This is a genomic window from Pseudomonas sp. QTF5 (genome assembly GCF_000512695.2).
GTDB lineage: Bacteria > Pseudomonadota > Gammaproteobacteria > Pseudomonadales > Pseudomonadaceae > Aquipseudomonas.
The window spans coordinates 1-57,671 of record NZ_AZRW02000040.1; the positions used below are offsets into that span (position 1 = coordinate 1).

Annotated in this window: 43 protein-coding genes and 1 riboswitch (1 of these 44 running past the window's edge); of the genes, 12 read left to right on the forward strand and 31 right to left on the reverse strand. The window is 60.0% G+C overall.

All coding sequences use genetic code 11. The features are described 5' to 3' along the window. Positions 1–135: 135 nt before the first annotated feature. A complete protein-coding gene (gene serB / locus IC37_RS23705) occupies positions 136–1,350 on the reverse strand; it encodes a phosphoserine phosphatase SerB (RefSeq protein WP_030130475.1) in 1,215 nt (404 codons plus the stop codon). Positions 1,351–1,484: 134 nt separating this feature from the next. Between serB and IC37_RS23710 the strand changes: the two genes are divergently transcribed. Beyond that, positions 1,485–3,029 (forward strand): AhpA/YtjB family protein, encoded by a 1,545-nt coding sequence (locus IC37_RS23710; protein ID WP_030130474.1) that lies wholly within the window; start codon positions 1,485–1,487, stop codon positions 3,027–3,029. 253 nt (positions 3,030–3,282) lie between these two features. Here the strand turns inward: IC37_RS23710 and IC37_RS23715 are convergent, their stop codons facing one another. The 9 genes from IC37_RS23715 to IC37_RS23765 all read right to left on the reverse strand — a co-directional run bounded on the left by IC37_RS23715 (position 3,283) and on the right by IC37_RS23765 (position 12,747). After that, positions 3,283–3,996 (reverse strand): membrane integrity-associated transporter subunit PqiC, encoded by a 714-nt coding sequence (locus IC37_RS23715; RefSeq protein ID WP_030130473.1) that lies wholly within the window; start codon positions 3,994–3,996, stop codon positions 3,283–3,285. Between the two features lie 176 nt (positions 3,997–4,172). Further along, positions 4,173–6,440, reverse strand: a complete 2,268-nt coding sequence (gene parC, locus IC37_RS23720; protein WP_030130472.1) for a DNA topoisomerase IV subunit A — start codon at positions 6,438–6,440, stop codon at positions 4,173–4,175. Between the two features lie 10 nt (positions 6,441–6,450). After that, a complete protein-coding gene (locus IC37_RS23725) occupies positions 6,451–6,972 on the reverse strand; it encodes a TIGR02281 family clan AA aspartic protease (RefSeq protein WP_030130471.1) in 522 nt (173 codons plus the stop codon). After that, the gene (locus IC37_RS23730) at positions 6,969–7,958 is read right to left on the reverse strand and encodes an esterase-like activity of phytase family protein (RefSeq protein WP_030130470.1); all 990 of its coding nucleotides are present in this window, start codon (positions 7,956–7,958) and stop codon (positions 6,969–6,971) included. Before IC37_RS23730 ends, IC37_RS23725 begins: the two co-directional genes overlap by 4 nt. Beyond that, on the reverse strand, positions 7,958–9,862 hold the full coding sequence (gene parE, locus IC37_RS23735; RefSeq protein WP_007902595.1) for a DNA topoisomerase IV subunit B: 1,905 nt from the start codon (positions 9,860–9,862) through the stop codon (positions 7,958–7,960). Before parE ends, IC37_RS23730 begins: the two co-directional genes overlap by 1 nt. 52 nt (positions 9,863–9,914) lie before the next feature. Beyond that, entirely contained in the window at positions 9,915–10,523 is a 609-nt protein-coding gene (locus IC37_RS23740; RefSeq protein ID WP_030130469.1) for a YqiA/YcfP family alpha/beta fold hydrolase, read from the reverse strand. Positions 10,524–10,772: 249 nt separating this feature from the next. After that, positions 10,773–11,588 carry a 3',5'-cyclic-AMP phosphodiesterase gene (gene cpdA, locus IC37_RS23750; RefSeq protein WP_030130468.1) on the reverse strand — a complete coding sequence of 272 codons (816 nt, stop codon included), beginning with the start codon at positions 11,586–11,588 and terminating at the stop codon, positions 10,773–10,775. Positions 11,589–11,686: 98 nt separating this feature from the next. Continuing rightward, the gene (locus tag IC37_RS23760) at positions 11,687–12,139 is read right to left on the reverse strand and encodes a DUF1249 domain-containing protein (protein WP_008004854.1); all 453 of its coding nucleotides are present in this window, start codon (positions 12,137–12,139) and stop codon (positions 11,687–11,689) included. Beyond that, on the reverse strand, positions 12,130–12,747 hold the full coding sequence (locus IC37_RS23765) for an NUDIX domain-containing protein (RefSeq protein WP_030130467.1): 618 nt from the start codon (positions 12,745–12,747) through the stop codon (positions 12,130–12,132). The genes IC37_RS23760 and IC37_RS23765 overlap by 10 nt, the downstream gene beginning before the upstream one ends. 241 nt (positions 12,748–12,988) lie before the next feature. On the opposite strand from IC37_RS23765, the gene IC37_RS23770 reads away from it, so the two are divergent. Further along, on the forward strand, positions 12,989–13,735 hold the full coding sequence (locus tag IC37_RS23770; RefSeq protein WP_030130466.1) for an RsiV family protein: 747 nt from the start codon (positions 12,989–12,991) through the stop codon (positions 13,733–13,735). Here the strand turns inward: IC37_RS23770 and cytX are convergent. After that, on the reverse strand, positions 13,704–14,996 hold the full coding sequence (gene cytX / locus IC37_RS23775; RefSeq protein WP_030130465.1) for a putative hydroxymethylpyrimidine transporter CytX: 1,293 nt from the start codon (positions 14,994–14,996) through the stop codon (positions 13,704–13,706). The two genes, IC37_RS23770 and cytX, sit on opposite strands and share 32 nt — an antisense overlap. A gap of 188 nt (positions 14,997–15,184) precedes the next feature. Continuing rightward, complete coding sequence (thiC, locus tag IC37_RS23780; protein ID WP_030130464.1) at positions 15,185–17,074, reverse strand: phosphomethylpyrimidine synthase ThiC; 1,890 nt, start codon at positions 17,072–17,074, stop codon at positions 15,185–15,187. A gap of 164 nt (positions 17,075–17,238) precedes the next feature. Then, positions 17,239–17,344: riboswitch (TPP riboswitch) on the reverse strand. 192 nt (positions 17,345–17,536) lie between these two features. On the opposite strand from thiC, the gene IC37_RS23785 reads away from it, so the two are divergent. Beyond that, positions 17,537–18,976 carry a TolC family outer membrane protein gene (locus IC37_RS23785; protein WP_030130463.1) on the forward strand — a complete coding sequence of 480 codons (1,440 nt, stop codon included), beginning with the start codon at positions 17,537–17,539 and terminating at the stop codon, positions 18,974–18,976. Positions 18,977–19,155: 179 nt separating this feature from the next. Here the strand turns inward: IC37_RS23785 and waaA are convergent, their stop codons facing one another. Next, complete coding sequence (waaA, locus tag IC37_RS23790) at positions 19,156–20,436, reverse strand: lipid IV(A) 3-deoxy-D-manno-octulosonic acid transferase (protein ID WP_030130462.1); 1,281 nt, start codon at positions 20,434–20,436, stop codon at positions 19,156–19,158. A gap of 22 nt (positions 20,437–20,458) precedes the next feature. Beyond that, positions 20,459–21,349 (reverse strand): LysR family transcriptional regulator, encoded by an 891-nt coding sequence (locus IC37_RS23795; protein ID WP_030130461.1) that lies wholly within the window; start codon positions 21,347–21,349, stop codon positions 20,459–20,461. A 103-nt stretch (positions 21,350–21,452) separates the two neighbouring features. Between IC37_RS23795 and IC37_RS23800 the strand changes: the two genes are divergently transcribed. The 4 genes from IC37_RS23800 (at position 21,453) to IC37_RS23815 (ending at position 24,967) form a co-directional block, all read left to right on the forward strand. Beyond that, on the forward strand, positions 21,453–21,785 hold the full coding sequence (locus tag IC37_RS23800) for a multidrug efflux SMR transporter (protein WP_008004867.1): 333 nt from the start codon (positions 21,453–21,455) through the stop codon (positions 21,783–21,785). A gap of 199 nt (positions 21,786–21,984) precedes the next feature. Next, the gene (locus IC37_RS23805; RefSeq protein ID WP_030130460.1) at positions 21,985–23,160 is read left to right on the forward strand and encodes an FAD-binding oxidoreductase; all 1,176 of its coding nucleotides are present in this window, start codon (positions 21,985–21,987) and stop codon (positions 23,158–23,160) included. Further along, entirely contained in the window at positions 23,157–23,969 is an 813-nt protein-coding gene (locus tag IC37_RS23810; RefSeq protein ID WP_030130459.1) for an aldo/keto reductase, read from the forward strand. Before IC37_RS23805 ends, IC37_RS23810 begins: the two co-directional genes overlap by 4 nt. Positions 23,970–24,001: 32 nt before the next feature. Next, a complete protein-coding gene (locus IC37_RS23815) occupies positions 24,002–24,967 on the forward strand; it encodes a hypothetical protein (RefSeq protein ID WP_030130458.1) in 966 nt (321 codons plus the stop codon). A 153-nt stretch (positions 24,968–25,120) separates the two neighbouring features. On the opposite strand, the gene hldE is transcribed toward IC37_RS23815, so the two are convergent. The 6 genes from hldE to IC37_RS23845 form a co-directional block, all read right to left on the reverse strand. Continuing rightward, on the reverse strand, positions 25,121–26,542 hold the full coding sequence (gene hldE / locus IC37_RS23820) for a bifunctional D-glycero-beta-D-manno-heptose-7-phosphate kinase/D-glycero-beta-D-manno-heptose 1-phosphate adenylyltransferase HldE (protein ID WP_030130457.1): 1,422 nt from the start codon (positions 26,540–26,542) through the stop codon (positions 25,121–25,123). 76 nt (positions 26,543–26,618) lie between these two features. Beyond that, on the reverse strand, positions 26,619–28,040 hold the full coding sequence (locus IC37_RS23825; RefSeq protein WP_030130456.1) for a PIG-L deacetylase family protein: 1,422 nt from the start codon (positions 28,038–28,040) through the stop codon (positions 26,619–26,621). 16 nt (positions 28,041–28,056) lie between these two features. Next, positions 28,057–28,953, reverse strand: coding sequence for a GNAT family N-acetyltransferase (locus IC37_RS23830; RefSeq protein WP_030130455.1), 897 nt, complete (start codon positions 28,951–28,953; stop codon positions 28,057–28,059). After that, the gene (msbA, locus tag IC37_RS23835; protein WP_030130454.1) at positions 28,953–30,743 is read right to left on the reverse strand and encodes a lipid A export permease/ATP-binding protein MsbA; all 1,791 of its coding nucleotides are present in this window, start codon (positions 30,741–30,743) and stop codon (positions 28,953–28,955) included. Before msbA ends, IC37_RS23830 begins: the two co-directional genes overlap by 1 nt. 97 nt (positions 30,744–30,840) lie before the next feature. Further along, positions 30,841–32,052 (reverse strand): O-antigen ligase, encoded by a 1,212-nt coding sequence (locus IC37_RS23840; RefSeq protein ID WP_051414831.1) that lies wholly within the window; start codon positions 32,050–32,052, stop codon positions 30,841–30,843. 5 nt (positions 32,053–32,057) lie between these two features. Next, the gene (locus IC37_RS23845) at positions 32,058–33,170 is read right to left on the reverse strand and encodes a capsular biosynthesis protein (protein WP_030130452.1); all 1,113 of its coding nucleotides are present in this window, start codon (positions 33,168–33,170) and stop codon (positions 32,058–32,060) included. A gap of 281 nt (positions 33,171–33,451) precedes the next feature. Between IC37_RS23845 and IC37_RS23850 the strand changes: the two genes are divergently transcribed. Next, a complete protein-coding gene (locus IC37_RS23850; RefSeq protein WP_030130451.1) occupies positions 33,452–34,084 on the forward strand; it encodes a toluene tolerance protein in 633 nt (210 codons plus the stop codon). A gap of 26 nt (positions 34,085–34,110) precedes the next feature. On the opposite strand, the gene IC37_RS23855 is transcribed toward IC37_RS23850, so the two are convergent. From IC37_RS23855 to glnE, 11 genes are all read right to left on the reverse strand, one after another. Next, a complete protein-coding gene (locus IC37_RS23855; protein WP_051414830.1) occupies positions 34,111–35,397 on the reverse strand; it encodes a capsule biosynthesis protein in 1,287 nt (428 codons plus the stop codon). Next, positions 35,394–36,305 carry a glycosyltransferase family 2 protein gene (locus IC37_RS23860; RefSeq protein ID WP_030130476.1) on the reverse strand — a complete coding sequence of 304 codons (912 nt, stop codon included), beginning with the start codon at positions 36,303–36,305 and terminating at the stop codon, positions 35,394–35,396. Before IC37_RS23860 ends, IC37_RS23855 begins: the two co-directional genes overlap by 4 nt. After that, positions 36,292–38,046, reverse strand: coding sequence for a carbamoyltransferase (locus IC37_RS23865; protein WP_030130449.1), 1,755 nt, complete (start codon positions 38,044–38,046; stop codon positions 36,292–36,294). Before IC37_RS23865 ends, IC37_RS23860 begins: the two co-directional genes overlap by 14 nt. 268 nt (positions 38,047–38,314) lie before the next feature. After that, on the reverse strand, positions 38,315–39,766 hold the full coding sequence (locus tag IC37_RS23870; RefSeq protein WP_030130448.1) for a lipopolysaccharide kinase InaA family protein: 1,452 nt from the start codon (positions 39,764–39,766) through the stop codon (positions 38,315–38,317). Then, on the reverse strand, positions 39,766–40,518 hold the full coding sequence (locus tag IC37_RS23875) for a lipopolysaccharide kinase InaA family protein (RefSeq protein WP_030130447.1): 753 nt from the start codon (positions 40,516–40,518) through the stop codon (positions 39,766–39,768). The genes IC37_RS23870 and IC37_RS23875 overlap by 1 nt, the downstream gene beginning before the upstream one ends. Next, complete coding sequence (locus IC37_RS23880) at positions 40,515–41,249, reverse strand: lipopolysaccharide kinase InaA family protein (RefSeq protein ID WP_030130446.1); 735 nt, start codon at positions 41,247–41,249, stop codon at positions 40,515–40,517. The genes IC37_RS23875 and IC37_RS23880 overlap by 4 nt, the downstream gene beginning before the upstream one ends. Then, entirely contained in the window at positions 41,249–42,055 is an 807-nt protein-coding gene (rfaP, locus tag IC37_RS23885; protein ID WP_030130445.1) for a lipopolysaccharide core heptose(I) kinase RfaP, read from the reverse strand. The genes IC37_RS23880 and rfaP overlap by 1 nt, the downstream gene beginning before the upstream one ends. Beyond that, entirely contained in the window at positions 42,055–43,176 is a 1,122-nt protein-coding gene (locus tag IC37_RS23890) for a glycosyltransferase family 4 protein (protein WP_030130444.1), read from the reverse strand. The genes rfaP and IC37_RS23890 overlap by 1 nt, the downstream gene beginning before the upstream one ends. After that, positions 43,176–44,237: a lipopolysaccharide heptosyltransferase I gene (gene waaC / locus IC37_RS23895; RefSeq protein WP_030130443.1), complete on the reverse strand. Its 1,062-nt coding sequence runs from the start codon at positions 44,235–44,237 to the stop codon at positions 43,176–43,178. The genes IC37_RS23890 and waaC overlap by 1 nt, the downstream gene beginning before the upstream one ends. 1 nt (position 44,238) lies before the next feature. After that, on the reverse strand, positions 44,239–45,273 hold the full coding sequence (gene waaF, locus IC37_RS23900) for a lipopolysaccharide heptosyltransferase II (protein WP_030130442.1): 1,035 nt from the start codon (positions 45,271–45,273) through the stop codon (positions 44,239–44,241). A gap of 284 nt (positions 45,274–45,557) precedes the next feature. Next, positions 45,558–48,497 carry a bifunctional [glutamate--ammonia ligase]-adenylyl-L-tyrosine phosphorylase/[glutamate--ammonia-ligase] adenylyltransferase gene (gene glnE / locus IC37_RS23905; RefSeq protein WP_030130441.1) on the reverse strand — a complete coding sequence of 980 codons (2,940 nt, stop codon included), beginning with the start codon at positions 48,495–48,497 and terminating at the stop codon, positions 45,558–45,560. 383 nt (positions 48,498–48,880) lie between these two features. On the opposite strand from glnE, the gene aceE reads away from it, so the two are divergent. From aceE to IC37_RS23925, 4 genes are all read left to right on the forward strand, one after another. Next, on the forward strand, positions 48,881–51,526 hold the full coding sequence (aceE, locus tag IC37_RS23910; RefSeq protein ID WP_030130440.1) for a pyruvate dehydrogenase (acetyl-transferring), homodimeric type: 2,646 nt from the start codon (positions 48,881–48,883) through the stop codon (positions 51,524–51,526). 11 nt (positions 51,527–51,537) lie between these two features. Further along, on the forward strand, positions 51,538–53,517 hold the full coding sequence (gene aceF, locus IC37_RS23915) for a dihydrolipoyllysine-residue acetyltransferase (protein WP_095920385.1): 1,980 nt from the start codon (positions 51,538–51,540) through the stop codon (positions 53,515–53,517). A 285-nt stretch (positions 53,518–53,802) separates the two neighbouring features. Beyond that, positions 53,803–55,197 (forward strand): alkaline phosphatase D family protein, encoded by a 1,395-nt coding sequence (locus IC37_RS23920; RefSeq protein ID WP_030130439.1) that lies wholly within the window; start codon positions 53,803–53,805, stop codon positions 55,195–55,197. A gap of 237 nt (positions 55,198–55,434) precedes the next feature. After that, on the forward strand, positions 55,435–57,671 hold the 5' portion of the coding sequence (locus IC37_RS23925; RefSeq protein WP_030130438.1) for a bifunctional diguanylate cyclase/phosphodiesterase. 457 nt of this gene lie beyond the right edge of the window; only the first 2,237 of its 2,694 coding nucleotides appear in the window; it begins with the start codon at positions 55,435–55,437; the stop codon falls past the right edge of the window.

A 57,671-nucleotide genomic window follows, 5' to 3' on the forward strand; every position in this document is an offset into this window, starting at 1 on the left:
GCCCCCTGCGAAAGCTTAGTGGGCGATCGCAGGGGGCGGCGGGGGTAGCCATTTCATTATTGGATCTATGTCGATCACACGATCAATGTGGGAGCGGGCTTGCTCGCGAAGAGGCCCGCCCAGACAACCTGAAACTCAGAGCTGCCCGTCGCGATCCCGGAAGCCCAGCAGATACAGCACGCCATCCAGCCCAAGGGTGGAAATCGCCTGCTTCGCCGATTGCTTGACCAGCGGCTTGGCGCGGAATGCCACGCCCAACCCGGCAATCGCCAACATTGGCAGGTCGTTGGCACCGTCACCGACGGCAATCGTCTGCTCCAGACGCAAACCTTCCTTATGCGCCAGCTCACGCAGCAGATCCGCCTTGCGTTGCGCATCGACAATCGGCTCGACCGCCACACCAGTCACCTTGCCATCGACCACTTCCAGTTCGTTGGCAAATACATAGTCGATGCCCAGCTTGGCCTGCAGTTGCTTGGCGAAGTAGGTGAAACCACCCGACAGAATCGCCGTCTTGTAGCCCAGACGCTTGAGTTCGGCGAACAGGGTTTCGGCGCCTTCAGTCAGGCGCAGCGAGGCGCCGATGGAGTCCAGCACGCTGACGTCCAGACCTTGCAGCAAGGCCAGGCGCTCCTTGAAGCTGGCGCGGAAGTCCAGCTCGCCGGACATCGCCCGTTCAGTAATCGCGGACACCTGATCGCCTACACCGGCAGCCTTGGCCAGTTCGTCGATGACTTCGGCTTCGATCAGCGTCGAGTCCATGTCGAACACTGCCAGACGACGGTTACGGCGGAACAGCGAATCTTCCTGGAAGGCGATGTCGACGTTCAATTCTTGAGCAACGCTGAGGAATTCGGCCCGCAGCGCTTGCGGATCCGCCGCCTCGCCACGTACGGAAAACTCGATGCAGCCCTTGCCCTTGTCGGCCGGAGTGTCCAGCGGCATGCGCCCGGACAGACGATCGATATGATCGATGTTCAGACCATATTTGGCGGTGATCGAGCTCACACGCTGCAATTGTTCAGCGGTCACTTTGCGGGTCAGCAGGGTGACAATGTGGCGTTTCTTGCCCTGATTGCCGACCCACAACTGGTAATCCTCTTCGGACACCGGTGTGAAACGCACCTGCTGCTCCAGCTTATAGGCCGTGAACAGGATGTCCTTGAGCACCGAGTTACCTTGTTCGGTATCGGGAATTTCAACCAGGATGCCGAACGACAAAGTGTCGTGGATCACCGCCTGACCGATGTCGAGAATGTTCACACCACCCTGGGCCAGAACGCCGGTAATGGCCGCAGTCAGACCCGGACGGTCGACTCCCGTGATGTTTATCAGGACGATTTCGCGCAAGGCGCACCCCCGCAGGTGGAAAAAAACCGCATTCTACCCATTTTCAGTGACCATCGGGCACCGGGAGCGCTTTGACGGTCTAGGGCCTGTCGCTATACTGCGCGTCAACTTCACGGACAAAGAGCCGAGCTCAAGTGAACCGGCCCACGCCAGTAAAAACCGATAACTTCTTTCTGCTGATCTTCCGGGCACTGCGTCATCGCCGTGTGCCGATCGCATTGCGCATTGCCAGCCATAACGTGATCCTGGTCGCTCTGGCCCTGGTGATCTACGCCTGTGTGATGGGTTTGCAGTTCAAGCAGGCCATGCACGAGCAGGCGGACGCCCTGGGCGAAAGCCTGACCACTCAGACCGCGACCTCGGCCACGGAGCTGTTGGTGTCCAATGACATCCTCAGCCTGAACGTGCTGCTCAACAACCTGACCAAGAACAAACTGGTGGCCCACGCGGCCATCTACAGCATGGATAACCGCATCCTTGCCGAGTCCGGTCAGCGTCCCAAGCACAGCCTGCTGGGCGAAGCCGAGGGTATTTACCAAAGCAAGATCACCTTCCAGGACGTGACCGCCGGGCAACTGCGCATCAGCCTGGACATGGATCAGTTCCAGCAACCGATGACCATCAGCCTGCAAAGCATGGGTATTTTGAGCGCCATTCTGCTGGCGCTTTCCCTGGCCTTGAGCCTGCGTCTGGGCCGGCATATTTCTACGCCTCTGCTGCAATTGCGGGTGTGGCTGCGCAATATCGACGAATACACCCCGGCCACCGAGCGCCAGGATGAGATCGGCGACCTCGCTCGTCAGCTGCACGCCAATTTCGCGCCAGAGCCAGCCGAACCCGAGCCTGCGCCGGAGCCCGAATATGACGACAGCGATTACGAAGACGCCGACGATAACGAACCGACCTTCGAAGTGCGCAACCTGCGTGATCCAAGTTTCGACGAAACCAAGCCTGTAGCCGGGCTCAAGCCTGCGCCACGGCGCATTGTCAGCACCGTCGAAGACGATGAGGACGATGAGGACGACGAAGATCCGTTTGCCGATCTGCGTGACGACTCGACAGGCAGCACGCCGAAACCAGTCGTAAAGCCGCAGGTATCGAACCTGCCGCAGCACAGCGCGGTACTGGCGGTGCAACTGGGCGCGCAAGATCAGTTGCGCCGCCTGCCCCGCGCACGCCTGGAAGAGCTGCTGAAACGCTACCGCGATTGCCTCGATCAGGCCGCGTCGCTTTACCAGAGCGAACTGCACACCCTGAACGATGGCAGCACGCTGATGCTGTTCCACACCGAAGACAGCGGCGATGACTACCTGACCAACGCCATCTGCTGCGGTGAATTGCTGCGAGCCCTGGGTCATCAGTTGCAGATCGAAGTCGCCGACAGCGGCATCACCCTGCAATTGCAGCTGGGCCTGACGCTGGGTGACGAGTTGTTCGGTCTGAGCCAGATCGACCTGCTGCTTACCGAAACCGCGCAGGACGCACTGGCCCTGTCGCAACACAGCCGCAACCTGCTGCTGGTGGAGCGCAAGATCAGCGACGACGCGCTGATTCGTCAGCGTGCCCGGATCCGGCCGATCGCAAGCCCAGAGGGTGCGTGCTGCGTAGAACGCTTGATGGAGCCTTATCCGTCGATGCTGGAACGGCAACTGGCGCGGATGCACGAACGCCGGGCGTAAACGCTAGCCCCCGTGTAAAGAAGCCCGCAGATGAGTGATTGTCTGCGGGCTTTTTGTTGCCTGTCCCGGCCTCTTCGCGAGCAAGCCCGCTCCCACAGTGGATCTTCTGTGAACACACCGTTGTGGACAGCCGAGATCAAATGTGGGAGCGGGCTTGCTCGCGAAGAGGCCATCAGAAGCACTGAAGATCTCCAACCTGCAGAAACAACAAAGCCCGCATCAATGGCGGGCTTTGCTTTGGATCAATCCAGGCTTAGAACCTGAACACTTCCATATCCGTGCGAATTGGCGAAGCCATCGGGATTTTCGGTTGTTTCTCTGGCTCTGCTGCCGGCGCCACAGGCTTGGCAGCTGGTTTGCGTGGCGCTTCGGCAATCGGCGGCTGGTTGGCCAGTGGCTTGAGCGCCGTCGACAGTTGCTCGGCCAGACGCTGTAGCAACACACCCTGAGCCTGAACCTGAGCCGCAGTCCCGCCGGCGTGCTGCTCCTGCAGATGAATGATGCGGTTATCGCGCACCTGACCACGACGGTCGATCAGGCGCCATTGCGCATCAAGGACTGCCGGTTGCGATTCTCCCGAGTCCAGACGCGTGATCGTCAGCAGAACCTGAACATCCGGCGTGAAGCCTAATGTCGCCGGTGCCAGGACAACGCGCTGGCTGTCCAGATGACCGGCAACCTGACGCAGCAACAGCTGATCGATGTCCGACGACAGGCTACCCGCCCAACGACCATCAACCGAAGCTTGCAGGCTGCCATCGGGCTGACGCTGCAACAAGGTTTCGCGTTGCAGGTAGTCAGCAACCGTTACCGGGCCAAGCAATACCGCCATGCCCGCGCTTTGCGCAGGCTGAGCCGGACTTCCGCTGTCCAGCTGATACAGCGACACCGGTTGGTGAACACTGCAACCCGCCAGGCCAAGAACGCCGGCGAGCATCAAAATAAAAGGAAGGCGCAGAGCAGTCATCGTCCCATCCAGGTGGCTGCCACAAGGCTAACCACAGTGAAAATACTCAAAAAATATGAAGAACGCTCGGCTACGCCGGCGCTTGAAAGGCCATATCATCCGTGAATATGCGTTCCGACTCCAGCGGCAAAGCGTCGATCTACGCGTTAAATCGTAGATCGAGCGCTCTAGGACGCTTAATTGAGGTTTTCGACGAACAGCGCATCTACCCTCTGAAAGCCCCGTGGCAGTTTGTTACCGCGACGCCCACGCTCACCTTTGTAGTGTTCGAGGTCGTCCGCCTTCAGCGACAAGGTACGTTTTCCGGCCTGTAGCACCAAAGTGGCACCCTCCGGCAAAACGGCGATGTCCGTGACATATTCTTCGCGACTGGCAACACGTTCACCGGAAATCCCGATGATCTTATTGCCTTTACCTTTACCTAATTGTGGCAGATCGCTGATTTTGAAAATCAGCAGGCGACCTTCGGTGGTCACCGAGGCCAGCCAGTTGTGCTCACGATCGGCCACCGGACGCGGCAGAATCACTTTGGCGTTGTTCGGCAAACTCAACAGGGCCTTACCCGCCTTGTTCTTGGCTTGCAGGTCTTCACCCTTGACCACAAAACCGTAACCGGCGTCGGAGGCGATCACGTACAGCGAATCGTCTTCAGGCATCAGCACGCATTCGAAACTCGCCCCTGGCGGCGGCGTCAGGCGGCCGGTCAGTGGTTCGCCCTGGCCACGGGCCGATGGCAGCGTGTGTGCAGCCACCGAATAGCTGCGACCAGTGGAGTCGATAAACACCGCAAACTGGTTGGAACGCCCAGCCGCCAAGGCCTTGAAACCATCCCCGGCCTTGTAGGAAAGTCCGGTGGCGTCGATCTCGTGGCCTTTGGCGGAGCGAACCCAGCCTTTTTCCGACAGCACAACGGTCACTTTCTCGTTTGGCAGCAGATCATGCTCGGTCAAAGCCTTGGCTTCGGCGCGCTCGACGATTGGCGAGCGACGGTCGTCGCCGTAGGTTTCGGCGTCCTTGATCAGCTCGGTGCGGACCAGTTTTTTCAGCTTGGCTTCGCTGCCCAGCAGGGCTTGCAGCTTGGCTTGTTCCTTGAGCAGTTCATCCTGCTCGGCACGCAGCTTCATTTCTTCCAGTCGCGCCAACTGACGCAGACGGGTGTCGAGGATGTAATCGGCCTGGATTTCGCTCAGGGCGAAGCGCTCGATCAGTGCGGCTTTCGGGTGTTCCTCGGTGCGGATGATGTGAATCACTTCATCCAGATTGAGGTAAGCGATCAACAAACCGTCCAACAGGTGCAGGCGACGCTCAACCTTGTCCAGGCGGAATTGCAGACGACGACGCACGGTCTGCACCCGGAACTCCAGCCACTCGACCAGCAAGGCCCGCAGGTTTTTCAACTGCGGCTTGCCGTCCAGACCGATGATGTTGATGTTGACCCGGTAGCTCGACTCCAGCTCGGTGCTGGCGAACAGGTGTTGCATCAGGGCATCGTGGTCAAAGTTTTTGCGGGCACCCGGAATGATCACGATCCGGCATGGGTTTTCGTGGTCGGATTCGTCGCGCAGATCAGCGATCTGCGGGGCCTTGGACGGTTTGGCCTGCATCATCGCCGCGATCTGTTCCAGCACTTTGGCACCTGAAACCTGGTGCGGCAGCGCGGTGACAATGATGTCACCGTCTTCGATGTGGTACACGGCGCGCATACGCACCGAACCGCGACCGGTTTCGTAGATTTTCAGCAGGTCGGCGCGCGGCGTGATGATTTCCGCTTCGGTCGGGTAATCCGGACCCTGAATGTGCTCGCAGAGCTGTTCGACCGTAGCTTTCGGCTCGTCCAGCAAGCGCACGCAAGCGGTCGCGACTTCGCGCAGATTATGCGGCGGTACGTCGGTGGCCATGCCCACGGCGATACCGGTGGTGCCGTTGAGCAGAATGTTCGGCAGGCGGGCCGGCAAGACCAAAGGCTCTTCCAGCGTGCCGTCGAAGTTCGGGCCCCAGTCCGCGGTGCCCTGGCCCAGTTCGCTGAGCAGCACTTCGGAATAACGCGACAGCCGCGCTTCGGTGTAACGCATAGCGGCGAAGGACTTCGGATCGTCCGGCGCACCCCAGTTACCCTGGCCGTCGACCAGCGTGTAGCGGTAGCTGAACGGCTGGGCCATCAGGACCATGGCTTCGTAGCACGCCGAATCGCCGTGGGGGTGGAACTTACCGAGCACGTCACCGACGGTACGCGCCGACTTCTTGTGCTTGGAATCAGCGTCCAGCCCCAACTCGCTCATCGCATAGATGATGCGCCGTTGTACCGGTTTCAGGCCGTCGCCGATATGCGGCAGGGCACGGTCCATGATCACGTACATGGAGTAGTTGAGGTAGGCATTTTCGGTGAAGTCAGCCAGCGACCGGCGTTCTACACCGTCCAGGCTGAGATCAAGGGAGTCGCTCATGCGGGCCTCATTATTTCGTGGTCTGGCGCAGCAGCATGGTGCCACCGCGCTGGGTAAATTCAAGTTTGTTCAGTGCGCTCATACCGAGCAGCACCTGATTGCCTTCCAGGCCTGGCGCAACCAGCGCGCGAACATCACGCAACACAATGTCGCCCAGTTGCAGCCGGTCGATGCGGGTTCGATAACCCTGGCTCAAGCCATTGGCCGTGCTCAGGGTCACCCCGAAACCTTTTTCCAGTTTCAGCCGCTCGGCCAGACTGGCCGGGATCGAAACGTCGGTGGCCCCAGTATCGAGCATGAAATCTACTGGCTGGCCGTTGATCTGGCCACTGGCGACAAAATGCCCCTGGCTGTTGCTGATCAGCTTCACTTCGATAAAACCTTCGCCCTGCTCGGAGCTGACGACGGTGTTGGGATTTTGCTGACGTGCCTCCCACTGGCCGAAAAACCGCGTAGCCAGAAACAGCGCGGCGCACCAGGCCAACACCATCAACACACGACCGGCGCGTTTGCCCGGTGGTTGTTGATTCATGGCTTGGCGCTCCAGCCACCTTCAGGCGCGGCAAAGCGCCAGACAATCGGGCGTTTCTCGCCGTCGACGCGCGCACCATTATTGTTGTCGATACCGATCCAGACACCGTCGACGTCCACGATCAACGCTTCCGCCAGGCCAAAGGGCTGTGAATAACGACGGTTTTCCTGCAACGCCTCGTCGGCAAACGACCAGCAGCGCTCGACCTTGGCCGTCACCGCATCACGGCGACAGACCTGAAAGGCGTTGCGCTCAAGGGTAAACAGCTTGCCGTCGAACAATGACAGATCGGCAAAATCCCGGGAGCGCGCCCTGGCCTTGGGAAATTGCGCTGGCTGCATTTCCACCCCTGCTTCACTCAGCAGCACACAGCCACCGTCGCAGTCCCATACCGTTTGTTTGCGCTTGATCAGCAGCAAACCGCGGCGCTCACGCTCAGCGGCCAGCCACAGGGTGTCACCGGCCGGATTGATCGTCAGGCCTTCGAACAACGCATTGAAGTGCAACAGCATGCCACTGGCCCGCGCTTCGCGAACCAGCATCGGTGAGATTTTCAGCCAGGACGCAGGCCCGATTGGCGGAACTTGCAGCACGGCGGCATGGGCTTCGCTGACGATGTAACGATTGCCGGCGCTGTCGCAGGTGACGCCTTCGAAATCCAGGTCCCCGCCCCGCACGAACGATGCAGCCCAAGTCCGCGAACGCAAGCCCCAGGGCAAACCGCTGTCGGGCACCAGGGGTACGTCGATGCGCACGGTTTCGGCTCGCCAGGTCGTGTTGCGGGTGTCGAGGCGATAGATTTGATCATCGTCACGATCCGAAACGGTCCACAGATCCTTGCCGCACTGGGCCAGCCCCGACAGATTGCCGCCGCGCATGCCATCGACGGCATGCTCGGACAACAGGCGCAGCTCGGGGGCAGGCTGCGCCGAAACCGTTAGCGAGGTCAGCAGCAACGCACACGCCAGGGCCCAGCCAAATCGCATCAGCCCAGAACCTCGGCCAGGTTGCCCTTGGACTCCAGCCAGGACTTGCGATCGCCAGCGCGTTTTTTCGCCAGCAGCATGTCCATCATTTCCGAGGTCGCGTCGAAATCTTCCAGCGTCAACTGCACCAGACGCCGAGTGTTCGGGTCCATGGTGGTTTCGCGCAGCTGCGGCGGGTTCATTTCACCCAGACCTTTGAATCGGGTGACCTGTGGTTTGCCGCGTTTCTTCTCGGCTACCAGACGATCGAGAATGCCGTCGCGCTCAGCCTCGTCCAGGGCATAGTAAATTTCTTTGCCCAGGTCGATACGGTACAGCGGCGGCATGGCGACGTAGACGTGACCGGCATCCACCAACGGGCGGAAATGCTGGACGAACAAAGCGCAGAGCAACGTGGCGATGTGCAGACCGTCGGAGTCGGCGTCGGCGAGGATGCAGATCTTGCCGTAACGCAGCTGGGCGATGTCTGCCGAGCCCGGATCGACACCGATGGCCACGGCGATGTTGTGCACTTCCTGGCTGGCCAGCACTTCGCTGCCGTCGACTTCCCAGGTGTTCAGAATCTTGCCGCGCAATGGCAGGATCGCCTGAAATTCTTTGTCCCGCGCCTGCTTGGCCGAACCGCCGGCAGAGTCACCTTCCACCAGGAACAGCTCGGAACGCATCGGGTCCTGCCCGGCACAGTCGGCGAGTTTGCCCGGCAGCGCCGGACCTTGGGTAATGCGTTTACGCTCAACCTTCTTGCTGGCCTTCAGACGACGGCCGGCGTTGTTGATCGCCAGTTCCGCCAGCAACATGCCGGTTTCCGGGTGAGCGTTGAGCCACAGGCTGAAAGCGTCCTTGACCACACCGGAAACGAAAGCGGCCGCTTCACGGGATGACAGGCGTTCCTTGGTCTGACCGGAGAATTGCGGCTCCTGCATCTTCATCGACAGGACGAACGCGATGCGCTCCCAGACGTCTTCCGGCGCCAGCTTCACACCACGCGGCAACAGGCTGCGGAATTCACAAAACTCGCGCATGGCGTCGAGCAAGCCCTGACGCAGACCGTTGACGTGAGTACCGCCTTGGGCCGTCGGGATCAGGTTGACGTAGCTTTCCTGGACGCTGTCGCCGCCCTCGGGCAGCCACAGCAGCGCCCAATCGACTGCTTCTTTATTACCGGCCAGGCTGCCGCAGAACGGTTCGTCCGGCAGGCGTTCGAATTCGCTGACCGCGTCCACCAGGTAGGAGCGCAGGCCGTCTTCGTAATGCCATTCGACTTTCTCGCCGGTGGCCTTGTCTTCAAAACTGACCAGCAGCCCCGGGCACAGAACGGCCTTGGCCTTGAGCACGTGCTTGAGGCGGCTGATGGAGAATTTCGGCGAATCGAAATACTTCGGGTCCGGCGCGAAGAACACGCTGGTGCCGGTGTTGCGCTTGCCGACGGTGCCGATCACTTCCAGCTCGGTTTTCTTGTAACCGTCAGCGAAAGTCATCTGGTATTCGTTGCCGTCACGTTTTACACGCACCCGGACTTCGGTCGACAAGGCGTTGACCACGGAAATACCCACCCCGTGCAAACCGCCGGAGAACTGGTAGTTCTTGTTGGAAAACTTGCCGCCCGCGTGGAGCTTGGTGAGGATCAGCTCGACACCCGACACACCCTCTTCCGGGTGAATGTCCACCGGCATGCCACGGCCGTCATCGCTGACTTCCAGAGAGTGATCGGCGTGCAGGATGACCTGCACCGATGTCGCATGCCCGGCCAAGGCTTCGTCGACGCTGTTGTCGATGACTTCCTGGGCGAGGTGGTTCGGCCGACTGGTGTCGGTGTACATGCCGGGGCGTTTGCGCACCGGGTCGAGGCCCGAGAGGACTTCGATGGCGTCTGCGTTATAAGAGCTAGCGCTGGGAGTGGCCATGGGGTCTCGTCGTCCGCCTGTAAAAAGTGTTCTGTGAAAAAGAGGCGACAAATCACAGTGCCGTGAAATCAATCGCCTGATACAAATCTGCGCCGATGCCGGCAAAACTCAGCATTGCCGGCAATTGCTCGGCAAAACCCTGGAAACTATGGTCGCCGCCCGCCTGGATGCGCAAGGCACAGGCCCGGTAATACTGCTGGGCGAGGCGATAATCCAGCGTTTCATCGCCGGTCTGCAACCATACTTGAAACCGCTGCGGATCCTTGGGCGCCGGCACTTCCAGCTCGGCCAGGGCCGTCACGTGGTCGTGGGTCAATTCCCAAGTCTCATCGGTATACAGATTTTTCTGCGTCCCCAGGAACCCGTCGAACATCCGGTGCGGGCTGACGGCAGGGTTGATCAACAGGGCTTTCAAGCCATGGCGCTCGGCCAAGTGAGTCGCATAGTAGCCGCCGAGTGAGCTGCCGACCAGCAGTGGCCGCCCCAGCTCGGCAATCGCTTGTTCCAGCTGACCGATGGCCTCGCGGGGATGGTGATGCAAGGCCGGCACACGCAACTGATCGCTCAAGCCCAGCCGTTCCATCACATTGATCAACTGACAGGCCTTTTTCGACGCCGGCGCGCTGTTGAAGCCGTGGATATAAAGGATCGAACCAGACATTTGAGCTCCCTGGGCGTCGGGTAAAGAGGCGCAGTTTACAGGGAGATGGGTGCGGGTGGGTGTTCGGTCGATCGAAAGAGTCGGGTGCACCCTCACGACTTACATTGCCTGTCAGGCCGCCTTCGCGAGCAAGCCCGCTCCCACAGTGGATCTACTGTGAACACACACTTTGTGAACACCCAAGATCTAGAGTGGGAGCGGGCTTGCTCGCGAAGGCCGCGACCTGGCCCTTCTGAATGACAAAAAAAATCAGTAGCCGTTAGAACCGTAATCAACCTGAAAGTCGAAACCGGTAACGCGCTCAACGCCAGTTTCCAGCCGACCATCCGGCAAAAGCCGCAACCATCGATACCCAGGCGCCTGCTCGCTCACCTTGAAATCATCACTGCCTGGCTCGAACTGAATACAGGTCGAGGGCGATGCGATCAGGCGCACACCGTTGCGCATCTGGTCAATTTCCTGATGCACATGCCCCCACAACACCGCACGCACCTGCGGAAAGCGATCCAGCACCGCGAACAACGCTTCTGGATTACGCAATCCAATGGGCTCCATCCACGCACACCCGATCGACACCGGATGATGGTGGAAACACACCAGATGATGCCGCTGCGGCGCCTCACTCAATGAACGGGCCAGCAACTGCAACTGCTCATCCTGCAAATACCCCGGCACCGAACCTGGCACCGCAGAATCGAGCAACGTAACCCGCCAGTTGCCGATGTCCACCACCGGCTCCAGCAGCGCACTTTGCACCGCCGCCTCGGCCATGATCCGCGGCTCGTCATGATTACCGGGAATCCAGCGTGCCGGCGCATCGATCTGCCGCGTCAGGTCGCGAAACAGCTGATACGACTCCAGCGTCCCGTCCTGTGAAAGATCGCCACTGGCAATGATCAAGTCGATCTGCGGCTGCTGAAGCTTTACCAGCTCAATGACCTGTTGCAGGCTGTCGCGGGTATTCATGCCCAGCAACGTCCCGTCCGCCTCGGCAAACAGATGGCTGTCAGAGAGTTGCACCAGCAACGCCGGATCGGCGGGGGTCAATGTGGATACGCTCGGCAAGGCGTTCTCCCAGGGCGTGATCACGGGATGGATAAGTGCCGCAATTATGCTGGGGGACGATCAAAAGAGGAAACCTGTGAACCGGACGCAGTTCACAACTACCGAACGACTGCGTACTCGTGCCCACATGCCAGACAGTGACTCAGCCATTCCCCCAGGAACAGATTGAGCTGAGCCTTTTCATCCGGCTGATGCATCGCGGCGTTCGGGTAAGGATAGATGCCCCGGAAGCGTCTTGCATGTTCGGCACTGACCACTTCGGCCATGCAGGCGTCGTGATACACCTGAACTTCAAGTTGAGGAACCGGCAGCCATGGCAGGCTGTGTTCCTGGCGTACTTGCAGCGTCGTGGTGTACGGACAGACCTGAAGCACTTCGAGGGCCAGCACACCTAGCATCTGGTCGCCGTGGGTCACGGCAATGCGCCGTGCCTGCGGCTCGTTGCGCATGTCCGGCAACAGTCGCATCAGGCGCGCATAGTTGGCCTCGCAGGAGGCTTGCAGCCCCACGAGGTCGATGCGGTAGCGATCGCGCAGCTTGTTTACGACCATAGCCCCCTCACTTCAACGCGGTTCAAAGCCAGCCATTGCAAGGCGATGATGCTTGCCGCGTTGGCAATACGTCCGTCGCGTACGGCTTGCAGGGCATCTTCGAAGGCCCAGACCGTGACACGAATATCTTCTGCCTCTTCCTCCAGCCCATGCAGGCCGCCAACCCCGGTACTGTCGCAACGCCCCAGATACAAATGCACGAATTCGTTACTGCCTCCCGGCGATGGAAAATACCTGGTTATCGGCCAGAGCGCCCCGAATACAAGCCCAGCTTCCTCCTGCGCTTCGCGGTGAGCAACTTCTTCCGGTACTTCATCCTTGTCGATCAGACCGGCGACCAGCTCGATCAGCCACGGATTGTCGGTCTTGCCCATGGCGCCAACGCGAAACTGCTCGATCAGCACCACTTCATCGCGTTGCGGATCGTAAGGCAGTACGCACACCGCATCATGGCGCACGAACAGTTCACGATTGATCTCGCGACTCATGCCACCGGCGAACAATTCGTGGCGCAAGTGCACGCGATCGAGCTTGTAGAAACCCTCGTAGCACTTTTCGCGCCGAACGATATCAACGGCGGTCGGAATGGCGTTGGCAAAATCAGTCATGACAATCCTCTTTACTGCAAATCCGATACGAGGTTGCTTTTTGTTACTTGCATTGTTACTTGCAACCTCGACTTCGCGCCATCCTAACGCGCCCGCGAGGTTTGATGCAGCCCCCTTTCCAGTCAGCGGGATAGACGGTGAGGGCGAAACCAACTCTAATTAGCTTAGTGGCGAACTGACTGCTTCGTTGAGAGTCGAAGCGGGTAACTTTTCGCCTTTCCCTGTTTTATGAAGGACGCCCATGTCGCTTTTTAAAATCGCCTCCGTGGCCGCAATCGCCCTGACCCTGGGCGCCTGCCAGAGTTTGTTCCAGCCCAACTATCGGGCGCCGCTGGAAACTACCCGCGACGCATCGGAACAGTTGAAACCAGGCTGCACGACCCCTGACTGCCCGTTGGTGAACATCGATACGCTGCGTTTCCCGGAGGAGCCTGCACTTGACGGCCTCATCGAAAAACGCCTGCTGCAAATGACCCGCACCTCACCCGAAGCCCCCGTAGCGCCAACGCTGGCGGCATATCGCGAGCAGTTTTTGAGCAGTGCCGGCCCGCGCTACAGCAGCTACCTGCAAGCCAAGGTACGTGAGCAGCATGACGGCTTGGTGATCGTTGAATTGTCCAGCTACCTGGACACCGGCGGTGCCCACGGTACGCCGGGCCGCGGTTTCATCAACTATTCACGTCAGCAGCATAAAGCGCTAACCCTCTCGGACATGTTGATCCCGGGGCAGGAAGAGGCGTTCTGGAAAGCGGCCCAAGTGGCGCACAACAGCTGGCTGATCAGCACCAAACTCGATCAGGAACCGGAGTTCGTGAAGAGCTGGCCCTTCGTGAAAACCCAGAACGTCGCGCTGACCTACGGCGGGGTGATCCTCAAGTACGAAGTGAGCACCCTTGCGCCTTACGCATTGGGCCACGTCGAACTGAAGATCCCCTACCCGCGCCTGAACGGTATTCTCAAGCCCGAGCTGTTTCCCGGCCGTAGCTGAAGGCTCGACCGAGCAGCAGTTGCAGCAGCCCTGCCAGCACCAGTGACGGCAGGGTTGCGCCGATGTCCGGATAGAGATTGGCCAGCAAATGATAGGTGCTCACCCCGCCCAACCAGGCGAGCAACGCCGGCCAGCGCAATGCGGCCGACGCTACATGAGCACTGCGCTTGCGCAGGATGAAGTGATCCACCAGCACCACACCGAACAGCGGCGCAAACACCGAACCGATCAACAGCAGGAAGTTCTGGTACTGGGCCAATGGCGCCAGGCAGGCGATCAGTGTGCAGATCACGCCGATAGCCAAGGCCAGATGCTCGACTTTCAAGCGCAACAGAATCCCGCTGGATACCGCCGCCGAGTGAATGTCGGCAAAGGCATTTTCTGACTCGTCCAGCAGAATCAGCAGCAACGGAATCCCCAAACCTGCACCGGCCAATGCCAGCAGCAAGGCATTCACTTCACCGCTCGGCGCGAACGCCAGGGTGTAGGCCACGCCCAGGCTCATCAGCCAGAAGTTACCGATAAAGAAGCCCAACGCCGTACCGCCGAAGACATTCTTCGCGCGTTTGCCGAACCGCGAGTAGTCGCCAATCAGCGGCAGCCAGGACAACGGCATGGCGATCGCAATGTCGAAGCCCACGGCAAACGGCATCGAACCATCACCGGCCTGTGCCCACAACGCCGCCAGATCGGCTTTGGCGAACAGGTTCCAGGTCAGCCAGATGCACGCGGCCAGCAGCAGCCAGATGCCCCACTTGCGCAGGATCTTGCGCACGAAGGTCAGTGGCCCGCTGACGGCGAGCAAAGTTGCCAATGCACCGAAGAACAGCGTCCACAGCAGCGGATTCGACCACAGGCCGCCTTCGCTGAAGGCACGGGCGCCGAGCAGGCTGGCAGCGTCGCGCATCACAATGATTTCGAACGAACCCCAACCGATCAGTTGCAGCAGGTTCAACACCGCCGGAAGGCTCGCGCCATGACGGCCCAAGCTGAGTTTGAGCGCAGCCATCGACGACAGGCCGGTGTCACTGCCGATCACGCCGACAGCGGCCAGCAACAGAACGCCGATCAGCGTGCCGAGAAAAATCGCCAGCAACGAGCCGGACAGGCCCAGACCTGGAGCGAGCAGCGCGCCGGTCTGCAACACCATCAGGCCGATGCCGAGGGAGAACCACAGGGAAAACAGATCACGGCCGCCGAAGACACGCTTGTCGATCGGCACGGCGGAATCCGGGGAGTAAGTGCTGGGCTGGATGCTCAAGGGGTGTTATCTGAGAGGGATAAGTGTGTCAGTGGGATTTTTGGTGCCTGATCCGGCGCTTTCGCGAGCAAGCCCGCTCCCACACTGGATCTCCTGTGAACACAAATTTTGTGTACGGCCGGGATCAAATGTGGGAGCGGGCTTGCTCGCGAAGACGGCAGCACAGGCGCCGTCAATCACAGGTCAAATCAAACCTTCTTGTACAACTGACTGCCTTCCTGCTTGAACCGCTCGGCCTGTTCCGCCAATCCCTGGGCGACTTCGGCATCCACTGTTTCAATCCGCTGGTTGGCCGCGTATTCACGGACTTCCTGGGTGATTTTCATCGAGCAGAATTTCGGTCCGCACATGGAGCAGAAGTGCGCGACCTTGGCCGAATCCTTCGGCAGGGTTTCATCGTGGTACGAACGCGCGGTGTCCGGATCGAGGCCCAGGTTGAACTGGTCTTCCCAACGGAATTCGAAACGCGCCTTGCTCAAGGCGTTGTCGCGAATCTGTGCACCCGGATGCCCCTTCGCAAGGTCGGCAGCGTGAGCCGCGATCTTGTAGGTGATGATCCCGGTCTTCACGTCATCCTTGTTCGGCAGGCCCAAGTGCTCCTTCGGCGTCACGTAGCAAAGCATGGCGCAACCGAACCAGCCGATCATCGCCGCACCGATACCGGAGGTGATGTGGTCGTAGCCTGGGGCGATGTCGGTGGTCAGCGGGCCGAGGGTGTAGAACGGCGCCTCGTCGCAGCACTCGAGCTGCTTGTCCATGTTCTCTTTGATCAACTGCATCGGCACGTGGCCCGGGCCTTCGATCATGCACTGCACGTCGTGCTTCCAGGCGATCTTGGTCAGTTCGCCAAGAGTTTCCAGCTCACCGAATTGTGCGGCATCGTTGGCGTCGGCAATCGAGCCCGGACGCAGGCCATCGCCCAGCGAGAAGCTGACGTCGTAGGCCTTCATGATTTCGCAGATGTCTTCGAAATGGGTGTAGAGGAAGTTTTCCTTATGGTGCGCCAGGCACCACTTGGCCATGATCGAACCGCCACGGGAAACAATACCGGTCACGCGTTTGGCGGTCAGCGGCACGTAGCGCAGCAGCACGCCGGCGTGGATGGTGAAGTAGTCGACGCCCTGCTCGGCCTGCTCGATCAGCGTGTCGCGGAACAGTTCCCAGGTCAGGTCTTCAGCGGCGCCGCCGACTTTTTCCAGGGCCTGGTAGATCGGCACGGTGCCGATTGGCACTGGCGAGTTACGGATGATCCATTCGCGGGTTTCGTGAATGTGCTTGCCGGTGGACAAGTCCATGACCGTGTCCGAACCCCAGCGAATGCCCCAGGTCAGTTTCGCCACTTCTTCTTCGATGGACGAACCCAAAGCGCTGTTGCCGATGTTGCCGTTGATCTTCACCAGGAAGTTACGGCCGATGATCATCGGTTCCAGTTCGGTGTGGTTGATGTTGGCCGGAATGATCGCGCGACCGCGGGCGATCTCTTCACGGACAAATTCCGGGGTAATGATTTTCGGCACGCTGGCGCCGAAGCTGTAGCCGGCGTGTTGCTGATCCAGCAGGCCGGCAGCACGGGCCACTTCGAGCTTCATGTTTTCGCGGATGGCGACGTATTCCATCTCGGCGGTGATGATGCCTTTGCGCGCATAGTGCATCTGGCTGACGTTGGCACCCGGCTTGGCACGGCGCGGGTTATTCACGTGAGCAAAACGCAGCTTGGTCAGCTCGGCATCGGCCAGGCGTTCCTGGCCGAAGTTCGAGCTCAGACCCGGCAGACGCTCGGTGTCGCCACGGGATTCGATCCACGGTGAACGCACATCGGCGAGGCCTTTGCGCACGTCGATGATGACGTTGGGGTCGGTGTACGGGCCCGAGGTGTCATACACCACCACCGGCGCGTTGATTTCGCCACCGAAGTCGGTCGGGGTCACGTCCAGGCTGATTTCGCGCATCGGCACGAGGATGTCGGGGCGAGTGCCCTGGACATAAATTTTTTGCGAGCGGGTAAACGGCTGAACCGATTGCTGATCGACCTTGGCCGAGTCACTCAGATTGGTTTCGATTTTTGATTTTGTAGTCATCACGGGCTCTCCAGACACACATCCAGGCAGTGGATTTTTGTCGGAGCGAACCTGTAAACGAATGGACGCACGGGTGCTGGAAAACCAGCGGTGCTGTGCTCGATGCTCGAGGGGTGTTCGATTGTCGAACAACATCCCGGACGAAGCACAAGAGGACTCGCCGGGTGACGAGAAATCTTGTTCCCTACGCAGGCGCTAACCTGATCAGGTTCAACGGGATCCGAAATTATTCGATCTCAGCCTCATAGCAAGGCACCCCGACAAGAACCCGGCCAGTCTAGACACAACCGGCAAAGAACGCCAACTCCGCAGCAAACACCATGATGAATGGCGCAATTACAGGATTGTTGTCGTACGAGCGTGCAACTACACTCGCTACGCCGTGCTGCGCCTTGACGCTGCAGGGCGCCGCGCCGTAGCCTTGGCGCTCAAATTATCAGCGTAATTTTTAGGGATGGCCTCATGCTGCGCAAACTCTCACTGGCCCTTGCCGTGTCTTGTGCGTCCAATGGAATGGCCTGGGCAGCAGAAGCGCCCTTATCGACCAAGACTGACCTCGTCAGCGTCTATCAGGAAGCGGCGGACAACAACGCCGACCTCGCCGCCGCACGCGCCCAATACGGCGCCCAGAAAGAAGTCGTGCCCCAGGCCCGCGCCGGGCTGTTGCCCAACCTGTCCGCCGGTGCCGACCTGAATAACACCCGCACCGAGCTCGATCAGCCATCGCTGACCTCGACCCGCAGTGGCACGGTGTACCAGGCGACCCTCGCGCAACCGATTTTCCGCGCCGATCGCTGGTTCCAGTTGCAGGCCGCCAAGGACGTCAACGAACAAGCGGCGTTGCAACTCTCGGCTACCGAACAGAACCTGATTCTGCAAAGTGCCGAAAGCTACTTCAACGTGCTGCGCAGCCAGGACACCCTGGCCTCGACCAAGGCCGAAGAAGCGGCGTTCAAGCGTCAGCTCGACCAGTCTAACGAGCGCTTCGACGTGGGCCTGTCGGACAAGACCGACGTGCTGCAATCCCAAGCCAGTTACGACACGGCGCGGGCCAACCGGATTCTCGCTCAGCGCCAGGTAGATGACGCGTTCGAAGCGCTGATCACCCTGACCAACCGTCAATACAACTCGATTCAGGGCATCGTGCATACCTTGCCGATCCTGCCGCCGGCACCGAACGACGCCAAAGCCTGGGTTGACACCGCCGCCAAGCAGAATCTCAATCTGCTGGCCAGCAACTATGCGGTGAGCGCCGCCGAAGAAACCCTCAAGCAGCGCAAGGCCGGACATGCGCCCACCCTGGATGCAGTCGCGCAATACAAAAAGGGTGACAACGACGCTCTCGGTTTCACCAACCCAAACCCGAACGGCGTGCGTTACGGCGGTGATGTCGAGCAGCGCACGGTTGGCCTGCAATTGAGCATTCCGATCTACAGCGGCGGCCTGACCAGCTCGCAGGTGCGCGAGTCTTATTCACGGCTGGATCAGACCGAACAACAACGCGAAGCGCTGCGTCGTCAGGTGGTGGAAAACACCCGCAATCTGCACCGTGCCGTGAACACCGACGTCGAACAAGTGCAGGCACGCCGCCAGTCGATCATCTCCAACCAGAGCGCGGTGGAAGCGACCGAAATCGGTTATCAGGTGGGGACGCGCAACATCGTCGACGTCCTTGATGCCCAGCGTCAGCTGTACACCTCGGTGCGTAACTACAACAACACCCGCTACGACTACATCCTCGACAACCTGCGCTTGAAGCAGGCTGCCGGCACGTTGAATCCGGGGGATTTGCAGGACCTGACGCGTTACCTCAAAGCCGACTACAACCCGGACAAGGATTTCCTGCCACCGGATCTGGCCAAGGCTGCGGCGGAGCAGTTGAGGGCTAATCCGGCTCAATAAAAGGTAAACCCTGTATTGAGGAGGTTTGCCTGTGGCGAGGGAGCTTGCTCCCGCTGGGCTGCGAAGCAGCCCCAAACCCTGAGCATGTGGTCTGTCAGGTAGACCTCATCGGCTGATCCACGACTGCTTCGCAGCCGAACGGGAGCAAGCTCCCTCGCCACAATTGATCAGTGACAAATTCAGGACTTGTCGATCAACCTGCCCAACCCATCCAGCAACCGCTGCAACGCGCCCTGGTTGGTGCGCATCACTTTCAGCCCCGCCTCCGCCATCCGCTGCGCATCGCTCGGCAATTCGAACAGCCGCTGCACCGCCAGCGCCAGACTTTCGGCATCATCGACCTCGGCCAACGCCCCGGCACTGCGCAATTGCGCGGCGATTTCGAGAAAATTGAACAAATGCGGCCCGCTGAGCACCGGTTTGGCCAGGGCTGCCGGCTCTAGCAGGTTATGCCCGCCGTTGGGCACCAGGCTGCCACCGACGAACGCGCTGTCGGCCAATGCATAGAGAAACAGCAACTCGCCCATGGTGTCGCCCAGCAGTACCGAAGTGCTTGCGGTAACCAGCTCGCCCGTCGAACGGCGCACCGTGGCGAAACCCTGCTGCCGGCACAATTCGAACACCGGATTGAAGCGCTCCGGATGACGCGGCACCAGAATCAGCAAGGCATCGGGATGATTGGTCAGCAGCCGACGATGGGCAGCCAGCACCACGTCATCTTCCCCTTCATGTGTACTCGCGGCGATCCACACCGGGCGATCCTGCGCCTGCCACTGCGCACGCAATTCCCCGGCGCGCTGCAGCAGTTGCGGGTCGATGGTCAAATCGAACTTGATCGAACCGGTCACTTCGACGGTTTCCGGGCGCGCGCCCAAATCCCGGAAGCGCTGCGCCTCGGCTTCGGTCTGCACCGCGAACAGGCTCATCTCGGCGAGCATCGGCCGAGTCAGTTTATGGAAGCGGCCATAGCCTTTGGCTGAGCGTTCAGACAGTCGCGCATTGGCCAGCGCCACGGGGATCCCGCGTTTGGCGCATTGATGGATATGGTTGGGCCAGAGCTCGGTTTCCATGATCACCGCCAGTTTCGGCCGGGCCCGATCAAGGAATCGCTTTGCTGCGCAGGGCAAGTCATAAGGCAAATAGCAGTGCTGAATGCGCGGCTCGTTGGCGAACAGTGCCTGGATGCGCTCGGACCCGGTCGGGGTCATGCAGGTGACGGTGATCGGCAGCGTCGGATACCGTTGCAGCAAGGCACGAATCATCGGCGCCGCCGCGATGCTTTCGCCCACCGACACCGCGTGCACCCAGAGGCCGCCCGGCTTCATTGCCGGTAGCGCGAGGGAGAAACGCTCGCCAATGCGCTTGGCGTATGCCGGTGCCTTGCGCGCCCGCAGCCAAAGCCGAATCGCTACCAATGGCAGCCCCAGGTAAAACAACGCGGTATAGAGAATTCTATTCATGGCGGCGGAGTTTATCGGGTTTTTAGCCGATCGCCTGCAAGTGCACGGCAAAACGTTCCGCCAGCCAACGAGCCGCCGGGCCGAGGGGCTCGTCGCGGCGCCAGACCAGTTCGACAATCAATGCCGGCGGAGTCCATTCGCTGGCCAGTTCGACCATCTGATTCTGATACGCCGGGTACTGCACCACATGTCGCGGCAGCCAGGCCCAACCAAGGCCGCGCATCACCCATTCAGCCATCACGTAGAAACTGTCGGCGCGCCAGACCTGCGGGCTGGCCGGTTCGCTGCCGGGATAGACGCTGGACTGCGTGGACATCAGCAACTGTCGATGCTGCGCCAATTGCTGACAATCGACCTGCGTCTGCTTCGCCAAGGGATGCCCCGCGCCGCACACCGTGACCATTTCGACGCTGCCCAGCACTCGCCGCTCGAGGGCTTCGGGAATCTGTTCGTGATAGAACAACAAGCCCAGATCGGCCCGACGCTCCACCAGTTTGCGCGCCACATCGCCCTGGGCGGCGCTGGTCAGTTGCACTTCGAGGCTGGGAAATTTTTCTGCCAGAGCCTCAAAGCTCTCAACCACCGCTTGATAGGGCATCGCCTCGTCCTGGGCCACACGCAGACTCGCTTCCTGGCCACGCATCATCGCCAATGCGCGGCCATTGAGGCGCTCGCATTGGCGCAGCACTTCCCGCGCCTCTTCAAGCAGGGCGGTGCCGGCTTCGGTGAGTTTCGGCTGACGGCCACTGCTGCGATCGAACAGGCTGACACCCAGGTCCTCTTCCAGCAGCGCGATCGAACTGCTGACCGCTGACTGCGCCTTGCGCTGATCCCGCGCCACCGCGGAAAACGAACGCTGTTCCGCGACGCTCACAAACAAGCGCAGCTGTTCCAGATTCCATTGCATGTTCATGGTTCAACCCATCTTAAGAACAGATAGGTAATGACTTTACCGCATCTGGCGAATCTCTAGAATGCCGACCTCAGAGAGCAACACTTCACACGAGGATTGACCCATGACCGCTTACTACTACCTGGCCATCGCCATCTGCGCCGAAGTGATCGCTACCGTATCGATGAAAGCGGTCAAAGGTTTCAGTACGCCGCTGCCGCTGCTGCTGGTCATCGTCGGTTACGGCATTGCTTTCTGGATGCTGACCCTGGTGGTGCGCAGCGTTCCGGTGGGCGTGGCCTACGCGGTGTGGGCCGGCATGGGGATCGTGATGGTCAGCGTCGCGGCGCTGTTTATCTACGGGCAGAAGCTGGATGTGCCGGCGATGCTGGGGATGGCGCTGATTGTGCTGGGCGTTGTGGTTATTCAGCTGTTCTCCAAAACTGCGGGACACTAAAACCCGAAGCACGATCTATTGTGGGAGCGGGCTTGCTCGCGAAAGCGGCCTATCAGTCGACATTGATGCTAACTGACCTACCGCCTTCGCGAGCAAGCCCGCTCCCACAGGTTTTGCATCCTCTCTATTGATCACCAACAAATCCCCTCCGCATCGAGTCTGTATACTGCGCCCTCGTCTTGAACACTGAGGTCGCTGCATGCCATCCGTTATTTCCACCGACGTTCTGATTGTCGGCGCTGGTGTCGCCGGCCTCTGGCTGAATGCGCGCCTGCGCCGTCAGGGTTTTTCGACCGTGCTGGTGGAAAGCGCCAGCCTCGGTGGCGGGCAGAGCCTGAAGTCCCAGGGCATCATCCACGGCGGCGCCAAGTACGCGTTGCACGGTGCTCTGACCGGCGCCTCGGAAGCCATTGCCGACATGCCGCGGCGCTGGCGCGAAGCGCTGGCCGGTGACGGTGAGCTGGACTTGTCCGGTGTGCGTCTATTGTCTGAAGCCCATTACCTCTGGTCTCCCGGCACCCTCGCCGGCAACCTTACCAGCTTCTTTGCCAGCAAAGCCGTGCGCGGGCGGGTCGATCAGGTCAAGGGCGAACAATTGCCGCCAGCGTTGCAAGACAAGCGCTTCAAGGGCAAGGTCTACCGCCTGACGGAACTGGTGGTCGACGTGCCGAGCCTGATCCAGCGCCTGGCCGATCTGGCTGGCGACGGTCTGCTGGCTGGTCAGCACATCGAACCGCTGCTGGAAAACGGCGAACTGGTCGGTTTGAAAGTCGACGAACGCGAGATCCGCGCCCAGCGCATCGTCCTCAGCGCCGGTGCCGGCACCGCCGACCTGCTCACGGCGCTGGGCCTGAGCCAACCGGCGATGCAGCGCCGTCCCCTGCACATGATCATCGTCAAAGGCCCGGGCCTTAAACCGCTGTACGCCCACTGCCTGGGCGGTGGGCCGAAGCCGCGCATCACCGTGACCACTCACCCGGCCGCCGATGGCCAGTGGGTCTGGTATGTGGGAGGCGACATCGCCGAAGCCGAAGGTGTGGCCCGCGACCCTGCGACGCAGATCGCCAGCGCGCAAAAAGAACTCGGCAACCTGCTGCCGTGGATCGACCTGAGCACCGCACAGTGGGCGACCTTGCGGGTCGAACGCGCGGAGCCGCTGCAATCGGGTCTGACTCGCCCGGACAATGCCTTTCTCGCCGAGCAAGATCGTCTGCTGGTAGGTTGGCCGACCAAACTGGCCCTGGCGCCGGACTTCGCTGACCGTGTCCTCGCCGCACTGCAACGCGACGGCATTCAACCGAGCCATCCGGCGCCGCTGCCGGAACTGCCGAAACCGCCAATGGGCGTCCCTGCCTGGGAGCAACTGCTGCCATGAGCCAACCCACCCTGCACGATCTGCATCGCCCTCTGGGCAGCACCGGCCTGCTGGTATCGCCTCTGGGCCTGGGCACGGTGAAACTTGGCCGCGATCAAGGGGTGAAATACCCCAACGGCTTCCAGATCCCCGGCGATGATGAAGCACGCATGCTGCTCAAACTCGCGCGGGATCTGGGCATCAATCTGATCGATACCGCGCCGGCCTATGGCCGCAGCGAAGAGCGTCTTGGCCCGTTGCTGCGTGGTCAACGTCAGGACTGGGTGATCGTGAGCAAGGTTGGCGAAGAGTTTGTCGACGGCCAGTCGCACCACGACTTCAGCGCCGCCCATACTCGCCTGTCGGTGGAGCGCAGCCTGCAACGGCTGGAAACGGATGTTATCGATCTGGTGTTGGTGCACTCCGATGGCAACGACCTGGCAATCCTCAATGACAGCGAGGTCTATGCGACCCTTGCCGAGCTCAAGCGCGAAGGCAAGATTCGCGGCTTCGGCTTTTCCGGAAAAACCGTCGAAGGCGGCTTGAAGGCTCTGGAACAAGGTGATTGCGCGATGGTCACCTACAATCTGAACGAACAGAACGAGAAGCCAGTCATTGACTATGCTGCTGCTCACGGCAAAGCGATCCTGGTCAAAAAAGCCTTGGCCAGCGGCCACGTCTGCCTGAGCCCGGGCGTGGACCCGGTACGCGCCAGCTTCGAATTGTTGTTTGAACACACGGGCGTGGCCAGTGCTATTGTCGGGACCATCAATCCGCTGCACCTCGCCCACAACGTCGCGACTGTTGCCCAAGTCCTTCGTAGCAACTGATGCCGCCCGCGCGGCCTTAAGCAGGAGCCGACATGCCGCGTACGCTGATCAGAAAGAACCCGAGCAACTTCAAGACCCTGCCGTTATTCGTCGAAGCGACCCCCGAAGGCCTGAGTTATCAGAGCGTCGGAATGCCGCTGAATTTCTCCCAGACCCTGCAACGCCGTCGCCCGGTGACGGTGCCCGACAGCGAGCGGTTTGCCCTGGAGCTGGCGAACCTCGGGGTTTCGGTGCGTCTGACCTTGCATTGGCAGAATCGCGATTACTGGGTGTTGGTACGTCAGCGTCGGCAGGACCGCGGCGATGTGGTGCTCAAGCTGATCTCGGGTTACGTGCCGGCCCATGAACTGAACCTGCCGTTGCACACGGCGACCCAGGAAATTGCCGAAGAGTGCCTGCTGGAAACCCCGGAAGGCTGGCTCAGCGGGCGTTTCAACGACACCTGGCTGCCAGCGCCCTACTCATCCGCCTTGCATTACCGCGAAGCCCTGCCGTTTCGCCTGACGCCGTTGTCTGGCTCGGCGCGGCCGGTGCGCTGCGCCCATATGCAGTTGATCGAACGCCCACAGGCCTACGTGCATTTGCCGACAGCGTCGCTGCAATTGATCTACGACTTACGCCTGGACGTGCCCAAGGAAGCCAAATCCCTGAGCCTGTTCCATGTCGACGAGCGGCTGGAGGGCGATCAACTGGTGGCCCGGCTCGATCGCAAACATCCTGACTTGTATCTGATGCCATTGCAGGACGGTCAGCCCACGGCCGAGCTGTATACCTTGAAAAAGGATCAGCTGTACCCGGCGAGTACCCGCGGGTTGTATCTGGCAGAGAGTTTTGCCCGACAGGAAGGGTGGCTGGTGAAGGACGAGCGGATTCGCTGGAAAGACTGGGTGCAGCAACAGGGTTTGAGCCCGCCGGGGAAGGATTCGGGTTTAGCCCGCTGGCACGGAAAAGCAAAGCAACTGCTGAAAAGAATCGTGCCGCGCAAGGCTGCACGATAAAGAAACCTGTGGCGAGGGAGCTTGCTCCCGCTCGGCTGCGCAGCAGTCGTAAAACTCGCGACGCGATCAATCTGAAAAACCGCGGTCTATGGCTTTGGGGCCGCTTCGCGACCCAGCGGGAGCAAGCTCCCTCGCCACAGTGACCGCGCCGTTTCAGTGATTGCGGATCTTCTCGACAATCGCCGTGGTCGAGCTGTTTTCCACCAGCCCCAGCACTTTCACGGTCCCGCCGTAAGCTGTGACGATGTCTGCGCCGACCACTTGATCGATCCCGTAATCGCCTCCCTTGACCAACACATCTGGCTTGACCTCGCGCAGAAGGTTTTCCGGGGTACCTTCTGCGAAGCTGATTACCCAGTCCACGGCGCCTAAACCTGCCAGTACCGCCATGCGACGGTCGACGCTGTTGATCGGCCGACCCGGCCCTTTCAAGCGGCTCACCGACGCATCGTCGTTGACCGCCACGATCAGGCGATCGCCTTGGGCACGCGCCTGTTCGAGATAGGTCACGTGGCCGGCGTGCAGGATGTCGAAGCAGCCATTGGTGAACACAATCTTCTCGTTGTGCGCGCGTGCATCGTCGACTGCCAGCAGCAGCTGCTCCAGCCCCAACACACCACGCTCGGAACCTTCTTCACGCTGAATTGCACGACGCAGTTCCGGCGCGCTGATAGCCGCCGTACCGAGCTTGCCGACCACGATGCCCGCCGCCAGATTGGCCAGGGCCACCGCGTGGGGCAGTTCTTCGCCAGCGGCGATCGCCGCCGCCAGGGTAGAAATCACGGTGTCACCGGCGCCGGTCACGTCGAACACTTCACGGGCACGGGCCGGCAGGTGCAACGCCGGATGATCCGGGCGCAGCAAGGTCATGCCGTGTTCGCCACGGGTCACCAGCAAGGCGCCGAGATCCAGGTCGTGCATCAGCTGCGCGCCTTTGCTCACCAGTTCGTGTTCGTCGGCGCAACCACCGACAATGGTTTCGAACTCGCTGAGGTTCGGGGTGATCAGGCTCGCGCCGCGGTAAATCGAGAAATCTTTGCCCTTGGGATCGGCCAGCACCGGAATGCCACGGGCACGGGCGGCCTGGATCAGCACCTGATGGTTTTTCAGCGCGCCTTTGCCGTAGTCGGACAGCACCAGCACCTTGATGCCTTCGAGCAATTCGTCGACTTGCTCGCCCAGCGCCAGCGCGTCGGTAGAGAAAGGTTCTTCGAAGTCGATACGCAGCAATTGCTGGTGGCGGCTCATCACCCGCAGCTTGACGATGGTCGGCTGATGCGCGATGCGCTGGAACAATGCCCGTACGCCAGCGCCCTTGAGGCTATTGACCAGACTGTCGGCAGCCTCGTCGTCGCCAGTCACGCCGACCAGCGAGGCCGGCGCACCGAGCGCGGCAATGTTCAGGGCAACGTTGGCGGCACCGCCCGGGCGGTCCTCGATTTGCTCGACTTTGACTACCGGTACCGGTGCCTCAGGGGAAATCCGTGAGGTACCACCATGCCAGTAACGGTCGAGCATGACATCACCGACCACCAGGACAGGGGCCTGATCGAATCGTGGCATGGATAACTTCATGGAAACTCCAGGGGCAATAAAAGCGTCGCGGATAATAACATAGCGAAAGAGTACGGCCGCACGCGAGCAAAGAGGCTCAGCGGCGATCATCCAGTGGAGGGCCATCCAGCGGACGCACCCAGAAAAGTTCGTGTCGGCGCACCGCTTTGCGGAAAAACTCGTCTTCACCGGTGCGGGGCCAGCGACGCCCGGCCAACAACCGCTGAATCACCCGGCGCAGACGTCTTTTGAGCGGTGGACGGCCCTGCAAGTCGTGCTGCATGCCCAAGGCCATGGCTTTGTCCATGCGGGTTGGTACATCCAGCAACGGGCTCCATAGCCCATCGGCCGGCAACGGCTCGATGGTCGGCGGCAGGGCAATGCCATAACCCGCCGGGCCCATCGGCCAGCGGTCGTTGTCGTGCAGGTGATTGGCATAGAGCAGCAGGGTACGCGGGCGCCAGGTACTAAGCTCAATCGCCTCCATCAAGGCGCGAGTGCTGGCGACATGATCGCTATGGGGATCCAGTTCGGGATGGGGTGTCAGCACCGCGTCGGGCCGGTGATGCTCAAGCAGACGCGCCAGATCAGCCACCAGGTTGCGCCAATGGGGCTGACCATCGACATCACCCGGCAGGCTCAGGGCATTGTGCCGACGCACGTCGCGTATATCGCTCTCCCCCGACTCCCGGGAACCGAAGCTTTGCTCCGGCTGCTGCGCCATCGCATTCAGTTGCAAGCAGTAGTAACCCAATTGCACACACTGTTGTTGTGGCACCCCGCCCCACAGCGGCACTGCCAGACTGTCCCAACTGCGCAGACGCCCCTTGAGTCGGGCGGCCTGAGCGGCGTCGAGGCCCAGATCGCGGTAGTTTTCGGCCTCGATCTCGCCTTGGGTCAGTGTGACGATAGCCACCTCGGACGCCCGGCTATAGAGACCGAAAGCCGCCAGCTCGGCATCATCGGCATGGGGGGCGATGATCAGCAGACGCTGCTGGCCAAAATCCGGATGACTCAGGGCGTGCAAAATTGCCTGTGGCACCAGGCTGCAAAAGCGTCCACGTAATGTCAGGGTCCCGGCAGCCAGCGCCGAACCTTGCCCGGACAGATTGAGAAAACGCTCTCCCGCAACACCGCGCTCCAGATCCTGACGGTCGTCACCGATCCATACCTGGGGATCAAAAAAACGACCCAGCCAGTGGCTCTTGACTCGCACCTGCAAAACCAGGGTTTGCGCCACGCCAAAGTCGCCCGCCACCTGCAAGACACCATTGACCAGGGTGGCGGGGAACTGCGGCGTACCCGCCGGGAAGTCATAGCGATAATCGTCGCCCGGGGCATAGAACAGATGGTCGGCGAACCAGGCTTCATGGGCGATCCAGCCCAACAGCAGGAACAGCGGCAACGGCCACCATGCGACAAAAATGCCAAATAATAATGCAGCCAACAACGCACCGATCAGCACCACACGTTTGCGTTGGCGATGGCGTTTCAGCAATTGTTGCTTGCGTGCGCTCATGACTGCCTGTCCTCGCTCAAACCTGATAGACCGGAACCCGGTGACACCAGCGATCCTTGTATTCGCGATCGGCGCGACCGAACGAGTAACGCAGCGGCTTACCCACGGCGCGGGCCTGCTCCCATGCGGCTTGGGTGTTGACGAAACTGAGTACACTGCCGGGGCTGAACTCGCGGTTTTGCGGGTCGACACCGCCGTTAATGTATTCCAGGCTGACCCACTTGGGCGCCTCGACCCGGTACAGAATCTGGATCGCCACCGGTTCGTCGTTCAGGTAGATCAAGGACCCGGTCATGAACTCACGCAACAGGCTGAACACTTCAGAAAGACCCGCCTTGCCCGGTGCTTCAAAGTTCCAGCGGCGCTGGAACAGGTCGGCATAGATGGTCGCCTGTTCGCTGGCGCTCAGCTCCAGCATCGGTCGGATGATGCCACCCGCCTCTTCAAGCAAACGCTGGTCACGACGCTGGTTGTAGCGAAACTTCTTGCTGTAGTCCTCGGGCTCACGAGCCAGCGCCAGGCCTTCAGGTTGCTCAGCGAGACCGGTGATGTTTGGGGCATTGAGTTCGGACACATAACGCGCGCGATGCCGCACACGTACCTGGACGTCTTCGGCAACCGGCAGGATGATCTCGGCATTGCCGAGATCGAGCAGGCCACGTTTGCCTTCACGCTTGAGCACTTCCTTGGACAAGGCCACATGACGGCCCCAGGTCGGCATCGCGGCGCACAATTCACCGTCAACGAACCAGCCCAGATAACGCACCGGGATGCCTACCAGCCCTGCCAGACGCTCAACCACTTCGGGGTGAGTCGCCACGCTGCCACCAAACTGTTGCCAGGCCTGGGCGTAAGCCGTGGCATCAATGGGAGTCCAACCGCTTTCTCGCCAGGTTCGCCAGTAACTCAAAATCAAACGTGGGACTCCGTCATCGCCTCGTCGGTGCTCTCGACGAAGTCCTTCTCGTGCAGGCGTGCGTAGAGACCGTTCAACGCCAACAACTCGGCGTGGGTGCCGCGTTCGACGATGCGGCCCTGGTCCATCAACAGGATCAGGTCAGCCTTCTCGATGGTCGACAAGCGGTGAGCGATCACCAGCGTGGTACGGCCCTTCATGACTTGTTCCAGAGCCCCTTGAATGTGGCGCTCGGATTCGGTGTCGAGGGCCGAGGTGGCCTCATCGAGGATCAGCAATGGCGCATTCTTGAGCAGTGCCCGGGCAATCGCCAGACGCTGGCGCTGACCGCCGGAAAGCAGCACGCCATTTTCGCCCACCAGGGTGTCGTAGCCTTGAGGCATTTGCTCGATGAACTCGGCGGCGTAGGCATCTTCGGCAGCCTTGCGCACGTCTTCGAACGGTGCGCCGGCGAGATCGCCATAGGCGATGTTGTTCGAGACGCTGTCGTTGAACAGGGTGACCTGTTGGGTCACCAGGGCAATGTGACGACGCAGGTTGGTCAGCTTGTACTCTTCGACATCCAGACCGTCGAGCAGGATCTGGCCTTTGTCGTGGTGATAGAAACGCGGAATCAGGTTGGCCAAGGTCGACTTGCCGCTGCCTGAACGCCCCACCAGAGCCACCATCTGGCCCTCTTCGGCGGTAAAGGAAATATCATTGAGCACGATTTTCTCGGTGCCCGGGTACTGGAAGCTCAGGTTACGCACTTCCAGGCGACCGCTGACGCGCACCATCTCCTTGGTGCCAGTATCGACTTCCGGAACTTCGTCGAGCTGCTCGAAGATGCTCTCCGCACCGGCCAGCCCTTTCTGGATCGTGGCGCTGACTTCCGACAACTGACGAATCGGCTTGGGTAACAAACCAGCGGCGGTGATGTAGGCAACCAGTTCGCCAGCAGAGGCATCGCCGCGAAGGTAAAGCACCAGATACATCAACACAGCCATGCCGACGTAAATCACCAGTTGCAGCATCGGGGTGTAGATCGACTGGGTTCGGGTCATGCCCAGGCTGCGGTTCATGTTGTCGGCGCTGGCCTTGTGGAACCGATCGATTTCGTAGGTCTCACCGCCAAAGCTGCGAACCACGCGATAGCCCTGGATCGTCTCCGAAGCCACATGGGTCACATCGCCCATCGCCACCTGGATTTTCTTGCTTTGCTTGCGAAATTTCTTGCTGGCGCTACTCACCAGAATTGCGATGACCGGCAGGATCGCCAGCAATACCAGGGTCATTTTCCAGTTGCTATACAGCAGGTAACCGAACAGGAACACCACCGTCAGGCCTTCGCGGATCACCACCTTGATCGCATCGGTGGCGGCACCGGTGACCATGGTCACGTTATAGGTAATACGGGAAATCAGGTGACCGGAGTTATGGTTGTCGAAGTAACGATTAGGCAGGGTCAACAGATTATCGAACAAGGCACAACGCAGGTCGTGGACTACGCCACGGGCTACCTTGGCCAGGTAATAGTTGCCCAGAAATGAGCCGATACCCTGGTAGACGGCAATCAGCACAATCAACAACGGTACGCCGAGTACCAGCGAGACACCCATAAATTTGGTGTCATTGGGTTTTTGCAAGGCGTCGAGAAAATGCTTGAGCATGTCCGCCAGCATCGGCTGGCTAGATGCAAATAGCACGAAACCGACAATACTGACGGCGAAAGCGCCCCAGTACGGGAGCACGTATTTCAGCAACCGCAGGTAAATCTTCATGCTTGATTGCTGGTCGGAATTGGCCATTCGGCGCGCCTCGTACGTTTGAAAAGACAGACAAGCTGTGGATTGTAACAGCGAACGAATTACAACATCGGCTCAGCCAGGATGAGGTGCCGAAACGTTAGCACTTCGCTTCCGGGCCAGGAGCATCAGGGGCTGAAGCACTCCAGACGGAACCTTTGGTTTCATTGCTCCCACGAGCGGCCAACACGATACTCAAGGCAATCGGTAACCAGGTGATCAACCAGTCCGCATTGGGCTTGAGCCAGAGACCAATGCCATCGGTCATCAATGACGCCCCGGAAAACACCCAGAGTGCGAGCAACACCTGCCCCAATGGCTGCGCGCGCGAAATCCAGCCACGCCAGCCGGCCGTCAGCCACAGCCAGCCGAACAGCAGCAGGCCAGGTACCCCCAGACGCACACCGATATCCAGGAACAGGTTATGGGGATGTTTGAATGACTGTCCGATTTCAGGAACAGGAATCAGGTACTGATGGAATCCCAATCCCATCCCCCAATGATCCAGCATCAATTGAACGCCGCCGTTCCATAGCTCGGGACGGAAAGAAACGCCACGCTGCAAGAGGATTTCCGGCTTGAATACAACAACGGACGCCAACCCCAGGAGCACCAGAATGATCAGCCCGCCCCCCAGGCGCGACGGTCGTGCCACTCCCATCACGAACAGACAGGCCAGCAAGCCGATCCACACACCGCGGGTTTGGCTGAAGCCCAGGAATAGCGCATATCCCAACGCCGGAATCAGCAGCAACACCATCATCCAGGGATTGAAGCGCCTGGTCTGCAACGTGAAGACGCCAAGAATCAGCAAGGCCCCCACCGCATGCGCGGCCATGATCGCAGTGTCCCACAAGCCAATAGCAATCAGCCTGCCGCTGAAAGGTTGAGCGGACACGTCATAAAAGTAGACCCAGGAAGCCGCAGCAAAAAAACCGCCCATAATCGATGCATACAACAACATGGACTCGAACCGCCACTTGCGGTTCTGCGCAGCCAGTAGCACGCCTGACAAGGTAAGGGCCACATAGAGCGTCACCTTGCTTTTGCCGAAGATGTTATTGCCGCCCTCAACCGTCAGCACCAATAACGTCCAGGCCGCGAAGATAGCAAAGAGGATGCACTCCGGCTGCTTGAGCATCACGCGAAAATCCCTATGGAACAGCGCCAACAAAGCAGGCAGCCATAGCAGGAAAATCATCATTTGGTGATAAAGCTTGTTGTCCGGCAGTACCCACGCCCCACACAGCAGCACAAGAAGACCGATAGACGCCCACACTTCCAGGACATCCTTAGCGATAACTTTCTTCATTCCTGTCAGCATTCGGCTTTACCCAACATTCGATTGGCGACCCGCTGCAACTGGGCCTTGTCGGCGTTCTTCCAGCCACCCTTGATACAGTAGTGTTCAGAGAGGTAATGGAGAAAGTTACGCCTCAACCGCTCATTGAGTGGCCATTGCGGGAATGCGCGCGCCAGTTCCACCACCTGCTCGGCGTTATCGGCATGCATTACCAGCCCCTCGATATTGAAAAACGCCTGGCCCAAGGTGAGTACGGGCTTACCCAAGAGGAGGCTTTCCAGGCCAACCGTCGAGTTCAGCGTGACCACAAACTGACTGGACTCAATCAACTGCTGAGTGGCGTTGCCATTGGCGAACAGCAGACGTTCGTGAGTACGCTCATGCAACTCGGGATACGTTTCGCGACTGGATGGATGTTCCTTGAACACCACCGTCAGACCCGTCTCATTGGCCAGACGCTCGCCCAAGGCAAACATCTCGCGCATGTTCTTGACCCAGGGAGAAAACAGCCGAACCTGAGTATCGCGGTCATCCTGGAACGGAATAAAGACGAACTGCTCCGGCAGCACGATCGGTGCCGGGCCACTGGTACGAGGCTGGCGTGGAATCAGCACAGGCACTGCCTGACTTTCAGGCACGGGATAAGGATAGTCGAGGTAAAAACCGGCTTCGCGTGGAACGGCGTTCAGGTAGTTCACGCCCTGCGGATCAACGGTTGTGGTATCGGGCAACAGACCGTTCTCGAAGAAGAAAGTCTTACAACCCGGCGGCGCCAAAGCCGTCAGCAATCGGCAGTATCGATGGGAACCATTCCAGAACACCAGCGCATCGGGGCGCTCGCGATCAAGCAGGGCCAGGGCACGCAGTGCCATCCAAATCAGCTCAAGACGTAACAACAGACGATACAAGCGACCATCGTTTTTGTTCTTGACGCGCCGCTCCTCGCATTTTTCTTCGATCAGGCTCGGCCAGTCGATTCGCGAAAGCACTCTGCAAGTCTGCAGCAACCTTGGCCAGGGCATCTGTGGTGGAGTAACGACTTTACCTTGCAACTCGGTCTCATTGAGTAACCGATTGAAATAGAGGCCTTGATGTTTGGCCAAGGAAATGAACAGCATCGTCGTCATAGGGTGTCCAAAAAATAGGCCGCATCCACCCGCCAAAGCGCAATATAACCACGTGCGACACGTCCGCAGACATCAACACCCTGTTATTCGCCCGTCCGCGTTTGGAAGTATAAAGCCAAGAATCAGAAGCCAGCACTCGGTGGTATTGCGCCAGGCAACCCGGCGAGCGGGCAACTGCCTCTTAAAAGCGAGGCGATTGTACCACAGCGGTTTTTTGCAGCATGCGCACTGCGGTAACATAGCCGGCTGCCCATCCCATCAGGCCAAGCCTTGGAGCCTTGATGCAAACGCTCGACCATACCGCTTATCTCAACATGCGCGAGGGCGCCGACGTTCTCGAGGCCGATGGTAAAGGGGATAAAGTTTTGTGCCTGGCCGATGGCTCGATGCTCAAGCTGTTTCGCCGTAAACGCCTGCTGACCTCCGCGCTTTGGGCGCCTTACGCCCGTCGATTCGCCGACAACTGCCGTGCACTGCGCGAACGCAATATCGAATGCCCAACGGTTCGCCAGATTTATCGCATCCCCAGCATCGAGCGCGATGCCGTACATTACGATCCCCTGCCCGGTCGCACCCTGCGTCAGTTGCTGGGCACCGACAATAACGAATCTCTTCGGGCACAACTGGGTGAGTTCATTGCACGCCTGCATGAGAACGGCATCTACTTTCGCTCCGCGCACCTGGGCAATGTGGTATTGACGCCTGAAAACACGTTGGGGCTGATCGACATCGCCGACCTACGCGCCTATCGCAAGCCACTGCGCAAAGGCCTGCGCCTGCGCAATTTCAAACATATGTTGCGCTATCGCCAGGATCGCGAGTGGCTGCTCAAGGACAACCAGTTCCTTGAGCATTATCTGAACGACCAACGCGTGTGCAATAGACGGGAACTGAGCCTGGCGCTCAACCCTTAAGCCCTTAAGCCCTTAAGCCGCCAGTGTCAGCCGGCGGCAGACAACTTGAAGGTCTCGAAGTCACGCGCAGGGTCTGCGCCTCGCAGCAAGTTATCAACCAGCTGAATGGTCTTTGCCAAACCCTGAGAACCGTATACCAGGTGGTAATCGGCAAAACGCCGGGCTTGGGCCACATGCCCCGGATAATCCTGCTCAAGCGCTTGCAACTGGCGGGAAAACTCATGCTCATCGCGCACTTGAGGCCCAAAAAACAGCGAGTGAGAGAAGATATCCACATCGCTGCCCGCATTCACATGGATCACCGGCCGACCCGCCAGCCCTGCCTCGATACCGGCATTGGACATGATATTGACGACAACGCTGGCCTGCGCCAGAGCGTCCGCCAGTGAACACGTGCTATCCAGCAAGTCGATGCTGGCTAACTGCGCAGCGGCATCGCTCCAGAATTGCGCCTTGCTGCGCGGATGACGCTTGAACAGCACGCGATAGTGCGGATGCTGCTCGGCCCAGTTGCGCAGTAACTGATAGGTGCGCTGGTAGCCCGGTTCTTTTTCCCGATCAGGGCCAACCCCCAGAATCAACAACGTCCGCAGAGCGGGATCGGCAACTGGCAGATCATAGGTTTCATCGGCGAGATAAGAACCGATCAGCACCACCGTCGAATCACCGAACCGCAAGGTTCTTTCTTGCAAGGCAACCAGCGAACTATGGCCAAAGACGCCGTAATAGTCGTAGTCGTTCATCCCCAGTCGCCGTGAAGACTCCAGCGTCGTGGCATGTGCCAGTTGCAGCAGTCGGGCACCACGCGCAGCCAATGCCAAGCGCAGGAACGGTGCATGAAGACTGCCGTTGCGTTCGTTGATCAACACCTTGGGTGAATACGTCATCACCAGCCACTGGGCATGGGCGGCGTACACCAGATAACGCAGCGGTACAGACTGCGGCGGCGCCAGGAGCATGCGCTGGGCGCAGGCGTCCGACGGCGAACGTAACGCTGCCTCTGTCAGATGCCGTCCGCGCTTGCGCAGGCCCTCGATCAGAATATTCTTGCGCTGCAACGCCATGGACTTGGGTGCCGAATGCAGCAACAGCACCTCACAGGGTGCAGCGACGACCGAATCACTCAGGCACGCCTTGGCGCGTATCCCGACCGCCACGTCCACCAGCACATCACGAACCAGGCGCAAAAAGCTGCCACAGCGACCATGACGCTCGCGCAGCAGCTTCCAGCGATAACGGTCCAGCTCACGCGCTTTTTGTGCCCAGCATCCCTGCGCCTGGAACACACTTGTGTCAGACGGCGGCGTGCTCACTTGAACAACAACCGGATGGCCTTGCGGGTGTAGGACCAGCGCGTGAGCGAGCGCAGATCGGCGCGCACGGCGCGGGAGTAAAAAGCCTTGGCGTTGACATAATCGCCAGCACTGAAGCAATCGCGGAACAACGAAAGGCAGCGCTGAGCCAGGAAAGCCTGGCGCAGGTCCTGCAGTTCTTGAGGCATGCGCACCGAGGAAAATACCTCGTCAACCATCCCCACACCCGCCGCCAGGCTTTGCTTGAGATCATGGCGCATGCTATCGCCATGCTTGTAGATCAACGCCAGCGGCTGATCGAGCACAGTGCACGGGAAACGCGCCAGCACCTGAGCAAACACCGGAATATCTTCAACGTTGCGCAAGTGCTCAGGATAGTTACCCGGCGCAAACACTTCGCGATGCATTGCGCAGGCGCCGTTAGACAGCGATACCGTCTTGTCCAGCAAGTAGCCCCGCACACGCTGGCGCGGGGTGGCTGGCAAGGGTTTTACGGCATGCTGGACGCGACGACCGTCGTCGAACACAGACCAGTGACCGCCAATGATCAAACGGCTGTCGGGATTGCTGGAGATATGCCGAGTCAATGCAGCCAGCGCACCAGGCGCCATCTCATCATCGGCATCGAGGAAGATCAGGTATTGCCCCCGAGCCTCCTCGATCCCGCGATTACGCACTGAAGACAAACCGCCATTGGGTTTGCGCAGAGCCCTAAAGCATCCGGCATGTTCAGTCAGGAGCTGCTCCAGAACTTGCGGAGTCGCGTCAGTGGAACCGTCATCGATCACCAGCAACTCAGCCTGGGCATCACTCAACTGCGCCAGCACCGATTTCACCGCACGCGGCAGGGTTTTGGCGTAGTTATAAGCAGGAATAACGACACTGATCAGCACGTCAGTCAACCGCATATCCGTCCGCGCCTTCTTTGACCACCAGAATGTCTTCCATGATCAGATATTGCAGGTCGGAACCGAAGAACATGTTCAAGGCGTCGGTCGGCGAGCAGATCATCGGCTCGCCACGACGGTTGAGCGAAGTGTTCAGTGACACGCCGTTGCCGGTCAGTACTTCCAGCGCTTTCATCATGTCGTAGTAGCGCGGGTTGTATTCGCGCTTGAGCACCTGGGCCCGGGAAGTGCCGTCTTCGTGGACGACTTCCGGCACGCGGGTTTTCCACTCTTCAGCCACTTCGAAGGTGAAGGTCATGAACGGCGCCGGGTGATCGATCTTGATCATCTGCGGCGCAACGGTGTCGAGCATCGACGGGCAGAAAGGCCTCCAGCGCTCGCGGAACTTGATCTGGTGGTTGATCCGGTCAGCCACGCCGGTCGCGCTCGGGCAACCGATGATCGAACGACCGCCCAAGGCGCGCGGACCGAATTCCATACGGCCCTGGAACCAGGCTACCGGGTTGCCGTCGACCATGATTTTGGCGATTTTTTCCGGCATGTTGTCGAGTTTTCGCCAAGCTGGCGCACTCGGGTGACGGGCACAGGCGGCGATCACGTCTTCGTTGCTGTAGGACGGGCCGAGGTAGACGTGTTCCATCTTCTCGACCGGTACACCACGGGCGTGGGACACGTAAGCTGCAGCGCCAACCGCGGTACCGGCATCGCCGGACGCAGGCTGAACGAACAGCTCTTTGATGTCGTCACGAGCAATGATTTTCTGGTTCAACTTGACGTTCAACGCACAGCCACCGGCGAAGGCCAGCTTGCCGGTTTCCTTGAGCACATCGCCCAGGTAGTGGTCGATCATCTGCAACGCCAGTTTCTCGAACAGCGCTTGCATGCTTGCGGCGTAGTGGATGTACGGCTCGTCGGCGATGTCGCCTTCGCGCTTCGGTCCCAGCCACTCGATCAGCTTCGGCGAGAAGTAGAAACCTTTGCCCTTCTCTTTATAACGACGCAGGCCGATGACGTTGGCGTAGTCGGTGTTGATCACCAGCTCGCCGTTCTCGAACGAGGCCAGACGCGAGAAATCGTATTTGCTGGCATCGCCGTACGGCGCCATGCCCATGACCTTGAACTCACCGTCGAGCATCTCGAAACCGAGGAACTCGGTGATCGCGCCGTACAGGCCGCCGAGGGAGTCCGGATCGAAGAATTCCTTGATCTTGTGGATCTTGCCGTTTTCGCCGTAACCGAAGAAGGTCGTGGCGTACTCGCCCTTGCCGTCGATCCCGAGAATCGCGGTTTTCTCTTTGAAACCGGAACAGTGGTAGGCACTGGAGGCGTGGGCCAGGTGGTGCTCGACCGGCTCGATCTTGATTTTCTTCGGATCGAAGCCCAGCTGCTCGAGGCACCAGACAATCTTGTTGCGATAGCGCTTGTAGCGACGATTGCCCATCAGGATTGCGTCGAGGGCGCGGTCCGGGGCGTACCAGTAACGCTTGGCGTAGTGCCAGCGAGCCTTGCCGAACAGACTGATCGGCGCGAACGGAATCGCCACCACATCAACGTCGGACGGCTTGATGCCAGCCTGCTCGAGGCAGAACTTCGCCGATTCGTAAGGCATGCGGTTCTTTGCATGTTTATCGCGCACGAAACGCTCTTCTTCAGCCGCCGCGACCAGCTTGCCGTCGATATACAAGGCTGCGGAAGGATCATGGCTAAGGGCGCCGGACAGGCCAAGAATCGTCAATGCCACAGGGGTCTAGCCTCTTTAGTCTGCATGCAGGCGCAACGCGCCTCAAAAATTAATGTGCCTCGCAAGGGGCGAGAGACAGCTAAAGGGCGGGATTATAGCGTAAACATGGCGGGAATGAGCCTGCCCTTATCCTCGCAGTGAAGGTCTTTTGGATCGGAGAGACTGATCTGGCGCCATCGCGGGCAAGCCCGCTCCCACAGGTTCAGTGGAGTGCACAAGTTTTGTATGCGGCACGATCACTGTGGGAGTGGGCTTGCCCGCGATAGATTCAGGCAGCGCTAGAGATATTTTTGGGCAAACGCTGATCGATCACCCGATACAGCGCACTGCTTTCGGGCCAATTGCGCATGAACCGCGCCCGATCCCTCGCGTACGCCGGGGCAAAGCTGCTGACCGAACCATGCTGGCGCATCGAATCCAGATCGATCAGCGCCCAGCGATCCTGCTGCCAGAACAGGTTATGACCCTTGAAATCGCCATGGCTGATCCGCTCGCGAATCAGCTCGGCGAACAGGTGATCCAACGCCTGCAACTCGGCTTGCGGCGCTTCGCCGCTGTCCACGTACGGCGCGAAGCGCTCGATGATGTCTGGCCCCGGCAAATATTCGGTCACCAGGTACGCCCGACTGCGCAGCCAGAGAAAACGCTTCTCCAGCAAGGCCAATGGCTTGGGTGTGGCGATGCCCAGGAACGCCAGGCGATTGCCTTCACGCCATGAGTGCCAGGCACGACTCGGGCGCCAGAAACGTTTGAGCCAGTGGGCAAAACCCTTGATGTTGTAACGTTTGACCACCAATGTGCGCCCGGCCGCCTCGACCTTGCCGACGCTCGCCGCGCCGCCGGTCTTGTACAGATGGCCCTGATCGAGCAAAGCATCGGCCTGCTCCAGCACTGGCAGCATCGTCGCCTCTTCCTCGCGACGAATCGCCCGCAAGCCGAACGCTCCGCGCTGGACACTGAACAACGTACATTCGCGGCCGACCTTGATCAGAAAATCCTTCAAACGCCAGCGACGAACCTTGTCGATCTGCTTCTGCAACGCTTCCATGGGCAAGGCATGCTCACCATTCCCCAGCAGGTAATAGACCAGCAACTCTTCGGTGAAGGGTTCCAGCGATTTGGGCAACTGAGCGAAAAACACCCCGAGGTTTTCCAGGACTTTCTGCTGTGACAGCGGCTTGCCAGCCGTCTCGGCACAGATCCCGGCGCCATCGATCAAATACAACTGACCGCCGTGGCGCAGCAGGTTGTCCAGGTGCAGATCCTCCTGCCACAGGCCTTTGCTATGCAGCTGCCCAATGGCGCCCAACGCCTCGGCCAGCACCGCGGATTGTTCATCCGCCAACACGGGCAAATGCTCGACCTGTTTCCAGGTGTCCCCCAGGCTCTCGGCACCCTCAAGGAAATCGAACAACAACCAGCCGCCTTCGCCGTCCTTCAGGCCATCAGCCAATAACAACGGCGTGGTCAGCCCCTGAGCGGCGAGCAAACGCACGCCGTCCAGTTCACGCTGAAAATGCCGTGCGGCTTTGCCAGCGACCAGCAACTTGGCCAACACCGGCCGGCCGCGCCAGACTCCGGCACCAACGTAACGCTGCCCTGGCAACACCCGCAGCAGACTCAGCAGCTGCAACTCGGCAGGCCCCGCGGCATCGGCCAGTGGAATGCTCAGCGGCAGGCTCGGGCTGCGGCCGGTATTTTTCAGTTCGGACAAACGCATCAACGCGTCTCCTTGTGACTACGCCGCGCACTCAGGCGCAATACCCAACTGTCCACGAGCGAACTGTTCAATGGCTGATCCAGATAAACCGCCAACAACTCGCGCAGCTGACTTTCACTCCATTCCCGCGCCCGACGCAGCAACGGATCCAGGTCCTTGATCCGATCACGTTGACCAAAAAACAGCGGGCGGGTTTTTTCCAGATCGATCAACCGAGCCTGATAACCGTCACCGGTGGCCTGGAGAAAAATGTGCTTGGGGTAAAAGCAACCGTGGAGTTGATGCACCTCGTGCAGGCGTCGCGCCAGTTGCCCACAGGCTTTCAGAATCGCCGAATGCTGCGCCGCGCTCAGGTCGGACCAGCGCTGCAACAGCGAATCCAGGTCATCCCAACCGTCCAGCGCGCGGGTCAGCAGAATCGCCCGGACTTCACCGTCGACTTTTCGCTCACCGAAAAACGCCGCTTGCAACGCCGGTATCCCCAGCTTCTGATAACGACTGATGTTGCGAAACTCACGGGCAAAACTCGGCTCGCCAAAGGGCGAATGCAATGTGCGTGTCAGGTAGTTGCTCTGGCGTTTTAGGTAATAGCCATGACCTTCCAGTTCCAGCCGAAAGACACTGCTCCAACCACCCCGACCGGTGTTGGGTTCGTCCACGGCTTCGAGCTGTTTGGCCCAGAGCGCATCGAAGGTGCCGAGGCCATGACGCTCAAGCAGCGCACGATCTTCAGCAGCCAGAAAATCAGTCATTCGCGCCCCTCGAAAAATCTCACCACGTGCCGAATCCGTTTCTTGTCGGCGGCATCGAGCCGGGTGCATTGGCGGTATTGCAGGTAGAAGCGCAGGCGCTGGGTGGCCGACAGGTGATATTTGGCAACTTTGTCCAGACAAGCCAGGTCTTTAGTGATCCGGTACTTGAGCCAGAAGCCGCGCCAGAAATCACCGTTGGGGCAGTCGATCAGAAACAGCCGGGACTCATCGTCAATCAGCAGGTTGCGCCACTTCAAATCGTTATGGGTAAAGCGGTGATCGTGCATGATCCGGGTATAGCCGGCCAGCTGTCGACTGATGTTGTCGACCCAGGCGCGGTCCGCCAGTTTCGGATCATGCCGACCCGCCAAAGCCGACAAGTCTTCGGTATTGGGCAGCTCGCGAGTGATCATCGCCCCACGATCGTATGCTGCGCCGCGCCGCTCCAGCCCCCAGGCCACTACTTCGGCGGTGGGAATGCCCCACTTGGCGAAACGCTTGAGGTTCTGCCACTCGGCTTTCACCCGCGGTTTGCCCAAGTAACGGCGCAAGCCTTTGCCGGCGCCGACGTAGCGCTTGACGTAATAGTTGACGCCGTTGCGCTGGACGCGAATGACCTCGGACAGTGGATCACGGGTCAGTCGCTCGCCCTTGAGCGCGAACACCGCATCAAGACTACCGAAGTCTTCTGCCAGATCGCTGTAAGCAGGTTCCAGTGTCCAACCCGACATCAGAGCGCGTCCCCGTATCGCTGCTTACGCTCGTAGAGCTTGTTGGCCTTGCCTTCGAGCCATGCCAGCAGCCCCGCTTCCTCAGCCAGAATCTGACGCAAGGGCTGTTGGAAGTAACCCTTGAGGAAGCGCAGTTTGTCGCGACGGGTCAGGCCGATGTCCAGCGCCGAAAAATACAGCGCCGCCAGGTCCTTGTTGCGCCAGCGTTGGGTAATCGTCGGACGGGTCTGAGCGCGGTGCAGATCGATCACCGACAGCTTGAAGTCGTCGGCTGTCACTGGTTTATCGGTGTGCAGCAGGAAGTGGCAGATGTAGCAGTCGCGATGGTTGACCCCGGCGCGGTGCATCATGCCGGTCATGCGCGCGACTTCGGCGATCAAGGCGCGCTTGAGTTTTGGCTCGGGCGGCTGCTTGACCCAATTGATGCTGAAGTCTTCGAGGCTGACGGTGGGCGCCAACTCTTCAGTGACGATGAACGAATGCTGATCCGCCGGGTTGCTGCCTTTTTCGCCGTAAGCGACGGCGGTCATGGTCGGCACGCCGACTTCTTGCAGGCGCTGAATGGCCTTCCACTCCTGCCCCGCGCCCAGCACCGGCAGCTTGGCGGTCAGCAGGTTCTTGAAAATCTCGCCCCAGCCGATGCCCCGGTGGATCTTCACGAAGAACCCGTGACCGTCCACTTCAGTACGCAGTGTCCGGCGCGCTTCAAGCTCGCGATACACCTCGCCCTTGAGGCCCTCGACTTCGGCGAACGGATCGCGTCCGGCCCAGAGGCTCTTGAACGGTTCAGCCAGCATCAACTTCATTAAGCGTGCTCCGCCAGAATCACATCGGCCGCGTGCTGCGGCATGCTGTAGAGGTCGGCCGTCTCGGCGAAAGCCAGACCGTTGCGGCTCCAGGCCGCCCGTGCATTTGCGTCATTCAACATGCCGGTCAGGTACTGCGTCAGTTGCGCCTGATCGAAGGGTTCGTCCAGCACCAGACCGGCGTCGGCCTCGGCGATGTAATGGGCGTACCCGCACACCGCACTCACCAGCACCGGCAGGCCGGCCACCAGGGCTTCGAGCAATACCGTCCCGGTATTTTCGTTGTACGCCGGGTGAATCAACAGATCGGCACCCAGCAGGAAACGCGGGATATCGCTGCGGCCCTTGAGGAACTGCACGTTGTCGCCGAGCCCCAAGGTGGCGCTCTGTAACTGAAATACTTTGGGGTCGTCCTGGCCAATTACAAACAGCCGGGTGCGCTTTTTCAGTTCGGCGGGCAAGGCGGCCAGCGCCTTGAGGCTGCGGTCCACGCCTTTGGTCTTGAACCCGGAGCCGATCTGCACCAGCAACAGTTCATCATCTTTCAGGTTGAATTCGCGACGAAACTCGCCACGAATCTCGGCAGCATCGGCTGGCGCGCGACGGTCCAGAGAGATACCCGGCGGCAGTAAATGGAAGCGCGCAAGCGGCGTGTCGTAATGCTTGATGAACAGCGGCTGCTGGACTTCGGAAATCATCAGCACTTCGGTCTTGGCATCCTTGGCGAACACCGCGCGCTCGTACTCGGCGAAGTGGCGGTAGCGGCCCCAACGACGGTACAGCGAGTTGCGCAGGTTTTGTGCCTTGTCTTCGAAGCAGCCGTCGGCGGCGTAGTAAACGTCCAGGCCCGGCATTTTGTTGAAACCGATCAGGCGATCCACCGGACGCTTGACCAGATCGGCCTCCATCCATTCGGTGAGTTTTTCGTTGCGCCGATGATTGAAGAACGCTTTGACTGGCGCTACCAGCACTTCGAAACCCGGCGGAATATCGCCTTCCCAAATCAGCGTGTAGACGCGAATCTGATGGCCGCGCTGCTGACATTCCAGGGCGATGCGCATGAAGTCGCGCTGCAAGCCACCAAAGGGAAAATATTTGTACAGGACAAATGCCAATTGCATCAGCGCAGCTCCTCAGCCAGTAACAACGTGCTCAGTCGGCTCGCGACACGCTCGGGATTCAGACGCGTGAAGCACAGGGGCCACTCGCGTTTCAGGTCGAACCGACGGACATCGTCGGCCGTCGGTTGATAGGTGCATTTCTTTTGCAGGCACGGGGCGCAGGGAAAGTCGCTGGCCATGTGAATCTGCGACTTGCCGTACGCGCCGGTCAGGCCCGGGTTGGTCGGGCCGAACAGCGACAGGGTCGGCACGTCCAGCGCCGCGGCCAGGTGACCGAGACCGGTATCCACCGCCACGCAGGCTTGCGCCCCGGCCAGAACTTTACCGACACCCGCCAGGTTCAGTTTGGGTAGCACTTCGACGTGTCGCATGTCTTTGGCGATGCGCTCGGCGCGGGCCTTTTCGACCGGATTACCCCACGGCAGCTTCACCGCCACGCCGAGGTAACCCACCCGCTCGGCCAGCTCGCGCCAATAGGCTTCGGGCCAGTGCTTGGTGTCCCAAGTGGTGCCGTGGAGAAACACCACGTACGGATTCTTGCGCGGCAACTCCACCAGTCGCTCGACGTTCAGGCCGTAATCGCCCAGGCCTTTGGGCAGGTCATAACCCAAGGCCACCGCGAACAGCTGACGCACTCGTTCTACCGCGTGCTGCCCGCGGGCCACGGCCAGACGTCGGGAATAGAAGCGCGAAGCGATCGGTTCGCGGGCCGAGTTTTTGTCCAGCCCGACCACCGGGGCTTTGGCGTAGCGAGTCAGCAACGCGCTTTTCAGCAGGCCCTGGGCATCGATCACCAAGTCATATTTCGTCGCGCGAATGCTTTGTTTGAAGCGCTTCCACTCGCCACTCTTGATGGTCTGCCAGATGTTCTTGCGCCAGCGACGGATCGCCACCGGAATCACCTTGCCCACGGCCGGGTGCCAAGTCGGAATCTCGGCGAAGCCTTCTTCCACTACCCAGTCGAACGTGATGCCGGGGATCGCCCGCGCCGCGTCGGTCAACGCTGGCAACGCGTGAATCACGTCGCCCAGCGAAGAAGTCTTGATCAACAGTACCCGCAAACTATTTGACCTCGACCACAGTGCCCAGCAACCGCTGCAAGGCTTCGTTCACCGCTTTTGGCATGAGCTGGCGCAAGCAATTGTAATGACCGAAACGGCAGGTGCGATCGAAGCACGGACTGCATTCGATGCCCAGGCGCACGATTTCGACGTGCTCGGCCAATGGTGGCGTAAAGCCCGGCGACGTCGAGCCGTACACCGCCACCAATGGGCGGTTCAGCGCGGCCGCCACGTGCATCAGGCCGGAGTCGTTGGAGACCACCGCGTCGGCGCAGGACAGCAGATCGATGGCCTCGGCCAGAGAAGTGCCGCCACTGAGGTTCACCGATTCTTCACGCAGACCCGGAATCAACCGTGCGCGAATGTCTTCGCCCACCGCGTGATCGTTTTTCGAGCCGAACAGCCAGACCTGCCAGCCTTCACGGATCTTCGCTTCGGCGACCTTGGCGTAGTGCTCGGACGGCCAGCGCTTGGACTCGCCGAACTCGGCGCCAGGGCACAGCGCCAACACCGGACGGTCCAGGGCCAGACCGAACTTGGCCAGTGCGCCGTCGCGAGTCAACGGGTCGATTTGCAGGCTCGGCCGTGGATACGGCTTCGGCAACTCGACGCCGGGCTCAACGGCTAGAGCCATGAAACGCTCGATCATCAGCGGGTAACGTTCTTTGTCGAGCGTGCGCACGTCATTGAGCAGGCCGTAGCGGAATTCGCCGCGCCAGCCGGTGCGTTTCGGGATACCGGCAAAAAACGGTACCAGTGCCGACTTCAGAGAGTTGGGCAGCAGGATGGCCTGGTCGTACTGACCGGCCAGGGATTTACCGATGCGCCGACGTGTCGCCAGCTCCAGCACGCCGTGGCCGAGCGGAAAGCTCAAGGCCTGGCGTACTTCGGGCATGCGCTCGAGGATTGGCCGGCTCCACTCGGGGGCCAGCACGTCGATTTCGCACTGCGGGTGGCGCTGCTTGAGACACTGAAAAAGTGTCTGCGCCATCACCATGTCACCGACCCAACTGGGCCCAACGATCAGAATTTTCATGTGGTTTCCAAAAACGAGCCGGGGAGGCATACGCCTCCCCGCCTCGAGAATCCAGCACCTTCGGGGTGAACCGTCAGGTCATTTGGACGAGCCTGTGCAGGCTCGTCAGATCAATTTTGTGCACATCCATGCGTGCAGCTTAGCTGTCCCAATCTACCAGCCACTGCAGATCCACTGTGGGAGCGGGCTTGCTCGCGAAGAGGCCATCACATCCAGCATAAATGGTGACTGACACTCCGCTTTCGCGAGCAAGCCCGCTCCCACATTTGAATCTCGTTGCCTGCTCAGCTTAACCCCAGCTCGCGCCAGATCCGCATGACCTGCCGTCGTTCATCCACGAACTGGTCGCCCGGTATCACGCCGGCATCCTTCTGCAAGGCCTCCCGGTGAGCGGCGGAGCGGTAGGCCTTATAGGCTTCACGCAACAGGCTGGCGTCTTCGGCGGGCATCAGCCCTACCTCCTCCAACCCTTCCAGAATGCGGATATTGTCGGTATAGCGCAGCAATGACGGATGCGCTTGCGACCATGCCAGAGCCGCGTATTGCACCATAAATTCAATATCGACGATACCTCCGGCATCCTGCTTGAGATCGAACGGCGCCGTGGCCTCGAAGGCATTTGCCGCAGTGCCCGCCGCAGTGCTCTTGCTGCCGAGATTATCGCGCATCTTGGCACGCATCTCGCTGACCTCCTGGCGCAAGGTCGACAGGCTCCGCGACTTGCCCAATACCGTCGCGCGAACTTTCTCGAATGCCTCGCCGACATCCTGACTGCCCACCAGCACCCGCGCTCGTACCAGCGCCTGATGTTCCCAGGTCCAGGCTTCGTTTTCCTGATACCGGGCAAACGCCCCCAGGGAACTCACCAACAAACCGGAGGCACCGGACGGCCGCAGGCGCATGTCCACTTCATACAGCTGGCCGGAGTTGGTCTGCGCCGTCAGCAAATGAATGATGCGCTGCCCGAGTCGGGTAAAAAACTGTGCGCCGTCGATAGGCTTCGGCCCATCGGTTTCCGCCTGCGGATCGCCGTCGTGGATGAACACCAGATCCAGGTCCGAACTATGCCCCAGCTCCAGACCACCGACTTTCCCATAACCGACAATGATGAAACCAGGGTCGCACAAGCTGCCGTCGGTGCGCAGTGGCGTGCCGTACTTGGCCACCGTTTGGCGCCAGGCCAGGGCCAGCACTTGTTCGAGGATCGCTTCGGCGAGCCAGGTCAGGTAATCACTGACCTTCATCAAGGGCAGGCTGCCGGCGATTTCCGAGGCGGCGACGCGCAAGCGGTGCGCCAGTTTGAAATGCCGCAGGGCTTCCATTTGTTGTTCGAGGTCGTCTTCGGGAATCCGCGTCAAACGCTCGCGCAATTCGGCCGTCAGCTCCGGCGCCAGCGGTGGCTTGAACAGCCGGCCTTCGTTGAGCAATTCGTCGAGCAGCAACGGGAAGCGTGTGATCTGTTCGGCAATCCACGGGCTCGCGGCGCACAGCGTCAACAAGCGGCGCAGAGCCCCGGGGTTCTCGGTCAACAACACCAGATAGGCAGAACGACGCGCCACGGCTTCCACCAGCGGCAGCACCCGCTCCAACACCAGATCGGGATTGGCGTGTTCCACAGCCTGCGCCAGCAAGCGCGGAATAAAAGCATCGAGGCGTTCACGTCCCAGTCGCTGCATGGCGCGCAATTGCGGACTGCTGCGCAGACTGGCCAAGGCTTTCAGCGCTTTGGAGGCATCGGCGAAACCACCCTCCTCCAGCTGACGACAGGCGGCCTCCTCGTCCTGGGCCTCTTCCCACAGCGGCAACCATTCGCCGCCGACCACCACTTCGCTCTCGGCGCCGGCCTCTTCATCGGGATCGGCGATCACCTGAGCAAAGTGCCAGGCGACCCGGCCACGCCAGTACATCAGCTGTTCGTGGAACGCCGTCCAGTTGGCGAACCCGAGCATAAAGGCAATGCGCGCCTGATCCTGCGGGCTATCTGGCAGCATCTGGGTCTGGCGGTCGGCAATCGCCTGGATCGCGTGTTCGGTGTAACGCAGAAATTCGTAGGCTTCTCGCAGTTCATTGACCACCGCCGCCGGCAGGTAACCCTGACCTTCCAATGTGCTCAGTACTTTTAATAGAGGACGCTGCTGCAGGCTCAGGTCGCGACCGCCGTGAATCAGCTGGAAGGCCTGAGCGATAAATTCGACTTCACGAATGCCACCGGAACCAAGTTTGATGTTGTCGGCCATGCCCTTGCGCCGGACTTCCTGCTGGATCAGCTGCTTCATGGTGCGCAGCGCTTCGATGGCAGAGAAGTCCAGGTAACGCCGGTAAACGAACGGCCGCAGCATGTCGAGCAATTGGGCGCCGGCCACTTGATCGCCGGCCACCACGCGCGCCTTGATCATCGCGTAGCGTTCCCAGTCGCGACCCTGATCCTGGTAATACTGCTCCAGCGCATTGAAGCTCAGCACCAGGGCGCCGGACGAACCGTAAGGCCGCAAGCGCATGTCGACGCGGAACACGAAACCGTCGACGGTCATCGGGTCCAGGGCCTTGATCAGCCGCTGCCCCAGACGAATGAAAAACTCCTGATTATCCAGCGAGCGCTTCACGCCGACGGTTTCACCGCCCTCGGGGTAGGCGAAGATCAGGTCGATGTCCGACGACAGGTTCAGCTCCACGGCACCGAGCTTGCCCATGCCGAGGATGACCATCTGTTGCGGTTCGCCACTGCGCCGCCCGGTGGGCGTGCCGAACTGCTGGCAATGGCGCTGATACAACCACTGATAGGCCTGATCGATGCTGGCATCGGCCATGTCCGAGAGGTCGCGACAGGTCTGGATCAAATCGGCCTGGCGAGTCAGATCGCGCCAGATGATCCGCACTTGCTGACGGGCGCGCTGGCGACGCAGGGCGCGGCCAAGTTGGTCGTCGGTTTCGGCGGCGCTCACTGCCGTCGCAATCTGCGCGCACAACTCACCCGGCGCAAAGGCGCGGTCCAGTTCGCCGGACTGCACCAGCTCCAGCAACATCAAAGGGTCACGCAGGCTCTGTTCAATGACAAAGTCGCTGGCAGCGCTGACACGGGTAAATTGCACCCAGCGCTCAGGCGTCCAGGCAGACAGGCCATGATCGTCGGGAAGAACCCCGACAGCCGTACGGAATGACTGCTCGGCACGGGTGACAAACGGCAGGAGTACGCCGGGCAGTTCGGCAAGCGAAGGGAGGCTCATGGTCTATCCTTGATCGGCGTGCGAAAGGCTGCATGTAGTGATTTTTGAAAACACACTACGTGATTGACTGTCGAACAAAGGTTAGAAATAGCTGTAATTTGTTTATTTTTGGCAGCAATCATCAAGCCTTCACCTTTTTTGGTTGGAAAAAGACCAACCTTAACGATTATTCTCACAACGCAGCCGGAGGCCACAAGCCAATCATCTGTAGTTTTACTACTCGTCTATACATTCGAAAGGCTGAAATGCCCGATGATTTGTAGTAAAACTACACGCCGCCGGAACAACCTATCGGCAATCCAAGAATTTATATCGTCTGCCCACAAGGCCAGTCGCAAACTCAGGCAACCGATTCTGGAAGCCTTTCCGCCCTGGAGCAAGCCATGCAAGACCTCGATCCCGTCGAAACCCAGGAATGGTTGGACGCCCTGGAATCGGTTCTCGACAAAGAAGGCGAAGACCGTGCTCACTATCTGATGACCCGTATGGGTGAACTCGCGACCCGTAGCGGCTCGCAGCTCCCTTACGCCATCACCACGCCGTACCGCAACACGATCCCCGTTACCCACGAAGCACGCATGCCTGGCGACCTGTTCATGGAACGCCGCATTCGCTCGTTGGTACGCTGGAACGCGATGGCCATGGTAATGCGTACGAACCTGAAAGATTCTGACCTGGGTGGTCACATCTCCAGCTTCGCTTCCAGTGCGACCCTGTATGACATCGGCTTCAACTACTTCTTCCAGGCCCCGACCGACGAGCACGGCGGCGACCTGATCTACTTCCAGGGCCACACCTCGCCAGGCGTTTACGCCCGCGCATTCATGGAAGGCCGCATCACCGAAGACCAGATGAACAACTTCCGCCAGGAAGTGGACGGTCAGGGCCTGTCGTCCTACCCGCACCCATGGCTGATGCCTGACTTCTGGCAGTTCCCGACTGTATCCATGGGTCTGGGCCCGATCCAGGCGATCTACCAGGCACGCTTCATGAAGTACCTGGAAGCCCGTGGTTTCATCCCGGAAGGCAAGCAAAAAGTCTGGTGTTTCCTGGGCGACGGCGAGTGCGACGAGCCGGAATCCCTGGGTGCCATCTCGCTGGCTGGCCGCGAGAAGCTCGACAACCTGATCTTCGTCATTAACTGCAACCTGCAGCGCCTTGATGGCCCGGTTCGCGGCAACGGCAAGATCATCCAGGAACTCGAAGGCGTATTCCGCGGTGCTCAGTGGAACGTGACCAAAGTCATCTGGGGCCGTTTCTGGGACCCACTGCTGGCCAAAGACGTCGACGGCATCCTGCAACGCCGCATGGACGAAGTCATCGACGGCGAGTACCAGAACTACAAAGCCAAAGACGGCGCGTTCGTGCGTGAACACTTCTTCAACTCGCCAGAACTCAAGGCGATGGTTGCAGACTTGTCCGACGACGAGATCTGGAAGCTCAACCGCGGTGGTCACGACCCGTACAAGGTCTACGCGGCGTACCACGAAGCGGTCAACCACAAAGAACAACCGACCGTCATCCTGGCCAAAACCATCAAGGGTTATGGCACCGGTGCCGGCGAAGCGAAAAACACTGCGCACAACACCAAGAAAGTCGATGTCGACAGCCTGAAGTTGTTCCGCGATCGTTTCGACATTCCGGTCAAAGACGACGAACTGGAAAACCTGCCGTTCTTCAAGCCAGAACCAAACAGCGCAGAAGCCCGCTACCTGAGCGAGCGCCGCACTGCACTGGGCGGTTTCGTGCCACAGCGCCGTGCCAAAAGCTTCGACATCCCGACGCCACCGCTGGATACCCTCAAGGCAATCCTGGACGGCTCGGGCGACCGTGAAATTTCCACCACCATGGCGTTCGTGCGGATCCTCGCGCAACTGGTCAAGGACAAGGAAATCGGCTCGCGCATCGTCCCGATCATCCCGGACGAAGCCCGTACCTTCGGTATGGAAGGCATGTTCCGTCAGTTGGGCATCTACTCCTCCGTCGGCCAGCTCTACGAGCCAGTCGATAAAGACCAGGTGATGTTCTACAAAGAAGACAAGAAGGGCCAGATCCTCGAAGAAGGCATCAACGAAGCGGGCGCCATGAGCTCCTTCATCGCTGCCGGTACTTCGTACTCCAGCCACAACCAGCCAATGCTGCCGTTCTACATCTTCTACTCGATGTTCGGCTTCCAGCGTATCGGCGACCTGGCCTGGGCCGCTGGCGACAGCCGTACCCGTGGCTTCCTGATCGGCGGCACCGCCGGCCGTACCACGCTGAACGGCGAAGGCCTGCAACACGAAGACGGTCACAGCCACATCCTGGCTGCCACCATCCCGAACTGCCGCACCTTTGATCCAACCTACGGCTACGAGCTGGCGGTGATCATTCAGGACGGCATGAAGAAGATGACCGAAGAGCAGCAGGACGTTTTCTACTACATCACCGTGATGAACGAGTCCTACCAGCAACCTGCCATGCCGGCCGGTGTCGAGGAAGGCATCATCAAGGGCATGTACCTGCTCGAGGAAGACACCCGCGAAGCAGCGCACCACGTTCAGCTGATGGGCTCCGGCACCATCCTGCGTGAAGTCCGTGAAGCGGCGAAGATCCTGCGTGAAGAGTTCAACGTCGGTGCTGACGTATGGAGCGTTACCAGCTTCAACGAACTGCGTCGCGACGGCCTGGCCATTGAGCGCACCAACCGTCTGCACCCTGGTCAGAAGCCTAAACTGAGCTACGTCGAAGAGTGCCTGAACGGCCGTAAAGGTCCGGTCATCGCGTCTACCGACTACATGAAGCTGTTCGCTGAGCAAATTCGTCAGTGGGTCCCGTCCAAGGAATTCAAAGTCCTGGGCACCGATGGTTTCGGCCGCAGTGACAGCCGCAAGAAGCTGCGTCACTTCTTCGAAGTCGATCGTCATTTCGTGGTGTTGGCAGCCCTGGAAGCCTTGGCTGACCGTGGTGACATCGAACCTAAGGTTGTGGCTGAAGCCATCGCCAAGTTCGGTATCAACCCGGAAAAACGCAACCCACTGGACTGCTGAGGAGACACTCTGTGAGCGAACTCATTCGCGTACCTGACATCGGCAGCGGTGAAGGTGAAGTAATTGAACTGTTTGTGAAGGTCGGCGACCGTATCGAAGCCGACCAGAGCATCCTGACGCTGGAATCGGACAAGGCGAGCATGGAAGTGCCTGCGCCTAAGGCCGGCATCATCAAGAGCCTGAAAGTGAAGCTGGGCGACCGTCTGAAAGAAGGCGACGAACTGCTGGAGCTGGAAGTCGAAGGTGCCGCTGCTGCGGCCCCTGCGGCTGCCGCTGCGGCTGCCGCTGCGGCTGCCGCTGCGCCAGCCGCCAAGGCTGAAGCTAAACCAGCTGCCGCGCCTGCCTCCGCTGCTCCGGCTGCTGCGCCGGCTGCGGCCAGCGTTCAGCAAGTGCACGTGCCGGACATCGGTTCGTCGGGCAAGGCCCAGATCATCGAGATCCAGGTCAAGGTCGGCGACACCGTCGAGGCTGATCAGTCACTGATCACCCTGGAATCCGACAAGGCGAGCATGGAAATTCCATCGCCTGCCGCTGGCGTGGTCAAAGCCATCAGCGTCAAGCTCAACGACGAAGTCGGCACCGGCGATCTGATTCTGGATCTGGAAGTGGCAGGCGCTGCTGCACCGGCCGCGGCCGCGCCAGCCCAGGCTGCTGCGCCTGCTCCGGCAGCCGCTGCTGCTCCAGCCGCCGCGCCTGCTGCTCCGGTTGCCGACACTGTTCAGGACATTCACGTCCCGGACATTGGTTCGGCGGGCAAGGCCAAGATCATCGAAGTACTGGTCAAGGCTGGCGATACCGTCACCGCCGACCAGTCGCTGATCACCCTGGAATCCGACAAGGCGAGCATGGAAATTCCATCGCCTGCCGCTGGCGTGGTGGAAAGCGTTTCCATCAAGCTGGATGACGAAGTCGGTACCGGCGACCTGATTCTGAAGCTGAAAGTCAAAGGCGCGGCTCCTGCTGCGGCTCCGGCTCCAGCGGCTGCGCCTGCTCCAGCCGCCGCTGCACCTGCTGCTCCGGCACCTGCCGCACCTGCCGCGGCTCCGGCCGCTGCTCCAGCCAAGCCAGGCGCCAAGGTTCACGCAGGCCCGGCGGTGCGCCAACTGGCCCGTGAGTTCGGCGTCGAGCTGAGCGCGGTCAGCCCAAGCGGCCCGCACGGTCGTGTGCTGAAAGAAGACGTGCAGGTTTACGTCAAAGCCATGATGCAGAAAGCCAAGGAAGCACCGGCCGCTGCGGCTGGCGCAACCGGCGGCGCGGGCATCCCGCCGATTCCGGTCGTGGACTTCAGCCGCTTCGGTGAAACCGAAGAAGTGCCGATGACTCGCCTGATGCAAATCGGCGCGTCGAGCCTGCACCGCAGCTGGCTGAACATTCCTCACGTGACTCAGTTCGATTCGGCTGATATCACCGACCTGGAGGCGTTCCGCAACGCTCAGAAAGCCGTTGCAGAGAAGGCTGGCGTCAAGCTGACCATCCTGCCGCTGCTGCTCAAATCCTGCGCGCACCTGCTCAAGGAACTGCCAGACTTCAACAGTTCGCTGGCGCCAAGCGGCAAGGCGATCATCCGCAAGAAGTACGTGAACATCGGCTTCGCCGTCGACACCCCTGAAGGCCTGCTGGTACCGGTCATCAAGAACGTCGACCAGAAGAGCCTGTTGCAACTGGCAGCCGAAGCCGCTGCGCTGGCCGCCAAAGCCCGCGACAAAAAGCTCACCGCTGATGACATGCAAGGCGCCTGCTTCACCATTTCCAGCCTCGGCCACATTGGCGGCACCGGCTTCACGCCGATCGTCAACGCGCCGGAAGTGGCGATCCTCGGTGTTTCCAAGGCAACCATCCAGCCAGTCTGGGACGGCAAAGCCTTCCAGCCGAAACTGATGCTGCCCCTGTCGCTGTCCTACGATCACCGTGTGATCAATGGCGCCGCTGCTGCACGCTTCACCAAGCGTCTGAGCGACCTGCTGGCGGACATCCGTACCATCCTGCTGTAACACCGGCCGGCCCTCCTTCACCGGAGGGCCAGTCGCGTCCATGTTTTCCGAGCGCCACGCTCGTACCTCAACCCCGTCAATTTGGCGGGGCTTTTTTTGCCCTGAAAAAAGCCCTCCGCCTCCGAGCTCTATTCCTACATTCATGGCTTACGCCGCCTACAACTCGAGTCCACTTCCGTCTGATATTTTTAGCGAGTCAATAACTAGGATTAGTTTGGAGATTTTCTAATAGAAACCTCGACAACTTAACCTGCTTAGTTAGTATTACTTCGAATGGATTCGAACATGTTCAAACCGACTGTCGGGCCAATTATTGGCCACACCACAACTAACCATGCCCGCATTTTCTTGCGCGGTGAATTACAGAATGATGCCTTGGTATTTGCAGGTATTCGTTATCGACGCACGGGGGATGAGCATTGGTCCAAAGGACTCTATGCAAAACTGACCGTTTTGCGTGACATGTCCGATGTCATTGCCCTCAGCAATCTCGCCACCGATACAGACTATGAATACCAGGCGGGTTGGTTCAGCCCCATGAGCCCGGTGCATACCGTGGAGACGGTTCAGGAATTGCCACTTCAATGGCCGCGGGAGACCTACCGTTTTCGCACTCAGTCCAGCAAAACCACGACACCACGGGCGTATGTCGTCGGTTCATGTCGTTACCTGCGAATGACCGCCGGCATTGCATCGGCCCCGCACTTGGGCGACCGGATCTTTGCCTCGATCACAAGCCTGGCGGAACGCGCCGAGCCGCCCATCAGCGCCATGCTGATGACGGGCGACCAAATCTACGTAGACGACCTGAATCTCGTGGCCCCCGACCGGGAATACAAGGACATTCTCAGAAAATACCGCACGGCTTTTTCGCAGCCTCATATCTCAAAGTTAATGTCCGGCGTGCCAACTTACATGATCCTTGATGACCATGAAATTGAAGACAACTGGCCCGCCAATGAGAGTAAGTCCGATGCTTATTTATACAAAAATGCCATGGCGGCATATGAGTTATATCAAGCCAGCCACAGCCCTGCCCATGAGTTAATTACCAACGGGCAAGTAAGCAGGAAACTTCAACAGTATTGGTATCAATTCTCCGATGGCGATATCGAATGGTTTATCACCGACAGCCGAACCCGACGCAATCTGTCGGCCAGCGACCGGCGCATCCTTGACGAAGAGCAGGAACAGGCGCTGCTCAAATGGCTGATCAACAGCACGGCCCGGGTCAAATTCGTGGTCACCAGCGTCATGTTCTACCCCGACCGCAAGCTTCACGGTGATGACGCCTGGAAAGCCTTCCCGGAGCAACGACTACGGCTGCTGGAGACGATTCGTATGCACGGCATCAAGAACGTCTTGTTCATTTCCGGCGATGTCCATGGCTCGCTGACCAGTCGCCTGACCCACAGCGAGAATCCGGACTTCGAAGTTCACACCATCGTGTCTTCACCACTGTGCAACAGCAAACTGCTGCCGTATGCCAAGGCATCCATGTTCATTCTCGACCAAGCGTTGGCCCGAACGGCCGCGGGAGATTATCGGCACGAGCTGACCAGTGAGGTGATCAGCCAGGATAATTTCGCGCATCTGGTCGTCGATGCTGAACAGGTTCGCGTCAATTATCACGATCGGGATGGCAAGCAACTGCAGTCGATAACCATAAAATTGCGTTGATCCCGGAAAAGATCGCAGCCTTGCAGGAGCTGCCGAAGGCTGCGATTTTTTGACTCACTGCATTACTTTTAGACACCTCGCTGGAGAATTCTTCACGCCTGCCGACATATTCTTATAGCACTTGGCCTTCATGTCTCTTGTCAGTCGGTGTCGCAATGATGCAACCTTGCCGCAGACAACAGTAAAGAGGGCGAGAGCCCGGCGCGATCAGCATATTCGAAGCGAGTTTCCCTCCATATGAAGAGCCAACCCGATGCCGCCAGCCGTATGGTGGCCGAGGTAGTGACGCAGTTGCCTGTGCCCTCGCGGCTCGGCATGCTGCGTTTCGAACGGCTGAATGAACCGAGCTGGGCGCTGCTGTTTCTCGACCCCAATTGCGAACGACAGTTTGGCCTGCCGGCAGTGGAGCTCTGTGCTCTGGTCGGCTCGCCCTATGCCAGCCTGATGGAGCCCGAAGCGCGCTATCAACTGCACGACACGATCCAGCAGCAACTCGCCGAAAGCCCGCATTACCTGATCCGCTATACCCTGCACACCGCCGCAGGCGTACTGAGCCTGCTGGAACTGGGCGAAGCCTACAAACAACACAATCGCCACCTGCTGCGCGGTTACCTGATGGTGGTAGACGGCCTGTTCATCGGTGAACCGCTGCTGCCGGCGCTGGACCTGGAAACCCAGAACTCACGCCTGCAAATCGCCCTGGAACTCAATCAACGCGCCCAGCAGGAACAACTGCAGCACCTGGACCGGGTGCGCGCCCAGCAAGACCTGATTCTGCTGCTGACCCGCCAGCGCTACAGCACCAACAATTCCCTGCAAGAAGCTGCCGAACTGATCACTCGCAGCGCCTGCGACATTTACGAAGTCGACTGCGCCAGCCTGTGGAACCTCGACGGCTCGCTACTGACGCCGATCTCCGCCTATCACCGCGTCACCCGGGGTCACCGACTGCCGGAGCCAATCGACGTCAGCGGTTTCCCCGATTACCTCGACGCCTTGCACGCCGGGCGCGCTATCGATGCCCACAACGCCATGCGCGACCCGCGCACCCGGGAAATAGCCGAGAGCCTTCGCCCGCGCGACGTCAACGCCATGCTCGACGCCAGCATCCGCATCGATGGCCAAGTGGTCGGTGTGCTCTGCCTGGAGCAGACCGGTGCGACCCGCGCCTGGCAGTCGGACGAAATCGCCTTTGCCGGCGAGCTGGCGGATCAGTTCGCCCAAGTCATCAACAACCACAACCGCCGCACCGCCACCAACGCTCTGCACCTGTTCCAGCGTGCGGTGGAGCAAAGCGCCAACGCCTTTCTGCTGGTCAATTGCGACGGCGTGGTGGAGTACGTCAACCCAAGCTTTACCGCGATCACCCAGTACACCACCGAGGAAGTCCACGGCCAGCGGCTGTCGGAATTGCCGGCGCTGGAAAACCTCAGCGAACTGCTGTTCGATGCGCCGTCGGCGCTGGCCAAAAGCAATAGCTGGCAGGGCGAGTTCAAGAGCCGGCGTAAAAACCTCGAACCCTACTGGGGCCAGTTGTCGATTTCCAAGGTCTATGGCGACAACCGTGAGCTGACGCACTACATCGGCATCTACGAAGACATCACCCAGACCAAACTCGCCCAGCAGCGCATCGAGCGCCTGGCCTACACCGACAACCTGACCAACCTCGGCAACCGCCCGGCGTTCATCCGCAACCTCGACGAACGCTTCGCCCGAGACAGCGACACGCCGATCAGCCTGTTGCTGGTGGACATCGACAACTTCAAACGTATCAACGACAGCCTCGGCCACCAGACCGGCGACAAGCTGTTGATCAGCCTGGCCCGGCGCTTGCGCAATAGCCTGAGCCCGAGCGGCAGTCTGGCGCGCTTCGCCAGTAACGAATTCGCGGTGCTGCTGGACGACACTGACCTCTCGACTGGCCAACAGGTCGCCAACCAATTGCTGGCGACCCTCGACAAACCGATGTTCGTCGATAACCAATTGATCAGCGTCACCGGCTCCGTGGGCCTGGCGTGTGCGCCGCTACACGGCCGCGACCCACAGACGCTGATGCGCAACGCCGGCCTGGCGCTGCACAAGGCCAAGGCCAACGGCAAACACCAGGTACAGGTGTTCACCGAAGCGCTGAATGCCGAGGCCAGCTACAAACTGTTCGTCGAAAACAACCTGCGTCGCGCTCTGACCCAGAACGAGCTGGACGTGTTCTACCAGCCCAAGCTGTGCCTGCGCAGCGGTCGCTTGCTGGGCATGGAAGCGCTGCTGCGCTGGAACCATCCGGAAAAGGGCATGATCCGCCCGGACCAGTTCATCAGCGTCGCCGAAGAAACCGGGCTGATCATCCCGATCGGCAAATGGATCGCCCGCCAGGCCTGCCGCATGAGCAAAGACCTGACCGCCGCCGGCCTCGGTAATCTGCAAGTGGCGATCAACCTGTCGCCCAAGCAGTTCTCCGACCCGGACCTGGTAGCGTC

What these genes read in the sequence shown, in the direction of transcription:
- IC37_RS23715 (WP_030130473.1), bottom strand. Translation starts at nt 3,996, where the DNA reads ATGACTGCTCTGCGCCTTCCTTTTATTTTGATGCTCGCCGGCGTTCTT.
- parC (WP_030130472.1), bottom strand. Translation starts at nt 6,440, where the DNA reads ATGAGCGACTCCCTTGATCTCAGCCTGGACGGTGTAGAACGCCGGTCG.
- IC37_RS23725 (WP_030130471.1), bottom strand. Translation starts at nt 6,972, where the DNA reads ATGAATCAACAACCACCGGGCAAACGCGCCGGTCGTGTGTTGATGGTG.
- IC37_RS23730 (WP_030130470.1), bottom strand. Translation starts at nt 7,958, where the DNA reads ATGCGATTTGGCTGGGCCCTGGCGTGTGCGTTGCTGCTGACCTCGCTA.
- parE (WP_007902595.1), bottom strand. Translation starts at nt 9,862, where the DNA reads ATGGCCACTCCCAGCGCTAGCTCTTATAACGCAGACGCCATCGAAGTC.
- IC37_RS23740 (WP_030130469.1), bottom strand. Translation starts at nt 10,523, where the DNA reads ATGTCTGGTTCGATCCTTTATATCCACGGCTTCAACAGCGCGCCGGCG.
- IC37_RS23760 (WP_008004854.1), bottom strand. Translation starts at nt 12,139, where the DNA reads ATGGTCGTAAACAAGCTGCGCGATCGCTACCGCATCGACCTCGTGGGG.
- IC37_RS23765 (WP_030130467.1), bottom strand. Translation starts at nt 12,747, where the DNA reads ATGACTGATTTTGCCAACGCCATTCCGACCGCCGTTGATATCGTTCGG.
- IC37_RS23770 (WP_030130466.1), top strand. Translation starts at nt 12,989, where the DNA reads ATGTCGCTTTTTAAAATCGCCTCCGTGGCCGCAATCGCCCTGACCCTG.
- thiC (WP_030130464.1), bottom strand. Translation starts at nt 17,074, where the DNA reads ATGACTACAAAATCAAAAATCGAAACCAATCTGAGTGACTCGGCCAAG.
- IC37_RS23785 (WP_030130463.1), top strand. Translation starts at nt 17,537, where the DNA reads ATGCTGCGCAAACTCTCACTGGCCCTTGCCGTGTCTTGTGCGTCCAAT.
- waaA (WP_030130462.1), bottom strand. Translation starts at nt 20,436, where the DNA reads ATGAATAGAATTCTCTATACCGCGTTGTTTTACCTGGGGCTGCCATTG.
- IC37_RS23795 (WP_030130461.1), bottom strand. Translation starts at nt 21,349, where the DNA reads ATGAACATGCAATGGAATCTGGAACAGCTGCGCTTGTTTGTGAGCGTC.
- IC37_RS23800 (WP_008004867.1), top strand. Translation starts at nt 21,453, where the DNA reads ATGACCGCTTACTACTACCTGGCCATCGCCATCTGCGCCGAAGTGATC.
- IC37_RS23805 (WP_030130460.1), top strand. Translation starts at nt 21,985, where the DNA reads ATGCCATCCGTTATTTCCACCGACGTTCTGATTGTCGGCGCTGGTGTC.
- IC37_RS23810 (WP_030130459.1), top strand. Translation starts at nt 23,157, where the DNA reads ATGAGCCAACCCACCCTGCACGATCTGCATCGCCCTCTGGGCAGCACC.
- IC37_RS23815 (WP_030130458.1), top strand. Translation starts at nt 24,002, where the DNA reads ATGCCGCGTACGCTGATCAGAAAGAACCCGAGCAACTTCAAGACCCTG.
- hldE (WP_030130457.1), bottom strand. Translation starts at nt 26,542, where the DNA reads ATGAAGTTATCCATGCCACGATTCGATCAGGCCCCTGTCCTGGTGGTC.
- IC37_RS23825 (WP_030130456.1), bottom strand. Translation starts at nt 28,040, where the DNA reads ATGAGCGCACGCAAGCAACAATTGCTGAAACGCCATCGCCAACGCAAA.
- msbA (WP_030130454.1), bottom strand. Translation starts at nt 30,743, where the DNA reads ATGGCCAATTCCGACCAGCAATCAAGCATGAAGATTTACCTGCGGTTG.
- IC37_RS23840 (WP_051414831.1), bottom strand. Translation starts at nt 32,052, where the DNA reads ATGAAGAAAGTTATCGCTAAGGATGTCCTGGAAGTGTGGGCGTCTATC.
- IC37_RS23845 (WP_030130452.1), bottom strand. Translation starts at nt 33,170, where the DNA reads ATGACGACGATGCTGTTCATTTCCTTGGCCAAACATCAAGGCCTCTAT.
- IC37_RS23850 (WP_030130451.1), top strand. Translation starts at nt 33,452, where the DNA reads ATGCAAACGCTCGACCATACCGCTTATCTCAACATGCGCGAGGGCGCC.
- IC37_RS23860 (WP_030130476.1), bottom strand. Translation starts at nt 36,305, where the DNA reads ATGCGGTTGACTGACGTGCTGATCAGTGTCGTTATTCCTGCTTATAAC.
- IC37_RS23870 (WP_030130448.1), bottom strand. Translation starts at nt 39,766, where the DNA reads ATGCGTTTGTCCGAACTGAAAAATACCGGCCGCAGCCCGAGCCTGCCG.
- IC37_RS23875 (WP_030130447.1), bottom strand. Translation starts at nt 40,518, where the DNA reads ATGACTGATTTTCTGGCTGCTGAAGATCGTGCGCTGCTTGAGCGTCAT.
- IC37_RS23880 (WP_030130446.1), bottom strand. Translation starts at nt 41,249, where the DNA reads ATGTCGGGTTGGACACTGGAACCTGCTTACAGCGATCTGGCAGAAGAC.
- rfaP (WP_030130445.1), bottom strand. Translation starts at nt 42,055, where the DNA reads ATGAAGTTGATGCTGGCTGAACCGTTCAAGAGCCTCTGGGCCGGACGC.
- IC37_RS23890 (WP_030130444.1), bottom strand. Translation starts at nt 43,176, where the DNA reads ATGCAATTGGCATTTGTCCTGTACAAATATTTTCCCTTTGGTGGCTTG.
- waaF (WP_030130442.1), bottom strand. Translation starts at nt 45,273, where the DNA reads ATGAAAATTCTGATCGTTGGGCCCAGTTGGGTCGGTGACATGGTGATG.
- glnE (WP_030130441.1), bottom strand. Translation starts at nt 48,497, where the DNA reads ATGAGCCTCCCTTCGCTTGCCGAACTGCCCGGCGTACTCCTGCCGTTT.
- aceE (WP_030130440.1), top strand. Translation starts at nt 48,881, where the DNA reads ATGCAAGACCTCGATCCCGTCGAAACCCAGGAATGGTTGGACGCCCTG.
- IC37_RS23920 (WP_030130439.1), top strand. Translation starts at nt 53,803, where the DNA reads ATGTTCAAACCGACTGTCGGGCCAATTATTGGCCACACCACAACTAAC.